44 protein-coding genes and 1 pseudogene are annotated in these 55,716 nt (G+C 42.0%); 16 read left to right on the forward strand and 29 right to left on the reverse strand.

Annotated elements, in window-relative coordinates; translation table 11 throughout:
- The first annotated feature begins 15 nt into the window (after positions 1 to 15).
- The 8 genes from HMPREF1534_RS18735 to HMPREF1534_RS18700 all read left to right on the forward strand — a co-directional run bounded on the left by HMPREF1534_RS18735 (position 16) and on the right by HMPREF1534_RS18700 (position 16,616).
- On the forward strand, positions 16 to 2,739 hold the full coding sequence (locus HMPREF1534_RS18735) for a SusC/RagA family TonB-linked outer membrane protein (protein ID WP_081619622.1): 2,724 nt from the start codon (positions 16 to 18) through the stop codon (positions 2,737 to 2,739).
- An 11-nt stretch (positions 2,740 to 2,750) separates the two neighbouring features.
- Positions 2,751 to 4,214 carry a RagB/SusD family nutrient uptake outer membrane protein gene (locus tag HMPREF1534_RS18730; RefSeq protein WP_005935371.1) on the forward strand — a complete coding sequence of 488 codons (1,464 nt, stop codon included), beginning with the start codon at positions 2,751 to 2,753 and terminating at the stop codon, positions 4,212 to 4,214.
- 293 nt (positions 4,215 to 4,507) lie between these two features.
- Positions 4,508 to 7,477, forward strand: coding sequence for a SusC/RagA family TonB-linked outer membrane protein (locus HMPREF1534_RS18725; RefSeq protein WP_005935374.1), 2,970 nt, complete (start codon positions 4,508 to 4,510; stop codon positions 7,475 to 7,477).
- A gap of 21 nt (positions 7,478 to 7,498) precedes the next feature.
- Complete coding sequence (locus HMPREF1534_RS18720) at positions 7,499 to 9,100, forward strand: RagB/SusD family nutrient uptake outer membrane protein (protein ID WP_005935376.1); 1,602 nt, start codon at positions 7,499 to 7,501, stop codon at positions 9,098 to 9,100.
- A gap of 30 nt (positions 9,101 to 9,130) precedes the next feature.
- Positions 9,131 to 10,975, forward strand: coding sequence for a hypothetical protein (locus HMPREF1534_RS18715; RefSeq protein ID WP_005935378.1), 1,845 nt, complete (start codon positions 9,131 to 9,133; stop codon positions 10,973 to 10,975).
- An 82-nt stretch (positions 10,976 to 11,057) separates the two neighbouring features.
- Entirely contained in the window at positions 11,058 to 13,955 is a 2,898-nt protein-coding gene (locus tag HMPREF1534_RS18710; RefSeq protein WP_005935381.1) for a M16 family metallopeptidase, read from the forward strand.
- 125 nt (positions 13,956 to 14,080) lie between these two features.
- Positions 14,081 to 15,346, forward strand: coding sequence for a GTPase HflX (gene hflX / locus HMPREF1534_RS18705; protein ID WP_005935384.1), 1,266 nt, complete (start codon positions 14,081 to 14,083; stop codon positions 15,344 to 15,346).
- Positions 15,347 to 15,395: 49 nt separating this feature from the next.
- Positions 15,396 to 16,616: a GTP-binding protein gene (locus HMPREF1534_RS18700; protein ID WP_005935388.1), complete on the forward strand. Its 1,221-nt coding sequence runs from the start codon at positions 15,396 to 15,398 to the stop codon at positions 16,614 to 16,616.
- 95 nt (positions 16,617 to 16,711) lie between these two features.
- Here HMPREF1534_RS18700 and HMPREF1534_RS18695 read toward each other — a convergent pair whose 3' ends face one another.
- Positions 16,712 to 18,622 (reverse strand): CocE/NonD family hydrolase, encoded by a 1,911-nt coding sequence (locus HMPREF1534_RS18695; RefSeq protein ID WP_005935390.1) that lies wholly within the window; start codon positions 18,620 to 18,622, stop codon positions 16,712 to 16,714.
- A 141-nt stretch (positions 18,623 to 18,763) separates the two neighbouring features.
- Between HMPREF1534_RS18695 and HMPREF1534_RS18690 the strand changes: the two genes are divergently transcribed.
- Complete coding sequence (locus tag HMPREF1534_RS18690; RefSeq protein ID WP_005935394.1) at positions 18,764 to 20,407, forward strand: fumarate hydratase; 1,644 nt, start codon at positions 18,764 to 18,766, stop codon at positions 20,405 to 20,407.
- Between the two features lie 101 nt (positions 20,408 to 20,508).
- On the opposite strand, the pseudogene HMPREF1534_RS18685 reads toward HMPREF1534_RS18690, so the two are convergent.
- The 7 genes and pseudogenes from HMPREF1534_RS18685 to frr form a co-directional block, all read right to left on the reverse strand.
- Positions 20,509 to 22,151, reverse strand: a pseudogene (locus HMPREF1534_RS18685) (amino acid permease).
- 88 nt (positions 22,152 to 22,239) lie between these two features.
- The gene (locus tag HMPREF1534_RS18680; RefSeq protein WP_005935403.1) at positions 22,240 to 23,559 is read right to left on the reverse strand and encodes a TolC family protein; all 1,320 of its coding nucleotides are present in this window, start codon (positions 23,557 to 23,559) and stop codon (positions 22,240 to 22,242) included.
- Positions 23,556 to 26,591 carry an efflux RND transporter permease subunit gene (locus HMPREF1534_RS18675; protein ID WP_005935406.1) on the reverse strand — a complete coding sequence of 1,012 codons (3,036 nt, stop codon included), beginning with the start codon at positions 26,589 to 26,591 and terminating at the stop codon, positions 23,556 to 23,558. The genes HMPREF1534_RS18680 and HMPREF1534_RS18675 overlap by 4 nt, the downstream gene beginning before the upstream one ends.
- A 19-nt stretch (positions 26,592 to 26,610) precedes the next feature.
- A complete protein-coding gene (locus tag HMPREF1534_RS18670; protein ID WP_025066865.1) occupies positions 26,611 to 27,687 on the reverse strand; it encodes an efflux RND transporter periplasmic adaptor subunit in 1,077 nt (358 codons plus the stop codon).
- A gap of 93 nt (positions 27,688 to 27,780) precedes the next feature.
- Positions 27,781 to 28,800 carry a M28 family metallopeptidase gene (locus tag HMPREF1534_RS18665; protein WP_005935411.1) on the reverse strand — a complete coding sequence of 340 codons (1,020 nt, stop codon included), beginning with the start codon at positions 28,798 to 28,800 and terminating at the stop codon, positions 27,781 to 27,783.
- A gap of 13 nt (positions 28,801 to 28,813) precedes the next feature.
- On the reverse strand, positions 28,814 to 29,746 hold the full coding sequence (gene rsgA / locus HMPREF1534_RS18660; protein WP_005935413.1) for a ribosome small subunit-dependent GTPase A: 933 nt from the start codon (positions 29,744 to 29,746) through the stop codon (positions 28,814 to 28,816).
- Positions 29,747 to 29,755: 9 nt separating this feature from the next.
- Positions 29,756 to 30,316 (reverse strand): ribosome recycling factor, encoded by a 561-nt coding sequence (gene frr, locus HMPREF1534_RS18655; RefSeq protein WP_005935417.1) that lies wholly within the window; start codon positions 30,314 to 30,316, stop codon positions 29,756 to 29,758.
- Positions 30,317 to 30,548: 232 nt separating this feature from the next.
- Between frr and HMPREF1534_RS18650 the strand changes: the two genes are divergently transcribed.
- A complete protein-coding gene (locus tag HMPREF1534_RS18650; RefSeq protein ID WP_005935420.1) occupies positions 30,549 to 31,064 on the forward strand; it encodes a histidine phosphatase family protein in 516 nt (171 codons plus the stop codon).
- A gap of 149 nt (positions 31,065 to 31,213) precedes the next feature.
- Here HMPREF1534_RS18650 and pyrH read toward each other — a convergent pair whose 3' ends face one another.
- Entirely contained in the window at positions 31,214 to 31,924 is a 711-nt protein-coding gene (gene pyrH / locus HMPREF1534_RS18645) for a UMP kinase (protein WP_005935422.1), read from the reverse strand.
- A 112-nt stretch (positions 31,925 to 32,036) separates the two neighbouring features.
- Between pyrH and HMPREF1534_RS18640 the strand changes: the two genes are divergently transcribed.
- On the forward strand, positions 32,037 to 32,609 hold the full coding sequence (locus tag HMPREF1534_RS18640; RefSeq protein ID WP_018452163.1) for a DNA-3-methyladenine glycosylase I: 573 nt from the start codon (positions 32,037 to 32,039) through the stop codon (positions 32,607 to 32,609).
- On the opposite strand, the gene HMPREF1534_RS18635 is transcribed toward HMPREF1534_RS18640, so the two are convergent.
- Genes HMPREF1534_RS18635 through HMPREF1534_RS18625 form a run of 4 tightly spaced genes read right to left on the reverse strand, consistent with a single transcriptional unit; the run spans position 32,576 to position 35,411 of the window.
- Complete coding sequence (locus tag HMPREF1534_RS18635; protein WP_005935428.1) at positions 32,576 to 33,910, reverse strand: MATE family efflux transporter; 1,335 nt, start codon at positions 33,908 to 33,910, stop codon at positions 32,576 to 32,578. The genes HMPREF1534_RS18640 and HMPREF1534_RS18635 overlap by 34 nt on opposite strands.
- Positions 33,911 to 33,922: 12 nt before the next feature.
- Entirely contained in the window at positions 33,923 to 34,684 is a 762-nt protein-coding gene (locus tag HMPREF1534_RS18630) for a biotin--[acetyl-CoA-carboxylase] ligase (RefSeq protein ID WP_005935431.1), read from the reverse strand.
- Positions 34,668 to 35,027: an MmcQ/YjbR family DNA-binding protein gene (locus HMPREF1534_RS0118740; protein ID WP_018452164.1), complete on the reverse strand. Its 360-nt coding sequence runs from the start codon at positions 35,025 to 35,027 to the stop codon at positions 34,668 to 34,670. The genes HMPREF1534_RS18630 and HMPREF1534_RS0118740 overlap by 17 nt, the downstream gene beginning before the upstream one ends.
- Positions 35,028 to 35,045: 18 nt before the next feature.
- On the reverse strand, positions 35,046 to 35,411 hold the full coding sequence (locus tag HMPREF1534_RS18625) for a YraN family protein (RefSeq protein WP_005935436.1): 366 nt from the start codon (positions 35,409 to 35,411) through the stop codon (positions 35,046 to 35,048).
- A 75-nt stretch (positions 35,412 to 35,486) separates the two neighbouring features.
- On the opposite strand from HMPREF1534_RS18625, the gene HMPREF1534_RS18620 reads away from it, so the two are divergent.
- Positions 35,487 to 35,720, forward strand: coding sequence for a hypothetical protein (locus tag HMPREF1534_RS18620; protein ID WP_025066866.1), 234 nt, complete (start codon positions 35,487 to 35,489; stop codon positions 35,718 to 35,720).
- A gap of 8 nt (positions 35,721 to 35,728) precedes the next feature.
- Positions 35,729 to 36,163, forward strand: a complete 435-nt coding sequence (locus HMPREF1534_RS18615; protein ID WP_005935442.1) for a nucleoside deaminase — start codon at positions 35,729 to 35,731, stop codon at positions 36,161 to 36,163.
- Positions 36,164 to 36,184: 21 nt separating this feature from the next.
- Here HMPREF1534_RS18615 and HMPREF1534_RS18610 read toward each other — a convergent pair whose 3' ends face one another.
- From HMPREF1534_RS18610 to HMPREF1534_RS18600, 3 genes are read right to left on the reverse strand one after another with little or no spacing between them, the layout of a single operon-like run.
- On the reverse strand, positions 36,185 to 36,472 hold the full coding sequence (locus HMPREF1534_RS18610; protein WP_005935444.1) for a DUF4834 family protein: 288 nt from the start codon (positions 36,470 to 36,472) through the stop codon (positions 36,185 to 36,187).
- A 54-nt stretch (positions 36,473 to 36,526) separates the two neighbouring features.
- Positions 36,527 to 37,234 carry a CDP-alcohol phosphatidyltransferase family protein gene (locus HMPREF1534_RS18605; RefSeq protein ID WP_005935446.1) on the reverse strand — a complete coding sequence of 236 codons (708 nt, stop codon included), beginning with the start codon at positions 37,232 to 37,234 and terminating at the stop codon, positions 36,527 to 36,529.
- A gap of 9 nt (positions 37,235 to 37,243) precedes the next feature.
- Complete coding sequence (locus HMPREF1534_RS18600; protein WP_005935449.1) at positions 37,244 to 37,930, reverse strand: phosphatidylserine decarboxylase family protein; 687 nt, start codon at positions 37,928 to 37,930, stop codon at positions 37,244 to 37,246.
- 191 nt (positions 37,931 to 38,121) lie between these two features.
- On the opposite strand from HMPREF1534_RS18600, the gene dnaE reads away from it, so the two are divergent.
- From dnaE to HMPREF1534_RS18585, 3 genes are read left to right on the forward strand one after another with little or no spacing between them, the layout of a single operon-like run.
- A complete protein-coding gene (gene dnaE / locus HMPREF1534_RS18595) occupies positions 38,122 to 41,919 on the forward strand; it encodes a DNA polymerase III subunit alpha (RefSeq protein ID WP_005935451.1) in 3,798 nt (1,265 codons plus the stop codon).
- A gap of 45 nt (positions 41,920 to 41,964) precedes the next feature.
- Positions 41,965 to 42,279 carry a thioredoxin gene (gene trxA / locus HMPREF1534_RS18590; protein WP_005935455.1) on the forward strand — a complete coding sequence of 105 codons (315 nt, stop codon included), beginning with the start codon at positions 41,965 to 41,967 and terminating at the stop codon, positions 42,277 to 42,279.
- Positions 42,280 to 42,316: 37 nt separating this feature from the next.
- Positions 42,317 to 42,652, forward strand: a complete 336-nt coding sequence (locus tag HMPREF1534_RS18585; RefSeq protein WP_005935458.1) for a hypothetical protein — start codon at positions 42,317 to 42,319, stop codon at positions 42,650 to 42,652.
- Positions 42,653 to 42,796: 144 nt separating this feature from the next.
- Here HMPREF1534_RS18585 and HMPREF1534_RS18580 read toward each other — a convergent pair whose 3' ends face one another.
- The 13 genes from HMPREF1534_RS18580 to HMPREF1534_RS20215 form a co-directional block, all read right to left on the reverse strand.
- Positions 42,797 to 45,091: an outer membrane beta-barrel protein gene (locus tag HMPREF1534_RS18580; protein WP_005935464.1), complete on the reverse strand. Its 2,295-nt coding sequence runs from the start codon at positions 45,089 to 45,091 to the stop codon at positions 42,797 to 42,799.
- Between the two features lie 153 nt (positions 45,092 to 45,244).
- On the reverse strand, positions 45,245 to 46,135 hold the full coding sequence (locus HMPREF1534_RS18575) for a LytTR family DNA-binding domain-containing protein (protein WP_005935466.1): 891 nt from the start codon (positions 46,133 to 46,135) through the stop codon (positions 45,245 to 45,247).
- Positions 46,132 to 46,353, reverse strand: a complete 222-nt coding sequence (locus HMPREF1534_RS18570) for an immunity 17 family protein (protein WP_018452168.1) — start codon at positions 46,351 to 46,353, stop codon at positions 46,132 to 46,134. Before HMPREF1534_RS18570 ends, HMPREF1534_RS18575 begins: the two co-directional genes overlap by 4 nt.
- Before the next feature lie 267 nt (positions 46,354 to 46,620).
- Positions 46,621 to 47,046 (reverse strand): tRNA (adenosine(37)-N6)-threonylcarbamoyltransferase complex ATPase subunit type 1 TsaE, encoded by a 426-nt coding sequence (gene tsaE, locus HMPREF1534_RS18565; protein WP_005935472.1) that lies wholly within the window; start codon positions 47,044 to 47,046, stop codon positions 46,621 to 46,623.
- A gap of 29 nt (positions 47,047 to 47,075) precedes the next feature.
- Positions 47,076 to 47,900, reverse strand: a complete 825-nt coding sequence (locus HMPREF1534_RS18560) for a metal ABC transporter permease (RefSeq protein ID WP_005935476.1) — start codon at positions 47,898 to 47,900, stop codon at positions 47,076 to 47,078.
- Positions 47,901 to 47,952: 52 nt separating this feature from the next.
- Entirely contained in the window at positions 47,953 to 48,372 is a 420-nt protein-coding gene (locus tag HMPREF1534_RS18555; protein ID WP_005935479.1) for a hypothetical protein, read from the reverse strand.
- A 4-nt stretch (positions 48,373 to 48,376) separates the two neighbouring features.
- Positions 48,377 to 49,603 carry a 3-phosphoshikimate 1-carboxyvinyltransferase gene (locus tag HMPREF1534_RS18550; protein WP_005935483.1) on the reverse strand — a complete coding sequence of 409 codons (1,227 nt, stop codon included), beginning with the start codon at positions 49,601 to 49,603 and terminating at the stop codon, positions 48,377 to 48,379.
- 203 nt (positions 49,604 to 49,806) lie between these two features.
- Positions 49,807 to 50,859 carry a class I fructose-bisphosphate aldolase gene (locus HMPREF1534_RS18545; protein ID WP_005935487.1) on the reverse strand — a complete coding sequence of 351 codons (1,053 nt, stop codon included), beginning with the start codon at positions 50,857 to 50,859 and terminating at the stop codon, positions 49,807 to 49,809.
- A 24-nt stretch (positions 50,860 to 50,883) separates the two neighbouring features.
- Complete coding sequence (gene gpmA, locus HMPREF1534_RS18540) at positions 50,884 to 51,630, reverse strand: 2,3-diphosphoglycerate-dependent phosphoglycerate mutase (protein ID WP_005935490.1); 747 nt, start codon at positions 51,628 to 51,630, stop codon at positions 50,884 to 50,886.
- Between the two features lie 122 nt (positions 51,631 to 51,752).
- Positions 51,753 to 52,850, reverse strand: a complete 1,098-nt coding sequence (gene dinB, locus HMPREF1534_RS18535; protein ID WP_005935493.1) for a DNA polymerase IV — start codon at positions 52,848 to 52,850, stop codon at positions 51,753 to 51,755.
- A 137-nt stretch (positions 52,851 to 52,987) separates the two neighbouring features.
- Complete coding sequence (locus HMPREF1534_RS18530; RefSeq protein WP_005935495.1) at positions 52,988 to 54,475, reverse strand: alpha-L-fucosidase; 1,488 nt, start codon at positions 54,473 to 54,475, stop codon at positions 52,988 to 52,990.
- Positions 54,476 to 54,554: 79 nt separating this feature from the next.
- Positions 54,555 to 55,151 (reverse strand): hypothetical protein, encoded by a 597-nt coding sequence (locus HMPREF1534_RS18525; RefSeq protein ID WP_005935498.1) that lies wholly within the window; start codon positions 55,149 to 55,151, stop codon positions 54,555 to 54,557.
- A gap of 7 nt (positions 55,152 to 55,158) precedes the next feature.
- On the reverse strand, positions 55,159 to 55,305 hold the full coding sequence (locus HMPREF1534_RS20215) for a hypothetical protein (RefSeq protein ID WP_005935500.1): 147 nt from the start codon (positions 55,303 to 55,305) through the stop codon (positions 55,159 to 55,161).
- Between the last annotated feature and the right edge of the window lie 411 nt (positions 55,306 to 55,716).

Consider the following 55,716-nt stretch of genomic DNA (forward strand, 5'->3'; position numbering starts at 1 on the left):
AGTTCTGCAAAGACTTTGGTAATTTCATTTATAGGTATGCAATCTCAGGAATTACCTATAAAGCAGACTATGAATGTTATCCTAAAGCCTGATACAGAAACACTTGAAGAAGTAGTCGTTTTGGGTTATGGTAGCGGCAAAAAAATTGGTAGTATTGTCGGTTCTGTTGCAAAAGTAAATTCGGAAAAATTATCAGCAAAACCTGTAGCTAATGCTATGGATGCTTTACAAGGACAGGTTTCAGGTTTACAAGTTTATACTAGTTCTGGTGAACCGGGCTCTAGCTCAAGTTCATATATTAGAGGTGTAGGCTCTCTAACTGCAGATAATGAACCTTTATATGTTTTGGATGGAACTCCGGTTAGTTCAAGTGTAATGGTAATGATGAATCCTAATGATTTTGAAAGTGTTACTGTATTGAAAGATGCTTCGGCAACTTCTATTTACGGTTCACGTGCTGCTAATGGTGTAATCTATATTACTACAAAAAGAGGAAAAATTGGTGAAAAAGCTGTGATTACAGCATCCGGTAACTATGGTACGGCTAGATTGGCACGAAGAGTAAGTAATCCAATGAATTCAACAGAATTACTTAACTACCAGTTGTCACATGGTATCATTAAACAAGAAACTTATGATAAGTATATCAATTCGGGTATCGATACCAATTGGGAAGATTACTTTTTTAAAGATGACGCACCGACTTATCAAGCCAACTTATCTATCCAAGGTGGTAGTAATAAAACAATGTATTATGTATCCGGTTCATATTATTTTCAAGATGGTATAACTCCTCGTTCAGAATATAATAGATATACATTCCGTTCTAATTTGGAATCAAGACCAACAGATTGGTTGCGTTTTGGAGCTAATTTCGGTGCAACTTACGATGAACAACAAACTTCATTATTTACATATCAGGGATCAAATAATTTGAATGGTGGTATCTTTGGTACTATTTTGAATCCTACTTATTATAATCCTTATGGAGAAGATGGTTCTAAACTGGATGTTATTCCCGGCTTGAACAGATATAGCCCATATTATTTGTCAGACAAGCAACCTTCATCTTCAAACACAGCTCAATTGGACGGTACTGCTTTCATACAGTTGAATCCTATTGAAGGATTGACTATTCGTTCTCAGTTTGGTATAGAAGCTTATGATTTCAGACAAACTTCTAAACGTTTGGCTTCACATCCTAATGCTACTCAGGGAGGATATACCTATGAAGCCTTTAGAAGAAATGCTAAATTGACAATTACCAATACTGCCGAATATAACTTCAAGATTAAAGATATACATGATTTTACAATCTTGATAGGTCAAGAAGGTATTAAAAACGATTATCAACGTTTCGGTTCAGAAACAACCGGGCAAAGTGATGATCGTCTAAGTATGTTGGAAGCCGGTACAGCAGCTACTTTATTAGGAGCTGACGAAAATGATCTCTATACTTATCAATTCTTGTCATTCTTCGGACGTATCAACTATGCTTTAAATGACAAGTATTTTGCAGATTTCTCCATCCGTAATGATGCTTCTTCTCGTTTTGGTAAGGACAACAGAAATGCTATCTTTATGTCAGGAGGTTTGATGTGGAATATGAAAAAAGAGAGTTTCTTAGAGGACGTAAACTTTTTGTCTGATTTAAAACTTAAAGCCAGTATCGGTACTACCGGTAACTCTTCTATCGGCAACTATGATCACTTGGCATTAGTGGGTACTAATTTATATAATGCACAAGGAGGTTGGAAAATTAATACTCCCGGTAATGGAGATTTGGGATGGGAAAAACAAACTTTGGCTAATATCGGAATAGAAGCCAGCTTCTGGAACAAATATCGTATCGAACTGACTTATTATAATAAGAAGACCTCTAATATGTTAATGGATGTACCTGTTCCTTATACTTCAGGTTTCAGTTCTATTACTCAAAACGTGGGTTCAATGACCAACTCCGGTGTTGAAATAGCTGTTTCGCTCGATTTGCTCAAAACAAAAGATTGGTTTGTTGGATTTAATATGAACTATGCATATAATAAGAATAAGATTACTGAATTATTCTATGGTTATGATGAATGGGCGATGCCCAATTATTTGGTGTCATACAATGTCGGTGAACCTGTACAATATTATATGGCTGAGTGGGCCGGAGTAGACCCTGCTGACGGTCAGCAAATGTGGTATATACCGGGAACGGATGGTGAGACAACCAAAGAGTATGATGAAGAACGACTTCAGCAGGCTACCGGTAAAAAACGTTATGCACCCCATAATGGTGGTTTTGGATTAAATGTCTCTTGGAAGGGCTTGAGCCTGAATGCTGATTTTGCATGGGTATTAGGAAAATATATGGTAAACAATGACTATTATTTTGCAGCCAATCCTTATAATTTTGCCGGATATAACCAATCAAAAGATGTGTTGAATGAATGGAAGGAACCCGGTGATATTACTGATATTCCTGCTTATGGAAATGTTATGCAATTTGATACTCACTTATTGGAAAATGCTTCATTCTTGCGTCTGAAGAATATTTCATTGTCGTACACTTTGCCTAAAAATTGGTTACTGCCAACCAAAGTAATACAGGGAGTAAGAATTATGGCTACAGCACGTAACTTGTTTACTATTACAAATTATAAAGGTGCGGATCCTGAATTGGATACTAATTTGACTTATGGTGCTTATCCTAATACAAAGCAATTTACAATTGGTGCTGAATTAACATTCTAAATATTTAAATTATGATACGTAAAATATTCAAAACTATAATATTGTCGTCATCTCTTGTCCTGACTGTGACATCGTGTGACTTAGACCAATATCCTAATGATAGTATCTCTACAGAGACATCTTGGGAGACTGTAGACGACGCGGTTAAATTCCGTAACGGTATTTATTCCTACTTCAAATCTATCAATGGAGGAATTTATACCTATACTGCAGACCAGCAGTCAGATTTATTTAATGCAACAATCTCCTATTCTAACCGTGGTGGAGATATGCATCGTTGGGACTTTACAGCTGCTCAATATGATGTTGAAGATATTTGGCAATATAATTATTATACAATTAATAATTGTAATAATATTATAGCTAATATAGATAAAATTGCAGCTGAAAAAGAAGAGGATAAAGCAACTCTTAATATGATTAAAGGTGAGGCTTATTTAATGCGTGCTATTTGTTATAATACATTAGTAACCCGTTTTGCAAGTGATTATGAACCGGCAACAGCTGCGTCAGCTAAAGGTCTACCGCTGGTTCTTGAAATGGATCCTCAGGGCAAGCCGTCACGTTCTTCATTGGAAGATACTTATAAGCAAATTAAACAGGATATTAAAGAGGCACGCGCTAACCTAACTACTAAAGGTGAAGCTAATTCCGTTTATTTTACAGTAGATGTGATTGATGCGATTGAAGCGCGTGTTGATTTGTATATGCACAATTACGCTGAAGCCATTACATTGGCAAAAGGATTGATTGATAAATACCCTTTGGTTGCAGATGCAAACATGTTTAGCAATATGTGGTTAAATGATGAAAGCTCTGAAATTATTTTTAAGTCATTCCAATCTGTAGATGAACGTGCTAACTCTATGTCATTATACCTTTCTTATAGTACTACAACTGAAAGTTTTAACCCGGATTTTATTCCTTCAAAATGGGTATTAGATCTTTATGAGGATGGTGATATCAGAAAAGAAGTATATTATCGTAAGGATAAAATTACCTGCCTTGAAACAACAGTTGATGATGTTTATATGTTAAACAAGTATCCGGGCAATCCCAAACTGAAGAAATCGGAGTATGAATATTATCAAATGCCAAAAGTATTCCGTGTAGCCGAAGCATATCTAATCGCTGCTGAAGCTTCCTATCAGGCTAATGATGAGGTAAATGCCCTGAAATACTTAAACGATTTGAGAACTCAACGTGGTGCAAGCGTAGTAACTGCGACAGGTGATGCTCTGTTTAAGGAAATAAAGAATGAATGGATTCGTGAATTTGTTGGCGAAGGTCAGCGAATGAATGATTTGAAAAGATGGCATGATGGTCTTCAACGTCATGATCCACAAAACCAAGCTATTTTGATGATTGGAGCCGACTATACTGAACTCACCAAAGAGGCTTCTGACAAACGCTTCTTGTGGGAAATTCCTAATAATGATATGAATGCCAATTCTAATATAGAAGGTAATTGGTAATATATAGAAAATAGATTACTCACTAACTTAAAAAAGAGACTGTCTCAAAAATATTTTGAGATGGTCTCTTTTATTTTTTTTGTAAATAAATCGACATCAAATAATTGCATACAGAAAGTGTATCGGAATCACATATGATGGTAGAATCCAGGTAGAAAACAGTTCATAATATCGCTATTTGAAGGTATTGTAAAGGAGAAGTAAAATCTTATCTAAAAAAATAAAGTGTTATATATCAGTATACTATATATAATTTTAGTTCTGCAAAAACTTTGGTAATTTCATTTATAGGTATGCAATCTCAGGAAGTAGCAATAAAACCTAATTTGAATATTACATTAAAACCTGATACTGAGACTCTTGAAGAGGTAATTGTTACAGCCTATGGTACAGCAAAAAAATCTGCTTTTACAGGTTCTGCCTCTGTGATAAAAGCAGATGAGATTGGAAAAGTACAGACCTCGAATGCTACTGAAGCGTTGACTGGTAAAGTTTCAGGTGTACAGATAAGAACAAGTTCAGGTCAACCGGGTAAAAACTCTCCCTCAATCTTAATTCGTGGTATATCTTCTATTACTGCCGGTAACTCGCCTTTGATTATTTTAGATGGAACTCCTTATGAAGGTGATTTAAATAACATTAATTCACAGGATATTGAATCCATGACTGTACTAAAAGATGCTGCTTCTAATGCTTTGTATGGTGCACGTGGTGCCAATGGTGTTATTATGATTACTACTAAAAAAGGAACTTCGGGAAAAGCTACTGTTACTTTGGATGCAAAATGGGGGGTGAATACACGTGCAACTCAAGATTATAAAACCATTGATAATCCGGCTCAATATTATGAGCTGTATTATAAGGGATTAAAGGATTATTTTATAAATGAGAAGTCATATTCTCCTTCTCAAGCCCATTTATTGGCAAATCAAAATTTATGTGCTTCAAATAGTTATGGTTTGGGGTATAATGTATATACAATTCCTACAGGTCAGTATATGATCGGAGAAAATGGGAAATTAAATCCTAATGCTACTTTAGGCAATATGGTTAACTATAATGGGCAAGACTATTTACTTATTCCGGATAATTGGTTGGATGAAGCTTATAAAACTAGTCTTCGTCAAGAATATAATTTCAGTGTGGCGGCAGGAACAGATAAAGGTTCTTTTTATACTTCATTCAGTTACTTAAAGAATGAAGGAATTTCTCCAAATTCAGATTATAGCCGTTTAACCGGACGTGTAAAAGCCGATTATCAGGCAACAAAATGGTTAAAAATAGGGGTTAATTCATCATATACTCACTATGACTCAAATTCTTTGGGAGAAGATGGTAGTTCTGCTTCTTCCGGTAATGTATTTGCTGCTGCTACTAGAATAGCACCTATTTATCCATTGTATATCCGTGATGGAAAAGGTAATATTATGTATGATAAAAATGGACTTAAAATGTATGACTATGGTGATAAAACAAATGCAGGTCTGGAACGTCCCGCATTTACTAAGTCAAATGCGTTGTCTGATGCCATTTTAAATACAAGAGAAGGTAACGGTAATTCTTTTAGTGGAAGTGTATTTGCAGAAATTCGTTTTTTGAAAGATTTTAAATTTACTAGTACTAATGATGTTTATGTGGATGAAGGGCGTTCTACCACAGTAACCAATCCGTATTATGGTTCATATGCTTCATCTAACGGTATTGTAAGTAAGACTCATGCTCGTATTTTTGCATATAATTTCCAGCAACTGCTTAATTACACGAAGGAAATAGGCAAACACAATATTAATGTAATGTTAGGTCATGAATATAATAGATATGAATATTATAATTTGAATGCTAGCAAATCTAATATGTTTGACCCTAATAATCATGAGTTAGCCGGAGCTGTTACTGATGGTTCACAGGATTCTTATACTACCTTATTGAACAGAGAGGGGTATTTTGGACGAGTTATGTATGATTATGGTGGAAAATATTTCTTCTCAGCTTCTTATCGTCGCGACGCCTCTTCACGCTTCCATCCTGATAATCGTTGGGGTAATTTCTGGTCGGCCGGTGCTTCTTGGTTGATATCTAAAGAAGATTGGTTTGATTATTCATGGATCAATATGCTGAAACTTAAGGCTTCGTATGGTTCTCAGGGTAATGATAACATTGGTAATTACCGTTATGCAAATGTATATACCATCAGAAATTCTAGTGGAAACCCGGCAGCTGTACCGGAAACAATGGGTAACAAAGATATTACTTGGGAAACTAATGGTAACTTTAATGCCGGTATAGAATTCGAGGTATTTGATAGCCGTTTGACGGGTAGCGTAGAGTTCTTCTATCGTAAAACAAGTGATATGTTATTCTCATTTCCATTGCCTCCTACATTTGGTTATACTTCTTATTATGCAAATATTGGTGATATGCGCAATAGAGGCGTGGAATTAGAGTTGAATGGAACTGTTGTCAAAACAAACGATATTACATGGGATATTCGTTTAAATATGACTAACTATAAGAATAAGGTAACATATTTACCGGAAGAACGCAAAACTATGACAATGCCTGACGGAACAAGAGGTTATTCTAGTGGAAACTACTTCTATGGTGAGGATATACCATTATATACTTTTTATTTGAAAAAGTATGCCGGTGTTAATGAGAATGGCGAAGCTTTGTATTATATACAAAAGAAGAATGAGGATGGTACTTATGGAGAGCGTGAAACCACAACAAAATATTCAGATGCCACTACTTATCTGTGTGGAACTGCATTACCTGATGTATACGGTGGTTTTGGTACTACGTTTACTTATAAAGGGTTCGACCTTTCTGTAGATTTTACATATCAATTGGGAGGTCAATGCTATGATGGAGACTATCAAAGTGCTATGAATTCTCCTACTTCTCAGGGAAAAGGAAATGTAATGCATGCAGATTTATTGAATGCTTGGAGTCCTGAAAATCCTAATTCTAACATACCTCGTTTCCAGTTTGCAGATTCATATTCAGCAGCTTCTTCAGACCGATTCCTGACTAGTGCTTCTTATTTGACTTTGCAGAATTTAAACTTGGGCTATACGTTGCCTTCTAATTTATGTCGTCCAATGGGATTGGAAAAGCTGCGTATTTATTTGGCATGTGACAATGTATGGACTTGGTCGAAACGTCAGGGATTAGACCCGCGTCAAAGCATCAGTGGTTCAGGAACGGCATCCTATTATGCTCCTATCCGTACTATTTCGGGAGGTATCACAGTTACATTTTAAATGACAAAAGACTTATACATTATGAAAAAAATATCAAAAATCATATTGGGTATATGTTGCTCCTCTTCATTACTGCTTAGTAGTTGTATTGAGGAAACGTTCCCTACTAACTCTGCAACAGACGAACAATTAACTTCTTCTTCAAAAGCAACAGAAGCTTTGTTATGGGCAATGCCAGCCTTTGTCAATGATTACAAAACCTGGAATGCAGGAGATTATGACTGGGGATATGGCTCTATTATGCATGTCCGTGATGTTATGACAGAAGAAATGGTTATTAATGAAAGTAATTATGACCACTATTCAGCATGGGAGCATAATCAGTATATAGGTCCGAATTACTTGACAACACAATGGATTTGGAACTACTTCTGGAAATTTGTTCAAACAAGTAATAAATTAATTGCAGGTGTTGATCCTAATACAACAGATGAAACTTTGTTAGGATATTTGGGAGCTGCATATGGATATCGAGCTTTTATTTACCTTGATATGGCACGTATGTTTGAATTTTTGGAGAATGACAAGATTTCATCTGTTAATTCGAATGGTAATGATGTATTGCATTTGACGGTACCTATTGTTACAGAATCTATTACTGAGGAAGAAGCGCGAAATAACCCTCGTGTCTCTCGTGAGAAGATGCTCGAATTCATTGAAGGAGATTTGGATAAAGCAGAAGAATATATTAAGTATTTCAGTCGTCCTAAGAAAACGTTACCCGATTTGGCATGTATTTATGGTTTGAAAGCACGTCTGTATATGTGGGTCGAAGATTATGCAAAAGCAAAAGAATATGCACGTAAAGCTATCGATACCGGTAATTATGTACCGACAAATAAAGCCGATTGGACTAATACTACTTCTGGTTTTAATGATATTTCTGCTACATCTTGGATGTGGGGGGCAAGTGTACAAAAAGAAGATGATGTTGTTAAATCCGGTATTATAAACTGGACTTCATGGATGTCGGGTGAAGCTGCTTATGGATACGCAGGTGCTGGTCCTGTACCGATGGCAGATGTTCGCTTCTACAACAAGATTTCAGACAAGGACTTCCGTAAACTTTCATGGAAAGCTCCTAAAGGTAGTGCTTTGGAAAGTCAGAACGAATATTGCAATCCTAGTAGTGCGGTAGATATGGCAGAATATGCTTCTTTAAAATTCCGTCCGGGTTCAGGAAATGTTTCTGACTATAATGTAGGGTCTGCAACTTCTTTCCCATTAATGCGTATAGAAGAAATGTATTTTATCGAAGCGGAAGCAGCAGCTCACTTAAATGCTTCAGATGGTGTCTCTTTAATCAATAGTTTTATGAAGGGCTATCGTTATCCATCTTATGAATGCAAAGTAACTAATCAGGATGATGTTGTAGAAGAAATCGTTTTTCAAAAACGAGTGGAACTTTGGGGAGAAGGACAAAGTTTCTTTGATATTAAACGACTGAATTTACCTGTTACTCGAGCTTATGAAGGAAGTATGCATCATGCAATAGGGCGTTTTAATACTACAACCCGCCCGGCTTGGATGAATATTTGTATCGTTCAAACAGAGGAAAATAATAACAAAGCACTTCTTGGTTATGAAAATCCCGATCCTAGTGATTGTTATAAAGCTGAATAAAATTTGAGCTAACGTATAAAAAGAAATATTATGAAATCTATTAATACATTATTATCTGCATTATTCTTTCTGAGTGCAATTGTTGGTATTACATCTTGTACTGAGGAAGCTGATTATACTCCGGCGCAAAAGCCGGAGAATGCGCAGGTTTATTTCGCTACTGATGAGGCATCGACTGTTTCATTGGAAACAGGTCAGCAATCTTTTATGGTGAGTATTTATCGTATATCCCCCAAGGGGGCATTAACAGTAAATATCACTAGTCAGGATGAAAGTGGTATTTTCACCATACCGTCTTCTGTAACTTTTGCTGAAGGGACAACTAAAGCTGAAATACCTGTAAGTTTTGATTTTGACAAGTTAGAACCTGAAAAGAAGTATCCTATTTCGTTTGCTATTGACGGAAACTCTGAACTTTCGGAGTATGGTAATTCTGAGTTGGTTTTAAATGTTCAGTACGCCCCCTGGGGAGCATGGGAAAAATTTGGTACTGGCGTTTATACATATTCATTGTATTGGGGAGGTAAAGATAGTTATGATATTTATCGCAAGCAATCATTACTTGATGCTAACCAATTTCAGTTTAAAATTTCTCCATGGGGAGCAAATAAAGATACAGAACTTATTATTGACTATAATAAGTCTACCAACCAAGCTAAAGTGTATAGAGAAACTCAGGTGGCTACTCATAGTACATATGGTGCAGTTTATGTTTCTGATATCGTTTATTATATCGATAATATTGAGGGAAAAACGGGAAGTTACGAAAAATATCCATGTACTTTTAATCCTGAAACAGGACTGTTTTCTTTAAATTTGATTTATTATGTTGGAGCTGGTTATTTTGGTCAAGGAGTTGAAACATTCCAATTGGATGGTTTCAAACAATATGATTACAGTATAACAATGACTAATAAAGGAAATTATATTGACCTTGATAAACAGGACAATGCGGTTATTGGTTTCGTTGCAGGTACGGATGTGGATTTTTATAAATATGTATTGGTTGCCGGAGCATTGTCTGATAATGAAATAGATAAAGTTGCTAATGGTATTATTGATGGAAGTATTGAGTCTGCAGAAGTTAAAGGGAATAATAGCATAGCATTTCCATTATCTGAAGCTGGGAAATACACTGTTGTAGCTGTTACTTATAATGAAAATGAAGAAGTGCAACTCCATAATGCGTTAATATTTGATTTTGAACCGGCAGGTAAACCGAATCCTTGGGTTTCATTAGGCAATTGTGGCTATACAGACGATTTTGTATTTACTTCTTATTTTGAGACTGAAAGTGCTGATGACGTAGCTTCTTATCCTGTAGAAATATATGAGAATAAGGAGCAACCCGGAATGTTCCGCTTGCAGAATCCTTACGGACCGGAAAGTTTCTATGGAGAAGTTGAAGGAGCAGTATTTGCTGATGGGAATCATAATATTGTAATTAATGCAACAGATCCTGAAGGAGTGTATATAGAGCTTCAGTCAACAGGATTAGATTTAGGAGATGCAGAGATTGGTATATATTCCATGGCTGGTTATTATTTGGATGAAGGAAAGACATTGGAAGAGGTTAAGGTTGCAGGAGTATGTGGTACTTATAAAAATAATATTATAACTTTTCCGAAAGAGGCTTTAGCAATTGTTTTAGGTGAAAAGATGTATAAAGCCAATATCTATGGCGCTTGGAAAATAGACATGAATGCATTGCAAAAAACAAACAGGTCGGTTTCTACATTTAATTGGAACTCTTTGCAGAAGTCTGTTTTTGCAGGGAATTCATTAATGTCTGTTCCTGATTATCGAATTATGCATGTAAGAGGACAAAAGGTCGATACTCAAAGAGTGGTTAAAGTACGTAATTTTAAATACTAAAACTCAATAAAATGATAGTGCATCCTATAAAAGGGTGCACTATTGTTATATGGCTCTACATAATAACCAAAAACTCAATCTTATGAAACACTTCGTTCATATCTTTCTTCTATTATCAATGTGTTTCTGTTTTCAAGTACAAGCACAGGGGCTCAAGACTTTTAAGTTAAAAAACGGCATGTCTGTTTTTATTTGGGAAGATTCGGGCAAATCAGATGTGTTTGGAGAAGTTGTTGTTCGCACCGGTGCAGTCAATGACCCGGAACAATATACCGGTCTGGCTCATTATCTGGAACATGTCATGTTCAAAGGTACACAGAAGATCGGTGCACTCGACTGGGAAAAGGAAGCTCCCATTTATGAACAAATCATAGCTAAATATGATGAAATGGCCGGGGAGAATGATCCTGTCAGAAAAGAAGTTATCGGAAAGGAAATTAATAACCTTACTATTGAAGCAGGTAAGATCAGCCTTTCTAATGAGTTTTCCGAACTCATTGAAGGAATGGGCGGAACAGGGCTTAATGCCGGAACAAGTTTAGATTATACAGTGTTCTATAATACCTTTCCTCCTTATCAGATAAACAAATGGCTGGAAATCTCTTCCGAACGGTTTGTAAATCCTGTTTTTCGTACATTTCAGCATGAGTTGGAAACTGTTTATGAAGAGTATAATCGCAACAAAGATAATCCTAACAGCCAAACCGGTGAGTTTATGATGCAACAGGCATTTGCCGGACATCCTTACTCACGGTCAATACTTGGTTTGGGGGAGCATTTGAAGAATCCCCGCCTGAGTCAGCTTATCAAATTCTACAATGATTGGTACACCCCGGAGAATATGGCTCTTATTTTGGTGGGGAATGTTGATACCAAGAAAATAATGGGACGCATTGCCGCTGCTTTCGGTAAGTTACATTCCAAAGCTACTCCCGAGCGTAAAGTCTATCCTGATTTGGACATCAAGGGGCGTGTGCAATACAACACCAAGTTTTCTCGGTATCCCTCTGTCATGCTGGTCTATAAGGGGGTGAAGAACGGTCATCAGGATGAAACTGCGTTGGAAATCTGTATGCAACTGCTCAGTAATGGCAGTCAGACCGGTCTGCTGAACAAACTGACGATTGATGGTGAACTTTTGGGAGGGGATGCCTCGCCCGTGACATTTCGTGAACAGGGAAGAAATATTATTACCGGTGTTCCTTCTTATGATAATAATCAAAGGCGTTTTGAATCCAACAAAAGTGTTGAAAAGAAGCTGCTGAAGGCTATTCGGCAGATAGCCCAAGGCGATTTTGAACCATGGGTTGTGGAGACCGTCAAATCCGGTATGTGTCGGGATTTTGACTTGCGTATGGAATCCAATAACTTTAAGGCCCACCTTTTGGAGGATGCCTTTGTCAATGAGCGGGATATCAATCAGGTATTGAATTATAAAGATGTCGTCATGGGAATATCTGTTGATGATATCAAACGGGTTGCGAGAGAGTATCTGACAGGCAATTACCTTGCTATTTACAATGAGAAGGGTAAGCCGGACAAGAGCCAGAAGATTAAGAAGCCTGACTATATGCCCATTGAGCCACCTGTCGGACAGTCTTCTCTGTATGCCCGTCAGTTCAAGAATATGGCTATTAATAAGGTAGAGGAAAAGTTTGTTGATTGGAGTAGGGTGCAGGAACGTAAGCTTAATGACTATTCTCATGTGTATTATACCCGAAATGAGGAGAATGAGGTGTTTACTTTATTATTGAAATACGGTGTCGGTTCGGAGATTTTCCCTCGGCTTGAGTATGCCGCTTCGCTGATGAACAATGCCGGTATTATGGGAAGCTTTGAGCCCCAAGAACTGAAAGAAGAGTTGAGCAAATTGAATGCGACGTGTGTCGTGGATGCCGATGACAGTTATCTGTATGTGACATTACGCGGTTATGAGAATGCACTTCAACAGGCCTGCCAGTTGCTTACCCGCCAGTTACTGATGCCTAAACTGGACGAAAGACAGTTGAAGAGTCTGGAAGGGAATGTGATAAGCGGTCGTATTACCCGCAAGGAAAATGTCAATTTGCTGGCAGATGCCTTGCGTCAGTATATTATGTATGGTGATAAGTCTGATTATAAATCGGAGCTGACCGACAAGGAACTGACGGAGCTGAACCTCTCGGAATTGACCGGTGATATCAATCGTGCTACGGCCTATGCGTCGGAAATCCACTACTCGGGTACCTTGCCTTTTGAAACCGTCTATCAGGTGCTGAGTACTTCACTGCCTTTGGTGGCGGGCGAGAAGCAGAGTTCCTCTCCTGTTATGAAGGATATGATAAGCCCGATGGAAAATACGGTTTATTTCCTTCCTAACAGTGATGCCCGACAAAGCCAGATTTATTTCTATATTCCTATGGGAGATTATAATCGGGAAGAGAATGTAAGGCGTGAGGCTTTTAATCAGTATATCAGTGGCGGTTTCAGCGGATTGATAATGAATGAGATTCGTGAAAAGAATTCTATGGCGTATACCGCTTATGGTTTTGCCTCTTCGCGCGGGCTTCCGGGAGCGCAGACTTATTTCTCCGGTTATATCGGTACCCAAAATGACAAGGCTGTTGACGCTATTGATTTATATATGAAGTTATTGACGGATATGCCTGAACGACCGGGACGTATTGATAATATAAAGAGCTACTTGCGCCAATCAGCTTTGACCGATCACCCTGATTCTCGTAACTTGAGTCTCCGGATAGCGGAATGGAAACGCAGGGGCTATACTGACGATCCGGATAAGGAGGAACTACCTTTGATTGATTCCTTGACATTCCCGGATATTGTGGATTATTATCAAAAGAATATCAAGGGCAAGCCGATTATAATCGGAGTTTTGGGAAATCCTAAGGATATAAGTATTGATGCGTTGAAGAAATTTGGAAAAGTAATAAGACTGAACGAGAAAAAACTCTTTAATGAAAAAGATACCATGTTTTAGTTCTTTTATAGAATTGAACAGGAGGATTCATATCTCAGAAGAATCATAAAAAAGAGGATGAACGTTCAACGTTCATCCTCTTTTTTTGTTATATTTGTCGCGAACTTATTTATAATCATAGATAAATGAAAGAATTTGTAATATCTGAAGCACAAGTCGAAACGGCTATTCTGGTAGGTCTTGTTACGCAGACTCAGGATGAACGGAAGACAATGGAGTATCTGGACGAATTGGAGTTCTTGGCAGAAACGGCAGGAGCAACGGTTGTGAAGAGGTATACTCAAAAGTTACCGTCTGCCAACTCTGTGACTTATGTTGGTAAAGGGAAACTGGAAGAGATTAAGGAATATATTCATCGGGAGGAAGAGGAAGAACGAGAAATCGGAATGGTGATTTTTGATGATGAGCTTTCTGCAAAGCAGATACGGAATATTGAGGCTGAACTGAAGGTGAAGATATTGGATCGTACTTCACTGATTCTTGATATTTTTGCCATGCGTGCGCAAACAGCAAATGCCAAAACTCAAGTAGAACTGGCTCAATACAAATATATGTTGCCCCGTCTGCAACGCTTGTGGACACACTTGGAGCGTCAGGGCGGTGGATCAGGTGCCGGTGGTGGAAAAGGGTCTGTAGGTTTGCGTGGACCGGGTGAAACACAATTGGAAATGGACCGCCGTATCATCTTGAACCGTATGTCTTTATTGAAGGAGCGTTTGGCAGAGATTGATAAGCAAAAAATGACTCAGCGGAAAAACCGCGGCCGAATGATACGTGTGGCGTTGGTAGGATATACTAACGTAGGAAAATCGACATTGATGAATCTGCTTTCAAAAAGTGAAGTCTTTGCAGAAAACAAGTTGTTTGCTACGTTGGATACGACCGTGCGCAAGGTCATAATTGATAATTTACCTTTTCTTTTGACGGATACGGTAGGGTTTATCCGTAAGTTGCCGACAGATTTGGTCGATTCTTTTAAATCGACATTGGATGAGGTGCGTGAAGCGGATTTGTTGATTCACGTGGTAGATATTTCGCATCCTGATTTTGAAGAACAAATAGCGGTAGTAGACAAAACCATTGCGGATTTAGGTGCCGGTGGTAAACCCACTATGATTGTGTTCAACAAAATAGATGCATACACTTATATCGAGAAACCGGAAGACGATTTGACTCCTAAAACCAAGGAAAACATTACTTTGGATGAGTTGATGAATACGTGGATGGCTAAATTGAATGATAATTGTATTTTCATCTCGGCAAAAGAGAAAACTAATTTGGAAGAACTGAAGGAGGTCATATATAATAAGGTAAGGGAACTCCATGTGCAGAAGTACCCTTATAATGATTTCCTTTATCAGACTTATGACGAAACGGATGTCTCTTTGTAGCCGAAGAGGTGAAAATTTCTGAAAGTGAATGCAGTAGAAGGATAATAGAATGAAAATAAAAGAAATACCTATATTATTGCTGACCGGTTATTTAGGCAGTGGAAAAACTACGCTGGTCAATCATATTCTTTCCAATAAGCGTGGTGTCAAGTTCGCAGTTATTGTCAATGATATTGGTGAAGTGAACATTGATGCCGACTTGATTCAGAAAGGTGGAATTGTAGACAAGAAAGACGATAGTTTGGTGGCACTTCAGAATGGTTGTATCTGTTGTACTCTGAAGATGGATTTGGTGGAGCAGATAGATGATATCATGAAATTGGGGCGTTTTGACTATATTGTTATTGAGGCAAGCGGCGTTTGTGAACCCGCTCCTATTGCACAGACCATTTGTTCTATTTCAGGCATGAATACTGTGTACGGTTCATGCCGGTTAGATTGTATTGTAACTGTAGTAGATGCTTTACGTTTGCAAAGTGAATTTTCTTGCGGTAATGATTTAACTCGTAAAGGTATTGATGAAGAAGATATTGAAAATCTGATTATCCAACAGATTGAATTCTGTAATATTATCCTGTTGAATAAAGCTTCGGAAGTAAAGCGTGATGAATTGGAGCGTATCAAGCAAATTATCCGTACTTTGCAACCGGCTGCCGAAATCGTAGAATGTGACTATGCCGAGGTGGACTTGAATAAGATTATTAATACGGGGTTGTTTGATTTTGAACGGACTGCCACTTCTGCCGGCTGGATACGTGGTATAGAAGGAGTACTAACAGAAGAGCAGAAACGGGAGGCGGAAGAGCGCGGACATCACCATCACCACGAAGAACATGAAGGGGATACTCATCACGCAGAGCACGATGAGCATTGTCACCATCATCATGAAGGTGGTGAAGTGGAGGAATATGGCATCAGTACTTTTGTTTACTATCGTCGTCCTGCGTTCGATATTCATAAGTTCGACCATTTTGTTGCTACCAAATGGGGCCGTAATATTATCCGTGCTAAGGGGGTATGTTACTTTAGCAATAACCCGGACATGTCTTTCCTTTTTGAACAGGCCGGTGTGCAGAAGAAACTGAAAGAAGCAGGTTTGTGGTATGCCACAGCGCCGGAAGAAGAATTGATGGAAGTGATGCGCCGGGAACCGGGCTTGCTGCGTGATTGGGACGATAAATATGGTGACCGTATGCAGAAGATTGTTTTTATCGGTCAGCATTTGGATAAGGAACAGTTGGTACGTGACTTAGATGCGTGTTTGGAATAATATTTCTTTTAGGCACAGAACTCAAGGATAAACACGGATTATTTTTTATTCCGTAAGCTCCATGTTTTCTGTGCCTAAAAGAAATAGTGTATACTCTATTTCTTCTTCACTATCGGAAGTAGAAGTCTGGTTGCTGCATTTTGTTGGTGAAATATCTTAATGTCTTGTTTCATCACAAAATCTTCCACTCCGCAATGATAAGTGTCTATGAACTTCTGTGGGTTGCGGTCAATGATGGGGAACCATGAACTTTGAATTTGTATCATCAGCCTGTGTCCGGGTAAGAAAGAGTGGGCTACATCGTATAAAGTATAGTTGACCGGTGTTATTTCTTCCGGTTTGAAAGGTTTGGGGCTGTCAAACCCTTCCCGAAAACGTCCTCGGAACAATTCGCCGCGAACCATTTGTTGGAATCCACTCATGGGATAATTACTTTTCAGTTGTTTGCGTATTTCTTGTGGATATTCGAATCTTTCGGGATAAACATCAATCACTTTCACCATGAAGTCTGCATCGGTGCTGCTTATGGCTGTCATGAGTTCCACTTCGATTGGACCTGCCAAGGTTAGTGTGTCTTTCAAAGGTTCGGTCATGAAGGTAATGACATCCGGGCGTGAAGTGGCAAAACGTTGGTCATCAATCATGTATTCCAATGTGCGGTAAGTAGTCGGATTGGCTGTATAAGGAACCGGCCGTGACATATCCGATACATATTCTGTATATGATTTCTCTTCTTTCGGTGCCTGAGTGGATACTGAACCGTCGGCATGGATATAATAAGGAGTTGGAACCATTTCTTTTGCAGGCCATTCTTCATAAGTCTTCCATTCATTCTCGCCGGAATAGAATATGTTTACCCGATTTTTGGGCTTTTCTCCTTCTCCTTCCAAAAAATAGCGAAAGAAGGGATACTGAATCTCATCCATATAATAAGCCGAAGTACTTTTGCCAAAATAAACATTTCCGATACTTTGGAAGCTGTGGCGTGTCCAAGCGCCATGCCACCAAGGACCGAAAGTCAGATAAAGGTCGGTTTCGGGAGACTGCTCTTTGATTGCTTTGTATAAGTTCCATGCACCATAGCAATCCTCTGAATCATACAGTCCGCCCACTACCAGTATAGCAGGTTTCAGATTGTAGCAAGATGTACGTGCATCACGCTCTTTCCAGAATTCGTCAAAGTTGGGATGATTCTTGATATTGTTCCACATGGTTTCAGTTGTATCTCTCACCAGATTATCTATGTCTTTAAATGTGCCGATAGACAGGAAGTCGGTATATACATCGTTTTTCACAATCTGATGCATTACGCCTTTTCCCATGTTGCGGCCTTCCAGACGGGGGAGAAAATTGGTGGTTTGCAGGAGGGTAAACGCACCATTGTGATGGCGGTCGTCTCCCCTGAACCAGTCTGTGACCGGAGCTTGCGGTGAAACGGCCTTCAATGCCGGATGATTACATGAGGCGGTCATGGTGGCATAAAAGCCTTCATAGCTGATGCCCCAGGTTCCTACACGTTCATTGCTGTGAGTGTGATGAATCAGCCATTCGATGGTATCATAAGTATCGGTGGCTTCATCTATATTTTTCTTATCTTTTTTCCCTTTTCTGTTTTTGTTTAACGGGCGTAATTGTACAAAGTCTCCTTCACTTTTGTGGCGGCCGCGAACATCTTGAAAAACAATGATATAGTTCTTGTCAACATACTTTTTCAGCGCGGTTTTCAGATAATTATCAAACCTTTCTCCGTAAGGGCTGCACGAATAAGGGGTACGCATCATCAGGGTAGGGTGTTTCCGACTGTTGTCTTTCGGTTCGTAAATAGCAGTGTAGAGTTGCACTCCGTCACGCATCGGAATCATAACCTCCCGCTTGGTATAGATTTCCATGAGTCGGAGCTCCAAACTGTCCGGTTGGTTGGTGGCTCTGTCGCGGGTCCATCCTTTCAGACCGAAAAAGCATAAAAATAGAGAAGTGATAAGAAGTAATTTGCCTGTTCTTTCCATATACAATATTAGGTTATTAAATAATGAGTCGGCAAAGGTAAGGACATTCTCTGAAAGTTTTTACGCTAATTAAGGAAAAATTTCGATAATAGTTACTACCTTTGTGTCACTAATAACTAATTAACTAAAATAAGTATCATTATGGCAACACCTCCGTTCCACTATCAGCCCATGTTCGATTTGGGACCTGACAAAACTGAGTATTATTTGCTGACTAAGGATTATGTGTCAGTAAGTGAGTTTGAAGGAAAACCTATCTTGAAGATTGAAAAAGAAGGTTTGACTGCAATGGCAAATGCCGCATTCCGTGACGTTTCGTTTTTGCTGCGCCGTTCGCACAACGAACAGGTTGCTAAGATTCTGAACGATCCCGAAGCCAGTGACAATGATAAATATGTAGCATTGACTTTCTTGCGTAATGCGGAAGTTTCTGCTAAAGGTAAATTACCGCTTTGCCAAGATACCGGTACGGCTATCATCCACGGTGAAAAAGGTCAGCAGGTATGGACCGGTTATTGTGATGAAGAAGCACTTTCCGAAGGTGTTTATAAAACTTATACAGAAGAGAATCTGCGTTATTCCCAGAATGCTCCTTTGAATATGTATGATGAGGTGAATACTAAATGTAATTTGCCGGCACAGATCGACCTGGAGGCTACCGAAGGTATGGAATACCACTTCCTTTGTGTAACCAAAGGCGGTGGCTCTGCCAATAAGACTTATTTATATCAGGAAACAAAAGCTGTGCTGAATCCGGCTACTTTGGTACCATTCTTGGTAGAAAAGATGAAGACTTTGGGTACAGCTGCTTGTCCTCCTTATCATATCGCATTCGTAATTGGCGGTACATCTGCTGAAAAGAATTTGCTGACAGTGAAGTTGGCATCCACTCATTATTATGATGAGTTGCCCACTACGGGTAACGAATACGGACGTGCGTTCCGTGATGTGGAACTTGAAAAGCAAGTATTGGAAGAAGCTTACAAGATTGGTTTGGGAGCTCAGTTTGGCGGTAAATATATGGCACACGATGTTCGTATCATCCGTTTGCCCCGTCACGGTGCTTCTTGTCCGATCGGGCTCGGTGTATCTTGCTCTGCCGATCGTAACATCAAATGTAAGATTAATAAGGACGGTATCTGGATTGAAAAGATGGATGACAAACCGGGTGAATTGATTCCGGAAGCGCTTCGCGAAGCTGGCGAAGGTGATGCTGTGAAGATTGACCTGAACCAGCCGATGGCAGACATCTTGAAAGAACTGACCAAGTATCCGGTAGCTACCCGCCTTTCATTGAACGGAACAATTATTGTTGGTCGCGACATCGCTCATGCCAAGTTGAAAGAACGTTTGGACCGCGGTGAAGATTTGCCTCAGTATATCAAGGATCATCCTATCTATTATGCAGGTCCGGCAAAAACACCGGAAGGTATGGCATGTGGTTCTATGGGTCCCACTACTGCAGGACGTATGGACCCGTATGTGGATTTGTTCCAAGAGCATGGAGGCAGCATGATTATGTTGGCAAAAGGTAATCGGAGCCAGCAAGTAACTGATGCTTGTAAGAAACATGGTGGTTTCTATTTGGGTTCTATCGGCGGACCGGCTGCTATCCTTGCACAAAACAATATCAAGAGCATTGAATGTGTGGAATATCCTGAATTGGGTATGGAGGCTATCTGGAAGATTGAAGTGGAAGACTTCCCTGCATTCATCTTGGTAGATGATAAGGGTAACGATTTCTTCAAGCAGTTGAAACCGCGTTGCTTGGGTAATTGTAAATAAGCAATATCCTTTTTTTATAAATAATAATAGGCATCCGCTTTTTAACGACGGATGCCTATTTCTTTTGAAACTCTTTTATGATATTCTATCTCTCTTGGTCTTTATTTCTTTTGGGAGGTCTGTTTCCAGATGCGTATCATATAGAAAGCACAGTGAGTAAAAGCGAAGACAAATGAGATAATGAGTAAGGTCTTATCTTCGTCCCAACCCACGGTCTGCTGATGCCATAATCCAGTGATAACAGATAAGACAGATAAGGCAATACCTGTCATGTTGAGTATGGTAAGTCCGCGTCGGCGCGGTATGTGTTGCTCCAGTTTGCTGTGTTTTACTCCATAGCAGGCATATACGTCCAGACCGATTAGCATCCACAATACCAATCGAATCCAAGTATCCGCCGGAAGGAAAAGCATCATGCACAGGCAAGTCAGGATTCCGAGAATCGGTACGACCGGCACAAAAGGTGTTTTGAAGGCGCGGTGCACTTCAGGCATGCTTTTACGGACAATCAGCACGGCTGCACAAACCAGAGTGAAAGCGAATAGTGTTCCGATGCTGGTCATTTCACCTGCTACGCGTGCCGGAACAAATGCTGCCAATAATCCTACGACGACCATGAACAATAGATTGCTGCGTGCCGGTGTGCGGAACTTCTCATTGATATGTGAGAAGAAAGGGGGTAATAATCCGTCACGGCTCATGCTGAGGAAAACACGGCTTTGTCCCAACAAGGTTACCATAATGACGGAACAATAACCAAAAAGGATGGCAAGTACGATGGCGCGATTCAGCCACGGATAATCGGGGTGAATGATGCCGGCGGCATCGGCATGTCCCATGTGGTCGATGGCTACGGCTACGGGTGCGATACCTTGTTGACCTGCAAAATCGGTGTAGTGGGCAACTCCTGTCATTACATGAGCAAAGACCATATAAAGTATGGTACAGATGAACAATGACATGAGTATCCCTATGGGCATATCCCGTTTGGGGTTCTTGGTTTCTTGGGCTGCCGTGCTCACGGCATCAAAGCCCAAAAAGGCAAAAAACACGATGGCTGCTCCGCGCAATACGCCCGACCAACCGAATTCTCCCAATGTCCCTGTGTTGGCAGGAATGTAAGGAGTATAGTTTTCTGTATTGATGTATTTCCAGCCTAGTACTACGAAGGTGAGGATAACCGCTACTTTCAGAAATACGATAAAGCCGTTGAAAATGGAACTGCCTTCTGTGCCTCTAATCAGGAAGATGCTCATCAGTACTACGATAAGGAAAGCCGGAATGTTAACCACTCCTCCGTCCCACGGGCAGGCTGTAAGTGCATGCGGAAGGTTGATTCCTACTCCTTCGAGAAAGACGACGAGGTATCTGCTCCAGCTGATGCTGACTGTGGTGGCTGCCACTGTATATTCCAGAACCAAGTCCCAGCCGATTATCCACGCTATCAGCTCTCCCATGGTGGCGTATGAATAGGTATATGCACTACCTGCCACGGGTATCATCGAGGCAAACTCGGCATAGCATAGTCCGGCAAAACAGCATCCGATGGCTGCAATGGCAAACGAAAGTGGGTATATCCTGCGGCTACTGTTCCTGTGATGGAGAATAATCCTGCTCCGATAATTACGCCTACTCCCAATGCTACCAGACTCCATGCGCCCAACACTCTTTTAAGTGTCTTTGCGCCCGATTCGTTTGCTTCAGCCTGAAGCATGGAAAAAGGTTTCTTAATAAATAATCCCATATCTTTTTATAACCTAATTAGTGATAATTGGGTGCAAAGGTACGGATTACCGTCATGAAATACAAACCTGTAGTAAAGTCTATAACGATTATTCGAGATATTTCGTTATTTTGCCGCTTATCTGAAGCAGAGATATTTCGCATATTTTGGTATCATATTCTGCCGAAAGGATACGTTCTTCTGCATCGAGCAGACTTTTTTGTGCTTCACGCATTTCAATACCTGATAAGTCACCGAGCAGGTAACGTTCTTTGGCTATTTCGTGGTTTTCGCGGGCGGCTACCAGGTTTTGACGCTCCAGATTCAACAGACGCAGGTTGTTGCGGTAGGCTTGCCACAGGTTACTCAGGTCGGCTTTCAGTCCCAGTTCTAGCTGTTCACGTTCCAATTGGGAGTTACGAATGGCGAGACTTGCATTGCGCTTTTCCCGACGGCGGTTGCCGTCCCACAGGTTGATGCCTATCGTGATACCTCCGTTCAGTCCCCAGTTGCTTCTTCGGCTGGTGGCGTTGGTTTCATATTTATTTAATGTGTAGCCATATCCGGCTTTCAATTTCACGTAGGGATAGTTGCGCGACAATACTTTTCGGTAGTCCAATTGAGCGATAGTCGTATTTTGGTCTGCCCGGAGTAGTCCGGCATTAGTCGACAGGGTGGCAGACCACAGTTCGTCATAATTCAGTGCATCATTGACTATAATGATAGAATCATTGAGGCGCAAAGGGCGGTTGACTTCTTGCACGGCCATCAGCTCATTCAGATTGATGCGAGAAGTTACTACCAGTTCTTGTTGTTTCATGTATTGTGCACTGTCAGCATTAAAGTCTACTTTTGCCTGTTGGTAGTCCAGTCGGGAGAAGTTACCTATATGATAGCGTTCTTCCACAATGCGCAGACGCTCTTTGGACAGTGATACGGCATACAGGAAATTTTTCAAGCGTATCTCTTGTTGGACGTAGTTATAATATTCGGCGGTCAGTCCGGCTATGAAATCTTCTAATGTGATGCGGGTATTTGTTTCACCCAACCGTTCCAGCTCCTTTAATTGTTTATAGGTTGTGCTGATATTAAATCCGTCAAAGAGCGTCCAGTTTACGTCCAGTCCGGCTTGCAGGGTTTGGTCGTAGATGTTGCGTTCGCCGGTAGTGGTTCCGGTGCTGCGGTTTTTGCTGTCTGTGTTGTCCAATGAACCGCTGTATCCTGCCGACAGATCGAGTGTAGGCAGATAACCGGCATTGGCAAGTGTGGCATTGTTGTGGCTCACTTGCTCTTCATTGCGGGTGATGCGGATGGAATAGTTATTGGCAAGTCCTTCTTCCAGGCATTTCTTTAGTGTATAAGGATATTGTGCATATATCTCGGTTATTCCTGCCAGGCAGATACACATTACTATAATAATTCGTTTCATACGGTTTCTGTTTTGACTTTTCGGTTAGTAGAAATATAGGTATAAATAGCCGGTACGATGTACATGGTGAGTAAAGTAGAAACAAGCATACCACCTACAACGGCCGTACCCATGGCAATACGCTGGTTAGCTCCCTCACCGGTTGCAAAGGCCAGAGGAATCAACCCCAATATGGTTGAGACACTGGTCATCAGGATGGGGCGGAGACGCTGCAAGGCCGCATTTCGGATGGCTGCCATTTTGTCTTCACCCGATTCTTGTTTCAGATTGGCAAATTCTACAATCAGGATACCGTTTTTTGCCACCAGACCAATCAGCATGATGATACCAATCTGACTGAAGATGTTCATTGTAATGCCACCGGCAAACATAAAGATGAGTGCTCCCGCAATGGCCAATGGCACTGTCAGCATAATGATGAATGGGTCTTTGAAACTCTCGAACTGTGCCGCCAAAATGAGGTAAATAAGTACTAGTGCCAGTATAAAGGCAAACATCAGGCTGGACGAACTTTCGCGATAATCTTTAGAGTCACCCGAAAGTGCGGTACGGAAAGTATCATCTAAGGTTTCGGAGGCAATTTTATCCATCTCTTCCAATCCTTGTCCGATTGTTTTTCCGTCGGCAAGTCCGGCAGAAACAGTAGCCGAGATAAAGCGGTTGTAGTGGTAAAGTTTGGGGGGTGCCACAGACTCTACGAATTCCACCAAGTTATCCAACTGAATCATTTCTCCTTTATCATTTCGGATATAGATGGATTTGATATTGGAAGGTTTGTTTCGTTGCTGACGGTTGATCTGTCCTAAGATTTCATATTGTTTTCCATTCATATAGAAGTACCCCATGCGCTGTCCGCTGAGGCCGTATTGCAGTGTCTCTGCGATGTCGCGTACGCTGGCACCCATTGTGCCCGCTTTGTCACGGTTAATGTTGACTCGCATTTCGGGGCTGCTGAATTTCAAATCGACGTCAGCCATTTGGAATGTCGGGTTATCGTATACCTTGCTTAAGAACTCAGGCAACACTTTTTCCAATTTCTCAATACTGACGGACTGCAATACATATTGTACAGGCATGCTTCCCCTGCGTCCGCCGAAAGAAGATTGTTGCTGGACAAAGGCACGAGCCTTTGTTTTGTTGCGGATAGCCTTTGAGATACGTTCGGCTACTTCCATTTGGGTGTAGTTACGGTCTTTTATATCTTTCAGTGTGATACGGATATTACCACTACCGCTCGACACACGTGCCGTAACCGATTCGGCATCAGGCACAAGGGAGTCGACCAAATGATTGATATCTTCGGTATAATCGCGGATATATTCATAACTGGCTCCTTCGGCAGCACGGGTATTGATGCTGATTTGCGAACGGTCTTCCATCGGTGCCATTTCTGCCGGGATATAGCTCCATAATATGCCGATGGCAACTACCATTAACAGCGTGATAGGGATAGCCGATATACGTTTCTTTAAGAAAGCATCCAATGAACGGGCATAGATGCGGTTCATTCCCTCAAAGAACGGTTCTGTTTTGCGGTAGAACCAACTCTGCTTTTCACGTTTAACCAGTAGTTTGGTGGCAAGCATCGGGGTAAATGTCAATGCCGCAAATGAGGAGATGATGACAGAACCGGCTACAACAAAGCTGAACTCGCGGAACAGTCGTCCACTGGTTCCTTCCATAAATACGATGGGGAGGAAAACAGCAACCAGCGTGATGGTAGTTGATATTACAGCAAAGAATATTTCTTTGGCTCCTTCGATTCCTGCTTCAAACGGTTTCATTCCCCGTTCTATTCGGATATAGATATTCTCGGTCATTACAATAGCGTCATCCACCACCAATCCGACAGAGAGCACGACGGCCAGCATGGTGAGGACGTTGATGGAGAATCCGGCAATATACATGACGAAGAAAGCTCCGATAAGCGATACCGGTATCACGATACAGGGAATCAGCGTTACACGCCAGTCGCGTAAGAACAGGAAGATAATAATGATAACCAGTATAAAAGCCTCATATACAGTTGTCTTTACCTCGTCAATGGAAGCGCGTATGAATTTGGTATTGTCAAAGCCATAGCTGTATTTCACATCTTCTGGAAGGTCTTTTTGCATCTGCTGCATGCGCTGATATACGGCATCAGCTATCTCGATGTGATTAGCACCCGGTTGGGGAATCACAACGACACCTACCATCGGAACTCCGTTCATTTTCATGTAGCTTTTGATATCGGCAGGACCAAGTTCGGCGTAACCTATATCACTGAAACGGATGACATTGCCGTTTACCTCCTTTAATATAATATTATTGAATTCTTTAGCTGTATGCATCTGTCCCATGGTGCGCAATGTCAGTTCAACGGTATTTCCTTCGATACTGCCGGATGGTAATTCGATGTTCTCTTTGGTAACTGCATTTTTTACGTCTACCGGAGTAATGCCGTATCCTGCCATCTTAGTCGGGTCAAGCCATAAGCGCATGGAGTAACGTTTCTCACCCCAGATGGAAACGCTACTTACATCTGATATGGTCTGCAATTGTTCTTTTACCGTTAAGTCGGCTATTTCACTAAGCTCCAGCAGTGAACGGCTGTCGCTTTGGATAGCTACCATCAGGATGGGGACGGCATCGGCATCGGCTTTCGATACAGTGGGAGGGTCACAGTCGCGCGGCAAATAGCGTTGTGCACGGGAAACTTTGTCGCGCACATCGTTGGCTGCCGTTTCAAGATCGACGGACAATTCAAACTCTACCGTGATGCGGCATTGGCCTTGCTGACTGACGCTGGATAGGGAACGTATACCGGGAATACCATTGATATTCTGTTCCAGGGGTTCGGTGATTTGGTTCTCGATAACATCTGCATTCGCACCGGAATAGCTGCAAGTAACTGAGATGATAGGATTATCCACAGACGGGTATTCACGAACTCCCAATGTGTTGTAGCCAATCAGTCCGAAAAGTAATATGATAATCGTAAGTACGGTAGCAAGCACCGGTCTACGAATACTAAGTTCGGATATATTCATTGAAGCATTTTTTTTGTGGTTAGTTAAGAGCCTGGATTTCAACCGGCATACCTTTTCGTAATTGCAGTGTACCCGAAGTCAGGATAGTGTCACCGATAGCCAAACCCTGAACAATCTGGATTTCGGATTCGGTGCGGATGCCGACAACTACATCGGTCGGTTCTGCCACTCCGTTGCGATACACAAAGACTTTGTTCTTCCCCATTTCGGGTACAATTGCTTCTGACGGGATAGCTATTGCATCTGCTATTTCTTTTTGTTTCAACTGAATATCAGCATAGCGTCCCGGCAATAACTCTCCGTTCCGGTTAGGATATATGGCGCGAATGTTCAGTGAGTGAGTTTCCATATCCAGACTGGATTCTGTGGCATATACTTGTGCAGGATAAGCGTTGAGCCGTCCTTCTACTCTGAAGTCCAGATTCATTCCTTTTTTTATTTCGCGTGCGTAACGTTCGGGCACGGCAAATTCAACTTTCAGCGGGCTTACTTTAGTCAGTTTGGCGACTACGGTAGTGGGAGAGGCATAAGCTCCGACACTAACCTGTCTCAGTCCGATAATTCCATCGAAAGGAGCGCGTAGTTCTGTCATGTCAATACTAGCCTTTATATTTTCAATATCGGCATTCAGAGTAGCCAGTTCTGTTTTTACCTGTTCATATGCCTCTTTACTGACAGCATCGCGTTGCAACAAGGCGTTTTGGCGGAAAACACGGTCTTCTGCCAGTGGTATTTGAGCTTCCAATCGTTTTAGTTGGGCTTGCAATTGCCGGTCGTTTACTTTGGCTAATAGCTCTCCGCGCTTGACGGAACTGCCTTCTGTGAAGAAAATATCGGTAATCTTTCCGGAGGTTTCAAAAGAGAGGTTCACTTCTTCGTCAGGCACTAAGCGTCCTGTTACCAATATTTCATCAGTCAGCAAGTGAGGTGTAATGACTTGGGCATTCACCTTCAGTGTCTTTGATTTATTCTCTCTGGGCAGTGCATCGGCTGCCGTTAACTCTTCATTTTCGTGTGGGGTGAATTGATAGATGCCTAAACCGGACAGTCCGATTCCGATTGTTAATATAATGCCCCATTTAATTCGTTTATTCATGTGCTTTTCTGATATCTGATTTCCGATGAATGCAATCATCGTTGTAAAGTTAGAAAAGAAGCGCGGTGTTAAGTTTAAACGCCGCGCTTCTTTTTAATATTTTTTTTCGTTTGCCAGTTTCCACATGGCAAGGAAAGAAGCTTTTGTGATATCTACTGTTTTATTCCAGTTAATTTTTGCCGCTTCGTCACCCGGTAGATGATAGTCGGGATGACCATTGGTGTGATACCATATAATAGGTATCCCTTCTTTGGCGAAACTTCCATTGTCACTTCCACCTACAGGATTGTCCCATGCACGATAATCGGGTTCCAGTTGCAGGCGGTAGTCTTCAATGTCTTTTTTCAGCCAGTCACCGAACGCGGGATGGGCAGCGGTGTAAAAGTAGACTACCCCTTTGGGCTGCTCTTCATTATTATTGCGTCCTATCATGTCATAGTTCAGATAACCTTTTATTTTCTTCAACTCGGGATAGGTCATTGTGAAGTAGCGTGAGCCTAACAACCCTTTTTCTTCACCGTCCCAGAAAGCAAAAATAACAGTGCGTTCCGGTTGCTCTCCTGTTGCCAGAAAAGCACGTGCTACTTGTAGCACAGCTGCTACTCCGGAGGCATTATCGTCTGCTCCGTTATAGATTTGGTCACCCTCCAAAGTAGGGTCATAACCGAGATGGTCGTAATGTGCGCCGATCACTACAATCTCATTTGGATTCTTCCCTTCTATCTTGGCCAGGATATTGCGCAGGTCCAGCTTCTGATGGACTGTCTTTTTCAGGGCGGCGATAGAGTCGGGGTGAACTTGCCAGCGCTTATTCTTAATTTGGCGTTCTGCATGACACACCTCAAAAGGCTGAACATAATCGTCAAATAAAGGTTGCAGGCCCATTTGTTTCAGGCATGAAATGATATAGTTACCGGCGATGCGGCCGCCTTTCCATCCGGCTTCACGACCTTCCAACTCATCGCAGGCAAGGAATTCGATATGCGCTTCGGCGGTTGCACGGTTGATGGTTTCTACTCCTTTCTGTTCCGGTGCTGTTTTCTTGGGAGAAGCAGCATTCAGGTTTGCGGCACCAATTGTGAGAAGTGCGGCTAAGATAAGATGTCTTTTCATAAAGTCATGATTGTTAATAGGCTGCGCGATATTTACCTTCTTCTTTATCTTCCAGCATATTAAGATAAGAAATATAGCGCGACTCGCTGATTAAATGTTTCTCTACTGCTTCACGAACCGCACAGCCCGGTTCATGACGATGGGTACAGTTACCGTATTTGCAGTTGGCAGAATATTCGAATATTTCTTTAAAGTAATGTCCTACCTCTTCTTCTTCCATATCGAAGGTTCCAAAACCTTTGATACCCGGAGTATCAATAATATATCCGTCTTTTCCTATAGGAAACATTTCAGAAAAAGTGGTGGTGTGCATCCCTTTATTATGGTAATCGGATATCTCTCCTGTCTTTAGATTCTTTTCCGGAAGAATGGCATTGATTAAAGTCGATTTACCTACTCCCGAATTACCGGAAAGAAGTGTGACTTTGCCTTCCAAGTCCTTTTTAATCTCATCTATACCGATATGGTTCAGCGCGGAAACTTTAAAACAGGGATAACCGATGTGTGTGTACAGGTTGATTACAGCATCCAGATAACGCAGATTATCTTCGTCATACTTGTCTATCTTGTTGAACACTAATTTGACAGGAATACGATATGCTTCTGCGGTAGCCAGAAAGCGGTCAATGAAAATAGTCGAAGTCTCAGGATAATTAATAGTGATAATCAACATACACTGGTCAAGGTTAGCGGCCAGTATATGTGATTGTTTGGAAAGATTAGAGGCACGTCGGATAATGTAATTCTTACGGTCTTCTATTTCGCTGATAAAAGCAGTACCTTCATTATTCATAATGATTTTTACGTAGTCTCCCACAGCAATGGGGTTGGTACTACGAATCCCTTTCAGTCGGAAGTTTCCTTTGATTTTACAGTCAATGAGCTGTCCGTCTTCCGTCTTTACCTGATACCAGCTGCCTGTATTTTTAATTACTAATCCGCGCACTTTGTTCTTTTATACGGTCATAATTTCTTTATCTTTCTCGGCAAGCAGTTCTTCAATCTTCGCAATGTACTTGTCGTGTACCTTCTGAAGTTTGGCTTCTGCATTTTTTTGTTCGTCTTCGGGCATACCTTCTTTTACGGCTTTCTTCAAAGCGTCAATAGCATCGCGGCGTGCATTGCGGATACTTACTTTGGCTGTTTCGCCTTCTCCTTTGCATTGTTTGGCCAATTGTTTACGGCGTTCTTCGGTCAGAGGGGGAATGCCTAAACGGATGATTTCGCCATTATTTTCGGGAGTGATACCGAGTTCGGAATCCATAATTGCTTTTTCGATGATGCGGAACATACTCTTGTCCCATGGCTTGATGGCGATGCTGCGTGCATCGGGAGTAGTTACTGCGGCTACGTTGCTGATGGGCACCATGCTCCCGTAAGAATCAACACGAATACCATCAAGCAGTCTGGTGCTGGCTTTTCCGGCACGGATATGGGCTAAGGCTTCTTCCAGATACATAACGGCCATATCCATTTTCTCTTGTGCATCGTTAATGCAAGTCTTTGCGTCTGTCATACTGTTTTTTTATTTTAAGTTATATATTATCAATACGTTGTTTTTTAGTGAAACAAAAGTAATTTATTTTTTGATTATCTGCAATATATGACAGAGGATTTATTTATAAAGTTTCCCAAACTCTGTTTTCTTTCCCCCTGATGAATAAAAAGATTGTATGTATTTTGGGACTCCGATACAGTGCGTTTCAACTATTTTGGAGTATATTTGCTGACATAATTATGGATAGAGTATGATTTCATTGTATTTGGCCCGGCATGGGCAGACGGAAGAAAACATAGCGCGTATATTTCAAGGACATTTGCCCGGACGGTTGACTGTAGAAGGGATTTCCCAAGCGGAGGTTTTACGGGATTCTTTGAAAAGGATTCCATTGGATGCTGTCGTTTCCAGTGACTTGAAACGCTGTATGGATACAGCCGAAATAGTGATGGAGGGTAGGGAACTGCCATGGGAAACAACAAGCTTGCTTCGTGAGATAGATTGGGGGAGCTGGACGGGGCTTCGTATCAAGGAGGTAGATCTTCATCACATTCCGGCAGATGTGGAAACGGAGGAGATGCTCTATCAGCGTGCCGGCTGTTTCCTTGATTATATAAAGGCGAATTATGAAGGAAAGACACTTTTGGCTGTTGGCCATGGGTTAATAAACCGTGCTGTTCAGGCACGGATTCAGGGAGTAACTTTACAGCATTTACGTAGTGTGCCCAAGATGGATAATGCCGAGTTGAGACTGTTTATGCTGTAATTGTTTAATTGATAAGTGTGCTATTGGCCTTTTATACTTCTTCAACAAATCTTTCTGAACGGAGGTGTTACCGTTCTGTGCTTATAAAGAACGAGAGTGTATCAAAATGAAACACTTCATTGCTTTTGACACACTCTCTAAATGTAATATTAATTATGTACTAAAGTACCGATACTTTCTCCTGTCATTACTTTCTTCAGGTTGCCGAGTGTATCCATATCGAATACGATAATCGGCAGGTTATTTTCCTTGCACATGCAGGTTGCGGTGAGGTCCATCACCTTCAGACCGCGGCGCAAGACTTCGTCATAGGTAATATCGTCAAACTTGGTTGCCGTGGGGTCTTTTTCCGGGTCGGCAGTATAGATACCATCCACGCGGGTACCTTTCAGCATGACATCTGCCTCTATTTCGATACCGCGTAGTGAAGAGCCGGTATCAGTGGTAAAGAACGGATTTCCGGTACCGGCTGACATGATGACCACTTCACCGTTTTCCATTGCTTCAATGGCTTTCCATTTGCTGTAGAATTCGCCGATAGGTTCCATGCGTATGGCGGTGAGTATGCGTGCTTTTACTCCGGCTGCGCCCAAGGCGGAACTCAGTCCGAGACTATTGATAACGGTTGCGAGCATTCCCATTTGGTCGCCTTTCACACGGTCGAAACCTTTTGAAGCACCGCTCAGCCCGCGGAAGATGTTACCGCCACCGATAACGATGCCGATTTGCACACCCAGTTCATGAATCTCTTTGATTTGTTGTGCATACTCATTCAGACGTTTTTCGTCTATGCCATATTGTTTTTCACCCATCAAGCTCTCGCCACTCAGCTTTAATAGTATTCTTTTAAATCTTGCCATAGTGATTTATTATTTATTGTTTGGGCAAAGATAAAAAAATAATTTGATACTTGGCACTGTAATAAGAGCTGTGAATCAATTATCTTTGTGTCGGATTATAAATGTGATGACTATGCAAGATATAATAAACGGACGTTGCGGTTGGTGTGGAACGGATGAGCTGTATGTGAACTACCATGATAAGGAGTGGGGCAGACTGGTGACCGATGATGATACTTTGTTTGAATTTCTAGTGCTGGAAAGTGCTCAAGCAGGGTTGAGTTGGATAACTATCCTTAGAAAACGTGAAGGGTATCGAAAGGCCTTTTGTAATTTTGATGCCGGACGGGTGGCGCAAATGACCGATGAGGATGTGGAACGGCTGATGCGATTTGACGGTATTGTGAGAAATCGCTTGAAAATCAAATCGACCATTACCAATGCAAGGCTTTTTCTTGCCATACAGAAAGAGTTTGGCAGCTTTTACAATTATACACTGTCATTCTTTCCTGATAGAAAGCCGATTGTTCATACCTTTAACTCGTTAAGTGAGATTCCGGTATCTTCTCCCGAGTCCGATGCCATGAGCAGGGATATGAAAAAACGAGGCTTTAAGTTCTTTGGAACGACGATTTGTTATGCTCACTTGCAGGCTTCGGGTTTTATCAATGATCACTTGGCTGGCTGCTTTTGCCGAAAAGAATAGTAGCCTAAAATTTTTCTCCCCAACACACCTTGTAACACACCTCGAAGCAGTAAGTAGGTGATAAATGCCATCCACAGTGCATGGTTCTCCATTGTACCCTTGAATCCGTAATAAATAAGGAAGAAGCATCCCGATGCCACTATCATGGCGCGAAGCATGAGATGGGTGGCTGTTGCGCCGATGAATATGCCGTCGAGCAGGAATGCCGAAAACCCGGCTAAAGGTATGGCAAGTACCCAATAAAAATAACTTCCGGCAGTAGTGATTACTATTTCATCGTCGGTCAATAATCTCAAGAAAGCTTGTCCGCCTGCTCCATATAATAAGGTGAAAGCAAGGGAAAGGCCGATTCCCCAACCAAACAGTCGGCGCACGGTCTGATGGAGTTCTCGCCTGTTGCCGGCACCGATGTATTTACCGGCCAATGCTTCTCCGGCATACGCAAACCCATCCATGATGTATGAAAAGAGAGTGAATAGTTGCATGAGCAGTGTATTGACAGCCAGAACGACTTCTCCTTGTGCAGCTCCTGCCGAAGTGAAGAATACGGTAACGGCCACCAGGCAGATGGTGCGGAAAAAGATATCGCGGTTCACCTTAAAGAAACGGTACATGGCTTGTCGGTCGAAAAAGGAATGCCATTCGATGCGCTTTCTTAAATTGCCATAATAGCGAATCCAAAGCAGGTATGCCATCACTAATCCTGCATACTGTGCGGTTAATGTGCCGATGGCTACTCCTTCTATTTTCATGTTGAAGCCATAGACCAGGCAAAGGCTTGCCACGATATTCACGATGTTTTGAGTGATGGCAATGTACATGGGGAAACGCGAATTCTGCATACCGATAAACCATCCGGCAAAACTGTATAATCCCAATACGGCAGGCGCACCCCAAATACAGATGCGGAAATAGAGGGCGGATAGTTGTGCCACTTCGTCTGTGGTATCGATTAATGTAAAAGCTACTTTCTCGATAGGGTATTGGAGAGCTAATAAGATTAGGGCGATGAATAAGCCTACTCCCACAGAGCGTAACAACAAGCGGGTTACTTCATTTAAATCATGTCTGCCGTATGCTTGTGAAGTCATGCCGCTGGTCCCCATACGTAGAAAACCGAATATCCAGTAAATGATATTAAACAGCATTCCGCCGACGGCTATCGCTCCTATGTAAGCAGCCGAACCAAGATGTCCCACAATGGTAACGTCTATCAGACCAAGCAGTGGAACTGTGATATTCGATACGATGGAAGGAATGGCAATCTGAAGAATCTTTTTATTTCCGTAGCTTAGTTGCATCTCTTAATATTGTTATATGATATATTGCACTTCTTTGAATGCGTATTTTCGGAGCATACCGTTTTCATCTCTCAACAGGAGGTGTCCGTCCGGTTCTATTGTTTCGAGGCTTGCTTTAAATTCTCCGTTTTCATCCCTGTAAGGATACATTCCTTTATGGCGGTATTGTGCGTTCAGATAATCGGAATGAATAGTCTCTTTGATATTCGGCTTTTGGGAAATTAATGGAATATAGTAGGAAAACAATCTTTTCAGGATACCTTCCAGTACTTCCTGCTTGTCTGTTTTTCGTCCCAGTATTTGTTTCAGTGAAACAGGGTTGGGGGCAGGGGAGACAAAATGCTCTTGGTTGATATTTACGCCGATACCTGCAATGCAACGGAGCAGATACGTTCCTTCTAATTCATTTTCTATCAGAATACCACATATTTTCTTGTCTTTCCAATAAATGTCGTTTGGCCATTTGATGCTGAAACCTTCTGCATAGGTGCTTAAAGTGTCATATACGGACAAGGCGATAAGCATGGAAAGTGTGAATTGCTCACGGGCTTTTAGGGCTGAGGGGTAGAGTACGGTACTGAAAGTGAGGTTCATGCCGGGGGCAGATTCCCACGAATTGCCACGTTGCCCCTTACCGGCTGTTTGTTTGTCAACCAGTAGTGTGGTAAATTCTTTGATATTTTCCCGATCGCACAGTTGCGCAAGTCGGTTATTGGTAGAGTCCGTTTCTTTTTCTTTAAGTATGGAGACTGTCGGGTTAGTCGGGCAATTCATTGTATTCTTGTTTTAGTTTACGGGTGAATTTCTTGATGACTTCTTCGTATGAATGATCTATTAAATGTAGAATCATTTTGTCGTCTATATCTCCTTTCAGTGATACTTGATTCCAATATTTTTTGTTGAAGTGATAAGCACCTTCTACCCCCGGATAATGGTCACGCAGTTCCAAAGCATAGTCCGGGTCACATTTCAGTGTAATTAAATCAGGGCATTCCAGTTTGATGCAGGCGGTCATTTTCCCCATTACTTTAAATACTAAAAAATCTTCTCCAAAAGGAAAACCTTCTGTTGTCCCTTTTTTGGCGAGGCAATAATCTCGAATTGTTTCTATATCCATATATAAATAAGTATAGTATTACCAAATAGGTGAATAGAAGGCATCGGCAATATGTTCGATTTGAAAGGGTGCTTCTTGTCCTACCACCGTTATAATGTCAAAGCGGACAGGCAGGTCGATAGCAAATTTGCGGAGATAAGCATCGGTTGAGGCTATAATATGTCGGATTTTTCTATCGTTAACTGCCTCTTCCGGATTGCCAAACCGTATGTCTTTGCGCGACTTAACTTCTACAACGATTAGCTCATTGTTGTATTTGGCTACGATGTCTAATTCTTTCTTGCCACATCGCCAATTACGATGAAGGATGGAGTAGCCTTTTTCTGTAAGGAAGTCGGCTGCTGCGGTTTCCCCTTCCTTGCCAAATTCGTTGTGTTCTGCCATTCTGTTACATTTTGCACAAAAATACTCATTTTTATGTTTTGTATTTACAGAAGTAAAGCTAATTTTGCAGAGAATATGGCAAATAACGTAAAAAAGAGAGTGAAAGTCCCCTCATCTACGCCCAAAAGAAAGCAACGTATGGTGTGCTTGATGAGTGAAGAGGAGCTGAAAATAGTGGATTGTTATCTTAAGAAGTATAAGATAACAAATAAAGCTCGTTGGCTTCGTGAAACGGTGTTGACTTTTATTCATCAAAAGATGGAGGAAGATTATCCCACATTATTCAATGAACATGATATGAGACGGTAAGGAGTTGTATGGCAGATGATACTTTTTATATGAAGCAAGCTTTAATGGAAGCGCAGAAAGCGTTTGCATCGGGGGAGGTGCCGGTAGGCGCTGTTGTTGTTTGTCGTGACCGTATCATCGGGCGCGGACACAACCTGACAGAGATGTTGAATGATGTGACAGCTCACGCCGAGATGCAGGCTATCACCGCTGCTGCCAATAATTTGGGAGGCAAATATCTGAATGAATGTACCCTGTATGTTACAGTAGAACCGTGTGTAATGTGTGCCGGAGCTATAGCATGGGCACAGACAGGTAAATTGGTTTTCGGGGCTGCCGATGATAAACGCGGTTATCAAAAGTATGCACCTGATGCCTTGCACCCCAAGACTGTAGTAATCAAAGGAGTGCTTGCAGATGAATGTGCTCAATTGATGAAGGACTTCTTTAAGAAAAGACGATGATAACCGGAGATAGGAGAAGAGTTATTGTTCCTCAAAATCAACATATTCTCCTTCGTCATCACCGAATATCTTCTTTTTATTGCCTTTTGACTTGTGATGTGTGTTTGAAGCTGAGTCGGTTTCAGCATAGCTGTCATTGGCATCTTGCTGTCTGTTGAAATTTTCGTGGTTGGTGTATGTATGGCTTTGATAATTGCTGCGTTTGTTGCCGCCACCAAACAATACACGCATAATATTGCCTAGAATAGAAAAGCCGATAAAGATAATCAGCAGGAAAAGAATAAGTAGAAAACTTAAAAATCCAAACATAGTAATTTCTTTTTTTTAGTATATCACGTACAACAAGTGTGCCACACGTATTGTTTACGCTCTTTTTTTAGTTAAAAGAGATAGAATGATATACCAGATAATAACGGCTGCAAAGCCGCTGATTTTGAAAATAAGCAGTAAAGGAATGCATACTATCAGGAATATATAGCTCACTTTGTTCTGACTCCATGTCAAATTCTTGAATTTTAAAGAGAACATCGGAATTTCGGCAATCAACAGTAAAGACATGATTAGCACTAAAATAAATAAGTATATCGCATTGAAAGAATCGGATATCAAAAAGGAGTGGCCACCCACTACCAAGGAACCCCAAAACAATGCATTGGCCGGCGTCGGCATACCTATGAACGAACTGCTTTGACGCGGGTCGATATTGAACTTGCCCAGTCTCAAGGCTGAGAAAACAGCTATGAGAAATGCAGTGTAAGGCATATATTCTGCTATGGGTAACAGGAAATCGGGATAATGTACTTCTTTAAATAAAGAGAAAACAATGGCGGCAGGTGCAAAACCGAATGTTATATCATCTGCCAGTGAATCCAATTCTTTTCCCAATGGTCCCGAAACTTTAAGCAGACGTGCCAACATCCCGTCGAAGAAATCAAATACTGCTCCTATTATAATAAAGGTAATCGCCAGTTCATAGTTTCCTTTAAATGCCATTACACTGGCAATACAGCCGGAAAATAAGTTGCAACAAGTAACAGTGTTGGGTATGTGGCGTGTAATACAATTTGCCATTAGGTCTTTTTATTTTAGTTTAGCAATGACGGTTTCGTTTCCGACGGTTGCTTGTCCCATTTTGACACATACTTCAGTGCCCAGTGGCAGGTAAACATCTACACGTGAACCGAATTTAATAAATCCCATGTGCTCGTCAATGTAGCAGTCTTCTCCTACTTCTGCGTAAGTGACAATACGGCGTGCGATGGCTCCGGCAATCTGGCGCGCCATAACGGTATGTCCTTCGGGAGTCTCGATAACCACCATGGAACGTTCATTTTCCGTGCTGGCTTTCGGAAGCCATGCTTTCATGAACTTACCATTGTGATGATCTACATGTTTTACTACTCCGTCCACCGGATACCAGTTGGCGTGAACATTCACAATACTCATAAAAATAGAAATCATTAAACGGCGGTCATGAAAATATTCATGTTCGTCCACTTCCTCGATTACTACTATCCTGCCATCGGCAGGTGCAACAACTACTTTTTCGGTATCGTGTTCGAACAGGCGGATAGGACAACGGAAAAAGTTCACCATCAGCAAATAGATGATGATACTTGCAGTTGCCAATAGATAGAACAGGATTTTGCAGTCAAATGCCCAAAATACCAATGCATTTATGCCTGCCAGTAATAGAGCACTTGCAATTAAAATCTCCGTTCCTTCTCTATGTAGTCTTATTTTCTTTAATTTCTTCAGTCGGTTCATGATATAAGAAAACCAATTATCGTGCAAAAATATACTTATTTTGAAAACCCTGCAAATAAAAGTTGTTAGAAATGCCTATTTCTGTCTCTTTTAAGATAAAAAAAGCGAATGTTGATAACTTCTTCTTTATCTTTTTGCAGGTTTTGTGAAAGCGGAGTATCTTTAACCGAATTTTTAGGAGAGAAGAAATTATGCAGGATTTTGTCCATTTACACGTCCATACCCAGTATTCTATTCTTGACGGACAAGCGTCTATTCCGCGTTTGGTCGATAAGGCGATTGCTGACGGTATGAAAGGAATAGCAGTCACCGACCATGGTGATATGTTCGGTATCAAGGAATTCTTTAACTATGTAAATAAGAAGAATGGAGGAACCAACGGCGAGATAAAAGATTTGAAGAAGAAGATAGCCGGGCTGGAAAAAGGTACGGTGGAATGTGAGAATCCCGAAGCTGAATTGGCAGTATGCAGGGAGCAACTGGAAGCGGCGAAGAAGAAATTATTCAAGCCTATTTTTGGTTGTGAAATGTATGTGGCACGCCGCCGTCTATTTAATAAGGAGGGGAAACCGGATCAAAGCGGTTATCACTTGGTGGTGCTTGCCAAGAATGAAAAAGGCTATCATAATCTTATCAAGTTGGTATCTAAGGCATGGACGGAAGGATTTTATATGCGTCCGCGTACCGACCGTGTGGAATTGGAGAAATATCACGAGGGACTGATTGTCTGTACGGCTTGTATTGCCGGTGAAGTGCCTAAGAATATCATTGCCGGAAAGTATGAAGAGGCTGAAGAGGCTATCCAATGGTATAAACGCGTTTTTGGCGATGACTTTTATCTGGAGTTGCAGCGTCATAAGGCCACCGTACCCCGTGCCAATCACGAAGCGTATAAACTGCAACAGATTGCTAATGAGAAACTGATAGAGTATTCCAAAAAATATAATGTGAAGCTGGTGTGCACCAATGACGTTCACTTTGTAGACGAGGAGAATGCCGAAGCACACGACCGTTTGATTTGCTTGAGTACGGGAAAAGATTTGGATGACCCCAACCGTATGCTTTACTCCAAGCAGGAATGGATGAAGACGCGTGCGGAAATGAATGAAATCTTTGCCGATGTACCCGAAGCATTGTCTAATACGGTAGATATTTGTGACCAGGTGGAGTTTTACAGTATCGACCATGCTCCGATTATGCCTACTTTTGCCATTCCGGAGGACTTTGGAACAGAGGAAGAGTATAGGAAAAAGTACACGGAAAAGGATTTGTTCGATGAATTTACGCAGGATGAAAACGGCAATGTGGTGATGAGCGAGGATGCTGCTAAGTCCAAAATAGAAAAACTGGGCGGCTATGATAAGCTTTACCGTATTAAGCTGGAAGCGGATTATCTGAAAAAACTCGCATTGGAAGGAGCTCACAAACGCTATGGAGAAGTGCTGAGTGAGGAGGTGCAGGAACGAATCAAGTTTGAGCTTCATATTATGAAAACCATGGGTTTTCCGGGTTACTTCTTGATTGTGCAGGACTTTATTCGTGCAGCCCGTGAGGAACTGGATGTATCAGTGGGACCGGGACGTGGTTCTGCTGCCGGCTCGGCAGTGGCCTATTGCTTGGGTATCACTAAGATTGACCCTATTGCTTATGATTTGCTGTTCGAGCGTTTTTTGAATCCCGACCGTATTTCTTTGCCTGATATCGATGTGGATTTTGATGATGACGGACGCGGACGTGTGTTGAACTGGGTAACGGAAAAGTATGGTCAGGAAAAAGTGGCCCATATCATTACTTATGGTACAATGGCAACAAAATTGGCCATCAAGGATGTTGCCCGTGTACAGAAGCTGCCGTTGTCGGAGTCCGACCGTTTGTGTAAGCTGGTTCCCGACAAAATACCAGATAAAAAAATGAATCTGCCCAATGCCATTGCATACGTTCCCGAGTTGCAGGCGGCAGAAGTGTCACCCGACCCCATTTTGCGCGATACGATTAAATATGCCAAGATGTTGGAAGGGAATGTCCGCAACACGGGAGTGCACGCGTGTGGCACTATTATATGTAGGGATGATATAACGGATTGGGTTCCGGTAAGTACGGCCGATGATAAAGAAACCGGAGAGAAAATGCTGGTTACCCAATATGAAGGTTCGGTGATTGAGGATACCGGTTTGATTAAAATGGACTTCCTTGGGTTGAAGACTTTGTCTATCATCAAGGAGGCGGTAGAAAATATCAAGCACAGTAAGGGAATTGTGTTGGATATTGATGAAGTCGATATTGAAGATCCGGTAACTTATGAATTATATAGTGATGGACGGACAATCGGTACTTTCCAATTCGAGTCTGCCGGTATGCAGAAATACTTGCGTGAACTCGAACCGAGTACTTTTGAAGACCTGATTGCCATGAATGCCCTTTATCGTCCGGGTCCTATGGACTATATTCCTGACTTTATCGACCGTAAACACGGGCGTAAGCCTATTGAGTATGATATTCCTATCATGGAGAAATACTTAAAGGACACCTATGGCATTACAGTGTATCAGGAACAGGTCATGCTGCTGTCACGTTTGCTGGCTGATTTTACTCGCGGTGAGTCTGATGCTTTGCGTAAAGCGATGGGTAAGAAACTGCGAGACAAGCTGGATCACATGAAGCCGAAGTTTATTTCGGGAGGTCAGAAGAATGGGCATGATCCGAAAGTGCTTGAAAAGATTTGGGCGGACTGGGAAAAGTTTGCATCATACGCATTCAATAAATCGCATGCCACCTGTTATTCGTGGGTAGCTTATCAGACTGCTTATCTGAAAGCCAACTATCCGGCAGAGTACATGGCGGCTACCATGAGCCGGAATATTTCGAACATTACTGAAATCACGAAGCTGATGGACGAAAGTAAAGCGACCGGAATCACGACCAAAGGTCCGGATGTGAATGAAAGTTATCTGAAGTTTTCAGTAAACCGCAAGGGGGATATTCGTTTTGGTTTAGGAGCCATCAAGGGCGTAGGAGAAAGTGCTGTTCACTCTATTTTGGAGGAACGGGAGAGAAATGGAGAATATAAAGATATCTTTGATTTCGTTCAGCGTGTAAACCTCTCGGCTTGTAACCGTAAGAATATTGAAAATCTGGCTTTGGCAGGTGCGTTTGACAGTTTTCCCGGCATCAAGCGTGAAGATTTCTTTGTGAAGAATGCCAAAGATGAAACCTTTACGGAAGTATTGGTACGCTATGGAAATAAATATCAAATGGATAAGGCTGCCGCATCCAACTCTTTGTTTGGCGGTGAGAACCAGATAGAAGTAGCGACTCCCGAAATAGTTCCGGCACCGACATGGGGAGATTTGGAACGTCTCAACAAGGAGCGTGATTTGGTAGGAATTTATCTTTCGGCCCATCCATTGGATGAGTATGCTGTTATCTTGGAGAATGTATGCAATACCCACATGATTGAATTGACCGATCTGACTCCGCTTCAAAACAAAGATGTGACAATGGGAGGGATTGTGACCGGAGTCCGCGAGGGTTACACCAAGACCGGTAAGCCGTATGGTATTGCGAAAATAGAAGATTATAGTGGTTCTGCCGAATTTGCTTTCTTCGGTAATGAATGGGTGGAAAAGAAAAACTTTTTCATGAACGGCATGTTCTTATTTTTAAGAGGAAAATGTCAGCCGAAGCAGTGGCGTCAGGAGGAATGGGAAATAAAGATAAACTCAATTGAACTTCTGCCTGAGGTGAAAGAAAAGATTATTGAAAAGTTGACGGTGACAGCACCTCTGTCTGCCATTGATGAAGAGATGATTGAAGAATTTACGGCTTTGGTGAAGGCAAATCCCGGTAATGCGGAACTTTATTTCCACGTACAGGATGAAGATGGTCAGATGTATGTCAATTTGATGTCTCGCGTGGTAAAGATTGCAGTTCAAAAAGATATAATGACATATTTAAAGAGCCAACCAATGCTCTCCTATAAAATAAATTAGTATATTTGCGCAATTAACAGTTTAAACTATAAGCATATTACAATTATGGCACTAGAAATTAAAGATAGCAATTTTGATGAATTGCTGAATGCAGGAAAACCGATGGTAGTTGACTTTTGGGCAACATGGTGTGGACCTTGTAAAAAGATTGCTCCGGATGTTGAAGCTTTGGCTGAACAGTACAAAGATCAGGTGGTTGTCGGTAAATGTGATGTTGATGACAATGATGAATTGACAGGTCGCTTTGGTGTACGCAACATTCCTACTGTTCTTTTCATTAAGGATGGCAAGGTGCAGGACAAGACTGTCGGTGCAGTTACTAAAGCAGAATTGGAAGAAAAGCTGAAAGCTTTACTTTAATCAAAAAGAATATTCACCTCTTTAATACATTATGGCTATGGGAATTGAAGACGATTTCTTATTGGAAGATGAGGATGATGCAAAAACGATAGAATTTATCAAAAACTATCTGCCTCAGGAATTGAAGAACAAGTTCACGGATGATGATTTGTATTACATCCTCGACGTGATTGTTGACTATTACACCACCAGTGGTTGTCTGGATGTAGAGCCGGATGCGGAAGGATACATTAACATCGATCAGGATGAAATCGTGAATTACGTAGTCAAAGAAGCTGCGAATGACGGTATGGGCCCTTATGAAGCCGATGATGTGTTCTTCGTGGTGCAGGGTGAAATGGAATATGGAAATTCTTTGGGACAAGTAGACTGATACTTGCCTTTTTGATAGAACAATAAAAAAGTGAATGAGGGTGTGTCGAAACTCTCATAAACTAAAAATCACCCTCGCCACAGGTAGTTGTAGCGAGGGTGATTTCGATAAAAAGGGAATTTTGACACACCTCCATTCTGTATATTATAATCGTTTTATTTCTTCTGCTGCAGCTCCTTTCCCTTTGTATTTGCTCTTTGCCGTATTGAATTTGTAACGGATAGTGAAACGAAGTTCACGACTGTCAGAAACGTTGGCTACATCCATATTCATGTGTTTATTATAAATTCGGTTACCGTCCTTGCGGCCATGAGTCAGGTCTATACCTTGTAAATGAATGGATAAGTGCTCGTTGAGAAACGATTTGGTGAGTGTGGCGTTCATCATGAATACATTTTGATACATATAGATATTCTGATAATCCCCTTTACTTTGGAAGTTTATGTCTGTACTTAGAGTCCAATGATATGGCAGTTGGATGCCGTTGTTGAGTGTACAGAAGAATAAGGGGGTATCCATTTGAAGTGTTTCTCCGTTATGCTCTATTTTTGCCCATTGTTTTTGTACACCTACTGTGAGTTGGGGGTGCCAGCTGCCGACTGCAGGGGAAGCAGTCAGGAATGCAGAGAAATTATCTATACGGTTGAAGTTACGGTGGGTAACGGTGGTAATAGCGGGATTCTTTTTGTATTGTTCTGTAATATAGAGAATTGCATCTTTCTCGCGTTGGTAGCTTATCATAAACTGTAGCCATTTGTAGCTGCCGGATAAGGTGAGGTCATGGATTGTTTCAGGTTTTAAATCTGGGTTACCACTCATATAGGTAAATCGGTTCATATATCTCATATTACTGGATAGCTGGTTGTAGAAAGGGCGTTTGATTTTAGTAGTATAGCTTAGTTGGGTTTGAAATTTGCCTATTTGTGTAGCTAACGAGATATTAGGGAAGAAGTTGCTATAGGAGTGCTCCGAAGATATATGTTCATAACGTAATCCAATATTCAGGTATGCGATTTTTATGAAACGGTTGTATTCCGCAAAGAATCCGGTATGAGTTTCTTTAATATGGTTATCAGTAGTAGGAAGTATTTCCTGTGGGTTGGCAAATAGGTCATAACGGTGGGTATGGGTATATTCGGAACCAAATGAGAATGTACCTTCAGCTATAGGATAGCTGAAAAGCAATTTTCCTGCATAAAGTTTGTTGTCTGCTTTATTTGTTGATTGTATCATGCGGCTTGCCTGTTTGTGACTGGTTTCCTCTATTTCGTTTGTGGTTCTTACTTTACTCCATAGTGCATCGGCATTGAAGTCAATAGTCAGTTGGCCGAAGGTAGCTGAATAATATGCATTTATTTGTTGTGACGGCTTTTTTACTGTTACACTGTTGCTACTACTCAATAAGTGGTCATAATAATCTCCATTGGCAAGAATCTCACTTTCTGCTTTATACCACACTTTATCTTTAGGGGAAGCATACAGTGAATAACGGATACCTACAGATTGATTGTTATTGATTTGGTAATTCATTCCTAACTCTCCTTTATAATTGTTGTATAGGGAAGCTTCTTTCATGATATTTTTTTGCTGCCATAAGGTATCGACAAAAATATCTTGGGTGACGCGGCGGGTGAGTAAATATTCATTGTGTATATATTGGAAAGTTCCAAAAATATCAAGGCTGTTATGTCGGTAGTTCAGGTTTAACTGCTCATTCAGTCTGCTGTTTTCAGACTGTCCCCAAGTGGAACGGATGTCAATTCCTATTCCGTCACCGCTTTGTCTTACTGTTTTAATACGGATTACTGCTTTTGCATCTGCTTTATATCTTGCTCCCGGATTCGTGACGACTTCCACTTGTCGAATTTCTGTTGAACTTAACCGGTCAAGTTCGGAAAGGTCACGTATTTCTCTGCCATTGATGTAGATAATTGGTGTGCCCTTACCAAATACTGTGAATTTTCCTTCTTTTTCTTGTATGCCCGGAATGTGTTTCAGTACATCATTCCCTGTTCCCGATTTACTTAAAAGGCTATTTTCAATGCGGGTAACAAGGTTGCCGTCTTTTATTTGATAGTCGGGACGTTTGGCGGTAATGACCACTCCTTCTAATATAAACGTGTCATTGGACAAAACTATGTGTTCTTTTTTGCTGTTTTGGGTCTTTTGATATGTGGTTTGATATCCTATGGAAGATACCTTTATTATATATGTGTTCGGAGATGGGGCAATTATTTCGAAACTGCCGTCTTCTTGGCTGATACTTCCTTGAATGAATGAAGAATCGCGGGCTGATAATAAAACGATATTGGCGAATCCTATCGGTTGATTTTGCATATCTGTTACTGTGCCACAGATATGCTGAGCCATGAGATTGGTTGCTGTTACCAAGAATAATAGTACACAAATACTTGTTCCTTTAATTACATTCTTTTTCATTTTGCTGATAATTTTCGTGATTTATTTCCAGCAAAAGTAAGAGTGGACAAGAAATAGGGCAAATAAGAGGGATATACGTCAATGTTTAGTGATAAAACACTTATTGATGTGTTCTATCCCATGTTTTTGGGATAAAAGACAAGGTCTTTACTGCTAGTTTATAATATCTTTCAGCTTTTTCAGATTCTTCAGGTAAGTACGGGATACAGGAATCTCTTCGGTTGTTTCGGTTAGGTTTAAACGATAACCTTGCGCATTCCCACTGATATGTATGATATGATTAATATTGACAATGTAGGCTCGGTGGCAACGGACGAAGTATTCGAAAGGCTGCATTGTTTCTTCCATCTGTTTAATGGTGGATCGTAGAAGTTTGTGTTTCTCTTTCCCTTCTTCTTTATAATAAATATCGACATAATTCCCAGATGCTTCCATATAGAAAATATTTTGGGGCAACAGGGTGACGGAGTCTTTTGTCTCTCCTGAAAGAGTAATCATTTCATTGCTTCCTTTTTCGTCTTTATGTCGTTCGGAAAGCGCTTTGTTCAGCTTTTGTGCTTCCAACAAGTTACGTTTCAAGGCATTGTTTTCTACAATGAAAAGACCAAAAATAAGTGGAATTGCACCGATAGTGAATGCCGCAAGCATATCAATGCAAAGTATCTTGTAGAATTCGGGTGTCCCCAAATCATCCCAAAAATTGGCTTTAATGAGAAAATAATGGTCGTAGATAAAGGTGCAGACTCCCATGAACAATAAGAAGGAGAAGCAGTGTATGATGTTTTTCTTTATAGTCCATTGTTCAGGAACATAAAAACGCTTGAACAGTTTAGGCGCTACAACGAATCCTAGAACGGAAGCAATGAATGTAAGCCCGATAAAAACACATAATACTCCAAATTGAATGATACTGTTTAATCTATAATGAAAAGGTTCGAAAATAGCAAGAATCAATCCTATGGTGGTGGCATTCAGTAATGCAAGTGTCCATGGTCTATCTACTGCATAGGTAGGGCGGTTCAGGTATTTCTTTAACTTTATCATACGATACCTTGTACATTGAGGAAGAAGTAAACGCCGGTGGCTATCATCATCAGTCCTAATAAAGCGTAAAATAAGCGTGCACGTTGGCGGCCTACGTTGTGGACAATAAATTGTGTATTATGTGCGGTGAAAAACCATTCCCAGTTGAGTAAGGAAGCTAGGATGGCAAGTAAACCTACCAATACGAATATTCCTTGTATAATATAATGCATTCCCATTTTTGTATAGTGTCATTGTAAGTAAGGAACACATGGTTCCTTATTATGAACTCTGTCATGGGAGTGTGTCAAAACTAAACCGGTCTATCCCATCGCCAGCTGTAGGGGCAGGGTTTGCCTGCCCGAAGACCCAAAGCAAACTGTTTCCGGGCGAGCGAACCTCGCCCCTACGAACTAAATGACAGCATTGTCCACGTTTTGACATACCCCCCCCCCCGACGAGATGATAATTATCTTTAGCTTTATCTGCTTCCCGAAGGAGCTTTTTTATTCTGCTGTTTCAAAATGGATTTTGCGGCTTCCGTCTTCCAGCTCATCGATATAAACTTTCACGGCATCGCCCGGCAAAACGTCTTCTATCAACTCCGGCCATTCGATAAAGCAAAGCGCACCGCTGTAAAAATAATCTTCATACCCCATATCATATACTTCTTCCAGTTTCTTGATACGGTAAAAGTCAAAATGGTAAATCAGTTCGCCTGCCTCTTCCGAACGATATTCGTTGACGATGGCAAATGTAGGCGAGTTGATGACATCGGTTACTCCCAGTTCTTCACATACAGCTTTGATGAATGTCGTTTTACCGGCCCCCATCTTTCCATAGAAAGCGAAAACGGTGTTGTCTCCCATGGCTGCGATAAACTGTCGGGCAGCTTCGTGGATAGAGTCTAAAGAATTGATTTTGATTTCCATATGATTGTTTGTTTTAACTTCTTTATTATTTATCGGGTATGTCTGCAAAGATAAATGCTTTTCCCCACTTTGCAAAGTGCATACACCAGAATAGAGAAAAATATGATGGCGGCTCCTGAAGGAACTTGTAGTTTATAAGAAATGACCAGTCCTCCCAGGCAGCCGATGTATCCGATAGCGATGGAAAGCCAAATGATGCGCTTGAAACTGTGAGTGAACAGGTTGGCGGTCATCTGTGGCAACGTCAGCAGTGAGATGGCAAGGACAATGCCCACCATGCGCAGACAGGAGACGATGGTAAGTGCGATGAACATCATCAGCAGATACTCAAAGATGGCGACGGGAATGCGTTGCGAACGGGCAAACTCGCGGTCGAATGCTATATAGATAATAGGATTTAAGAAGAGGGTGAAAAATAGTATCAATAAGACCGAAAGGGTAGCCAGCATCCAGATATCTGTCGGCGTGATGGTAAGGATATTACCAAAAAGAAAAGCCGAAAGGTCGGGGGTGAAACCCGGTGCAAGGAAACTGAAAATGATACCTACTGCCATGCCGAATGTCCAGAAGACGGCAATGGCGGAATCTTCGCGCATATCTTTTCGCTTGCTCAGCCACTCTACTCCGAAAGCAGACAAAACGGAAAATACGGCAGCCGACAGAAGAGGGGAGATACCGGCATACAGCCCCAGCCCGATACCGCCGAAGGAGGCATGAGTGATGCCACCGCTGATGAACACCAGACGGCGTGTCACAATGTAGGTACCTATGATGCCGCAGGCAATGCTGGCAAACAAACTTCCCAACAGGGCATGCCGGAAGAAAGTATAATGTAAAAGTTCTAATATATCCATTTGGGTTTGTTTATTAACTTTTTCTGTCGGGGCGATTCTGTGGGGAAGGGGATTATTTGAATCTCCGTTCTCCTACTATCAGGAACAGTTCGTCTTTCAATTCGTCCGGCAATTCGATACCCCGAAGCTGTAAACTGCGGCTCCATCCCGCCACTTCGTCTTCCTTGCAGGTATACATCACCTCGCGAAACTCTTCAATTTCTTCTTCACTGTATCCGTCGGAAGAATGTCCGCGGAAGCGGTCTAATTCCTCGTCGTCATAATATTCTACCTTTTTGCTTACGGCGGCCAGCAGACTTTCTTTTTCGCATATTTCATGTTGTCCGCAACATTCGGCATCCGCTTCCACTATTTCGGGCGCAGCCTGCAGTTCACCGCTTTCTATCTTCTTTTGAATCTTTTTGTTTCGTGCATAGCCTACTGCCATGGCAATGGCGGTCAGGACGATTAATCCGATAATGAGTATCCACATGTTTTTATACCTCCTTTATTATGAAACCTGCTTGTCTCAAATCTTCCCAATAGCGGGGATAGGATTTGGAGACTACTTGAGGATTGTTTATTAATATTTCGGGTAATGCCAGACAGGTAGGGGCAAATGCCATTGCCATGCGATGGTCTTCATACGTGTCGATGGCAGGATGTTCTTCGGTCGTGCATCTTTCTCCTTCCCATGAGAGAACAGAGCCGTCAGTTTCATGGAGTATATACCCCAGTTTCTTCATTTCCGTTATCAGTGCAGCCATGCGGTCTGTTTCTTTGATTTTCAAACTTTGCAGGCCGGAGAAGCGGAAAGGGATATTTAGTAACGCACAAGTCACAACAAATGTTTGTGCCAGGTCGGGTTGGTTGATAAAGTCGTAATCCAGTCTTTCCACACTTTTGCCATTCTTTTTCAAAATGACGGTTTTGTCTTTGTATATGGTTTCTACTCCCAGTGAGCGGAATATTCCGGCTACTTGGCTGTCACCCTGATAGCTGTCCTTGAAAAGTCCGGGCAGCGTGACTTCCGCTTCTTTCGACAAGGCTACTATCTGATACCAGTAAGATGCGGCACTCCAGTCACTTTCCACATAGAAAGGAGTGGAATGGTAGGCTTGCGGCTCTACCTTGAGCCGGTGGTCGTCTGTCCATTCCGCACGGACACCGAAATCGTTCATCAGTTGCAAAGTCAGGTTGATGTAGGGGCGTGAGATGATATCGCCTGTCAACCGGATGGTCAGTCCGTTTGTCAAAACGGGGGCTATCATTAATAAAGCGGAAATATATTGGGAACTTACGTTGCCGGGCAGACTGATAGTGTCTTTTCTTAATTCCCGCCCTGTGATGCGTAATGGGGGGAAGCCGTCATTGGCTACATATTCTATATCTGCACCCAATTCGCGTAAAGCGTTGACCAGCACTTGTATCGGACGTTGCTGCATACGCTCCGTTCCGGTGATGATTCGTGTGCCGGGTGTCACCGATAAATAGGCAGTGAGAAAGCGCATGGCTGTTCCGGCAGCCATAATGTCGATGGTTTCTTTGTCATCGTTCAAAGCGCGTATCATTACCCGGGTATCATCGCAGTCCGATAAGTTTTCGGGATGGTGTGTTCCGTTGCCTAATGCATTGATGATAAGTGCACGGTTACTGATACTCTTGGAAGAGGGTAATTGGATAGTTGTATGTATCTTAGCGGGTGCCGTTACTTTTATTTGCATCATACCTTATATATAATAATGTGTATCGGAGTGCAAAGTTAGGAATATTATCTTAATACTTGATACGTTGGAGGATAAAAAGAATGTTCTTTTAAGGAGAAGGGGAACCGGAGCGGGATGGAGCAAGAAAATCGGGCGGAAAGATTCCGCCCGTCAGTATAATGCTTTTCACAAAGCTCCCATGCTGATAATTTATAGTAAAGTTAAGCTATAGTAATGCCGGTATCCAGGTAAACATCCTGAATGGTGTGAAGCAGTTCTACTCCTTCATTCATTGGTTTCTGGAACGCTTTGCGACCGCTGATAAGTCCCATGCCTCCGGCGCGTTTGTTCACAATGGCCGTGATGACCGCATCTTTCAGGTCGGAACTTCCATGTGATTCTCCACCGGAGTTAATCAGCCCTACACGTCCCATATATCCGTTGGCTACCTGATAACGGCAGAGGTCGATGGGATGTTCGGAAGTCAGTTCTGTATAAACTTTATCGCTGGTTTTGCCGAACTTGATAGCTGTGAATCCGCCATTGTTGACCGGAAGTTTCTGCTTGACAATGTCCGCTTTGATGGTGACTCCCAAGTGGTTGGCCTGCCCTGTGAGGTCGGCTGCCGCATGATAGTCCACACCGTCTTTCTTAAAGTCATTATTGCGGAGATAACACCATAAAATGGTGGCCATACCCAGTTTGTGTGCATATTCGAATGCTTCGGCTATTTCGACCAACTGGCGGCGGCTTTGTTCAGATCCGAAATAAATAGTGGCGCCTACAGCTACCGCTCCCATATTCCATGCTTCCTTGACCGTACCGAACATCACTTGGTCGTAGGACGTGGGATAGGTCAGCAGTTCATTGTGGTTCAGTTTGACGATAAACGGAATTTTATGGGCGTATTTGCGAGCTACCGCGCCCAAAACTCCGAAAGTGGAGGCAACTCCGTTGCATCCGCCTTCAATGGCCAGTTTGACGATATTCTCAGGATCGAAATAAAGAGGATTCGGAGCGAATGAAGCTCCGGCAGAATGTTCGATACCCTGGTCTACAGGGAGGATGGAAACATATCCGGTGTTGGCCAGTCGTCCGTGTCCCAATAAAGTTTGCAGGCTGTTCAGCGTGCGGATATTTCTGTCCGAATTAATCCACACCTTGTCGATGGTATCGGCCGAAGGCACATGGATGAGTGACTTATCTATTGTTTTACAAGTATGGCCCAGGTAATATTCGGCCCGGTTGCCAAGTAAATCTATTATTTTATTCATAAAGTAATTGTTGTTAAAGTTTGGTTATTTCTTTTTTCCCTGATTGGCCACTGCTTCCATTAGCTTCTTTATCTCTTCCGGATCTCCCAGAAAATAGTCATTCTTCAGATTCAATTTATCATCAAATTCAAAGACATAAGGAACGGCAGTCGGGAGGTTGAGGTGTACAATCTCTTCATCGGGAATGTTTTTCAGATATTTAATGATACCTCTCAGGCTGTTGCCGTGAGCCACCACCAACAGTTCGTCTTCCGTTGTCAGAGTGGGGAAGATAATACACTTCCAATAAGGCAGAATGCGTTCGATGGTATCTTTCAAAGACTCGGTGCGGGGCAAGTCGCAGTCGGGAACCTTCTTGTAGCGGGGCTCGCGGATAGGATTGCGCGAATCGCTTTCTTCCAATGCATGCGGTGCCACATCAAAACTGCGGCGCCATATCAGGACTTGTTCTTCTCCGTATTTAGAAGCTGTCTCACTCTTATTCAAACCCTGCAGCGAGCCATAATGCTTTTCGTTCAGGCGCCAGCTTTTTTCTATGGGAATCCAATCCAAGTCCATTTTGTCGAGCACACAGTTGAGTGTCTTGACAGCCCTTTTCAGGAAAGACGTATACGCCTTGTCAAAGTGGAATCCCTCTTCCTTCATCAGTTCGCCGGCTTTGTGGGCATCGGCTATTCCTTTCTCCGTCAAGTCCACATCCGTCCAGCCGGTGAATCGGTTTTCTTTATTCCATGTACTTTCTCCGTGCCGGAGTAATACTATTCTTTTCATATTCGGTTCTCCTTTCTTGCTACCTTAAAATCGTATGGCTGATATCGGCAAAGTTACTTGCCATTATTTTCATAATCAATACCTACTGATTATGAATTTAACAATGGCGGAGAACGATTTGTTTACTCCCGGTCACTAAATTCAAAGGAGAGTTGCTCCCATCTTTCCTTTTCCACCGTCCCTTCTCTCTCTTCCTTGGGGTTGGATACGGACAGACCGATGAGGCGGATGGGATGATTGGAATAGTCTACTTCTTTCAACAGTTGTTTGGCGAGCGGCAGTATCTTGTCGAGGGTATGCAGTTCATGCGGTCGGGTGATGCTGCGCGTGATTTGGCTGAAGTCGTGGAATTTGATTTTCAGCGTCAGTGTATTGCCGGCAAAGTCGTTGCGCTTGAGACGTTCCACCAGTTCGGTGGTCACATGGTAAAGTTCAATGATGGCAGACGAAGGGATGGAAATATCTTTTTCCAATGTATGTTCACACCCCACGGATTTTCGGATGCGTACAGCTTCTACGGGGCGCAGGTCTATTCCCCGGGCAAAGTCGTAATAAAGTTGTCCGGCTTTACCGAATTGGCGTGTCAGCATTTCAAGGGTACAGGTCTGTAATTCCCTGCCGCTATGTATGCCGATGGAATGCATCCTTCGGGCGGTGACAGGCCCTACTCCCCAAAAAGATTCGATGGGCAGCCGGGAGATGAATTCCAAAGCCTGGTCGGGGTGGATGGTGCACAGTCCGTCGGGCTTGCGATAGTCGGAAGCCACTTTAGCCAGGAATTTATTGTATGACACACCTGCCGAAGCTATCAGTCCCAATTCTTCGCGTATTTGCTTCTTTATTTCTTTGGCAATGTCGACCGCCAAAGGGATGTCGGTCTTGTTTTCCGTCACATCCAGAAAAGCTTCATCCAGCGAAAGAGGCTCGATGATATCGGTATAGGTGTGGAAGATTTCGTGTATCCGACGCGATACTTCTTTATATACATCCATTCTGCCGTGCACGAATATCAATTGCGGACACAGTCTTTTTGCCTTTTGGGACGACATGGCCGAACGCACTCCATAGCGGCGTGCCTCGTAACTGGCGGCAGCCACTACGCCCCGTTCTTCCGCATGGCCCACAGCCAACGGCTTCCCCCGTAGTTCCGGATTGTCTCTCTGTTCGACGGAAGCATAAAAGGCATCCATATCGATATGTATGATCTTACGTTCGGACATATTTTGACTTTGCGTGGCAAAGGTAGAAAAATATATCTGTAATTTAAGGGAAAGACACGGAAGAACTACTGTTTTAATAGTGCTTCTTCTTTATGATATTGTGTATTCGGCAACGTACATTTACCGGATTTTCTCCATCATTTATAAATGACATTGAATTCGTAAATGGATGGCGGTGCAGATGCTTTCAATATGTTCAGGCGTATTTGTGAAGTGCGGTAACTGTAAGGGAAATGAATGACCTTACAGTCGCCCATGGGCACATCCGAACGGTAAATAGTTTCCCACTCCCCGTCTTTCCATATTTCTATCTGATAGTCCTTGATGCGGTTCGTTCTGTAGTTGGAGAAACCGTCCGCTCCGTTTTTGACGTCGCAATATTCAAAGATGCTGATTTTATTGAAAGGCTCTTTTTCGTCCAGCGTCAGGCTCAATGTCGCTACCGTGTCAGCGGCTGCCCATCGGGTTTGCATACCTCCGTCTGTGGCAAACTGTGCACCATATTTGTCCTCGTCATTGCCATAGGTGGAAGAGGCAGTTACGTTGCTGTTCAGTGAAATAAACTTTCCGTTGCGCGGTAAAGGCTTCCCTTTTTTAATACCTAACCGTTTGTTTAGTCCGATAATGGTGTTGGCTTCATGTTCGCGTATGCGTCCGGTTTGGTCGGGCGGAATGTTTACCACCAGTGTATTGTCATTGTCGGTACACCAATAAAACAGTTCTTCCAGTTCATCCAAATCGCGGACAGGCATAATGGATGACTTTTGGAACCAGTTCCATGCTTTGCTCAGGCAAAGGGTATGTTCAAAAGGCAGATAATAAGATTTGCCTTGATGCAAATATTGCTTTTTATCGGCTTTGTGGGCAATTTTAGGGTCCCATAAACGGAAATCGCTTGGAAAGTATTGGAACGTGTATTTATTGTCCACAATCATGGAGTCGGGGAGTGCGAATTTGCGTTCTCCTTCTTTCAGGACAATGGTGTGATTGACTCCTACGGCACATGTGGGTTGCAATTTCTTGATATGTGAGTAAATGCGGGGCAATTGCCACTCTTCCGGTTTCTTGTCCCATCCTCCGTCGAACCATATTTCCTGCACCGGTCCGTAATGGGTCAGCAGTTCGGTCAGTTGATTCTGCATATAGTCAATGTATTTGCCAAAATCTTTCCCTTTGTATAAGGGTTCGTGGCGGTCCCACAATGAATAATAGATGGCAAATTGCAGACCGTATTTTTTGCAGGCTTTGGATACTTCACCCACCACATCTGTCTTGACGGGTGAGGAAGCCACATCGTAGTCGGTATATTTGCTGTCCCACAGGCAGAACCCGTCGTGATGCTTGGTGATGAGCAGAACATAGCGGAAACCGGCATCTCTGGCCACCCGTACCCATTGGTCGCAGTCCAACCGGGTCGGGTTGTAGGCGCTGACGGGGACAGTGCCGTCCGACCATTCGTCTCCCGAAAACGTGTTCACTCCAAAATGTATAAACATTCCGTATCCACGTTTCAGCATGGCTTTTTGAGTCTCATTCGGAGTATCCGAAGGGGTGATTTCCTGAGCGTATGTACACACTGTTGCAAATAGCAGTGTGAAAAAGAAGATAAACTTGTGTGCTTTCATGTAACTAAATATTCTATTTTGTTTTGTTTCCCAAAAGTATATCTTTCTTGCTAAATAGGCTAATATATAATAAGAAAAATCAGCTCTTCTTTTGGTCTTGTTTATTTGCCGGACTGTTTACCTTATCTTTTGCCGGATGGAAAAAATGTATCACATGGGATTTCATTGCCACGAGTTTGTTTGTCAACGCACTCATCCACTCTGTCGGAAAGAATGGGTTTGTGTGTTCCTGCCCTCCCCATATCTTCTCCATTTGTTCGAATATGCTTTGAAATGTTTTTATACGCTCTTCGTCACATCTTTTTTGATCTTTATATACCTTTACGATTTGCTTGTACAAGTCGACTACTTTTGTATAGCGTTCGAGTTGGGCTGTCAATAGTTGGTTGCGATAACAGCTGTCTTCGTATTTCGAGGCTAAATTGTGAATCCAAGAGTGGAACTGTTTGTTAAGTTTTGTAATGGCACTTTCCAATATGACAAGGACGGTGCTTTCATTCACTGACATTAGCCGGGCAATAGTATATATATCGGTTTGGTTGGCAAACGCAAGGAATACTTTACGTTCGTTTTCTCCGAGCAACATGCTCAGTGCATGACTGACAATCTCGTTGACGGCTATAACCTGTTTGCTCAGTTTTTGTGTAAGGCCTCTTGTTGTGCTGTCCGTTTTCAATTTTTTCTTAGAGCGAAGCGCTTTTTGCAGAACATTTACCGGCGAGTCCTTTTGAGTCAGTTGCTTGAGCGCAAATCAGGCTGTCTTCATCCACAAGAATTACACCTGCAGCGTCGGAATAAACTACTTCGTGTGTTTCGAGTATATGAAGCATTTCTTTTTGGGAGATGCCACATTTTTTCATCAGTATTCTGATCCCTTTCCGGTTAGTTATATTGCTGTTTTTTAGGTTAAGAGAGGATAAAACAAAGATATAGCTATTTAAGGAAATATTGTCTTATTTAGATTAAAAACTTTCTGTTTTTTTGAAGAGTTTGCCCGAAGCTGGAATACATGGCGTTTGGAACTCTCTAAGTCGTTCCATTAGTCGGAGTAAGCGTTTTCATCCTTTCGATTATGCCTTTCTGTCCGTCAGATTACTACAGTCTTCGGCAGTGGACTGTATAGTCCGCTACTGTAGACCGTACAGTCCATTGCAGTAGACTGTACAGTCTGCCGTCGGAGACTGTAATAATCTTCCGTTTAAAAGGTAACCATTCTATTTTCCGCTACGACAATTTTATCG

The organism is Phocaeicola massiliensis B84634 = Timone 84634 = DSM 17679 = JCM 13223, assembly GCF_000382445.1.
In the GTDB taxonomy this organism is placed as follows: Bacteria; Bacteroidota; Bacteroidia; order Bacteroidales; family Bacteroidaceae; genus Phocaeicola; species Phocaeicola massiliensis.

What these genes read in the sequence shown, in the direction of transcription:
- HMPREF1534_RS18730 (WP_005935371.1), top strand. Translation starts at nt 2,751, where the DNA reads ATGATACGTAAAATATTCAAAACTATAATATTGTCGTCATCTCTTGTC.
- HMPREF1534_RS18725 (WP_005935374.1), top strand. Translation starts at nt 4,508, where the DNA reads ATGCAATCTCAGGAAGTAGCAATAAAACCTAATTTGAATATTACATTA.
- HMPREF1534_RS18720 (WP_005935376.1), top strand. Translation starts at nt 7,499, where the DNA reads ATGAAAAAAATATCAAAAATCATATTGGGTATATGTTGCTCCTCTTCA.
- HMPREF1534_RS18715 (WP_005935378.1), top strand. Translation starts at nt 9,131, where the DNA reads ATGAAATCTATTAATACATTATTATCTGCATTATTCTTTCTGAGTGCA.
- HMPREF1534_RS18710 (WP_005935381.1), top strand. Translation starts at nt 11,058, where the DNA reads ATGAAACACTTCGTTCATATCTTTCTTCTATTATCAATGTGTTTCTGT.
- hflX (WP_005935384.1), top strand. Translation starts at nt 14,081, where the DNA reads ATGAAAGAATTTGTAATATCTGAAGCACAAGTCGAAACGGCTATTCTG.
- HMPREF1534_RS18700 (WP_005935388.1), top strand. Translation starts at nt 15,396, where the DNA reads ATGAAAATAAAAGAAATACCTATATTATTGCTGACCGGTTATTTAGGC.
- HMPREF1534_RS18695 (WP_005935390.1), bottom strand. Translation starts at nt 18,622, where the DNA reads ATGGAAAGAACAGGCAAATTACTTCTTATCACTTCTCTATTTTTATGC.
- HMPREF1534_RS18690 (WP_005935394.1), top strand. Translation starts at nt 18,764, where the DNA reads ATGGCAACACCTCCGTTCCACTATCAGCCCATGTTCGATTTGGGACCT.
- HMPREF1534_RS18680 (WP_005935403.1), bottom strand. Translation starts at nt 23,559, where the DNA reads ATGAAACGAATTATTATAGTAATGTGTATCTGCCTGGCAGGAATAACC.
- HMPREF1534_RS18675 (WP_005935406.1), bottom strand. Translation starts at nt 26,591, where the DNA reads ATGAATATATCCGAACTTAGTATTCGTAGACCGGTGCTTGCTACCGTA.
- HMPREF1534_RS18670 (WP_025066865.1), bottom strand. Translation starts at nt 27,687, where the DNA reads ATGAATAAACGAATTAAATGGGGCATTATATTAACAATCGGAATCGGA.
- HMPREF1534_RS18665 (WP_005935411.1), bottom strand. Translation starts at nt 28,800, where the DNA reads ATGAAAAGACATCTTATCTTAGCCGCACTTCTCACAATTGGTGCCGCA.
- frr (WP_005935417.1), bottom strand. Translation starts at nt 30,316, where the DNA reads ATGACAGACGCAAAGACTTGCATTAACGATGCACAAGAGAAAATGGAT.
- HMPREF1534_RS18650 (WP_005935420.1), top strand. Translation starts at nt 30,549, where the DNA reads ATGATTTCATTGTATTTGGCCCGGCATGGGCAGACGGAAGAAAACATA.
- pyrH (WP_005935422.1), bottom strand. Translation starts at nt 31,924, where the DNA reads ATGGCAAGATTTAAAAGAATACTATTAAAGCTGAGTGGCGAGAGCTTG.
- HMPREF1534_RS18640 (WP_018452163.1), top strand. Translation starts at nt 32,037, where the DNA reads ATGCAAGATATAATAAACGGACGTTGCGGTTGGTGTGGAACGGATGAG.
- HMPREF1534_RS18635 (WP_005935428.1), bottom strand. Translation starts at nt 33,910, where the DNA reads ATGCAACTAAGCTACGGAAATAAAAAGATTCTTCAGATTGCCATTCCT.
- HMPREF1534_RS18630 (WP_005935431.1), bottom strand. Translation starts at nt 34,684, where the DNA reads ATGAATTGCCCGACTAACCCGACAGTCTCCATACTTAAAGAAAAAGAA.
- HMPREF1534_RS0118740 (WP_018452164.1), bottom strand. Translation starts at nt 35,027, where the DNA reads ATGGATATAGAAACAATTCGAGATTATTGCCTCGCCAAAAAAGGGACA.
- HMPREF1534_RS18625 (WP_005935436.1), bottom strand. Translation starts at nt 35,411, where the DNA reads ATGGCAGAACACAACGAATTTGGCAAGGAAGGGGAAACCGCAGCAGCC.
- HMPREF1534_RS18620 (WP_025066866.1), top strand. Translation starts at nt 35,487, where the DNA reads ATGGCAAATAACGTAAAAAAGAGAGTGAAAGTCCCCTCATCTACGCCC.
- HMPREF1534_RS18615 (WP_005935442.1), top strand. Translation starts at nt 35,729, where the DNA reads ATGGCAGATGATACTTTTTATATGAAGCAAGCTTTAATGGAAGCGCAG.
- HMPREF1534_RS18610 (WP_005935444.1), bottom strand. Translation starts at nt 36,472, where the DNA reads ATGTTTGGATTTTTAAGTTTTCTACTTATTCTTTTCCTGCTGATTATC.
- HMPREF1534_RS18605 (WP_005935446.1), bottom strand. Translation starts at nt 37,234, where the DNA reads ATGGCAAATTGTATTACACGCCACATACCCAACACTGTTACTTGTTGC.
- HMPREF1534_RS18600 (WP_005935449.1), bottom strand. Translation starts at nt 37,930, where the DNA reads ATGAACCGACTGAAGAAATTAAAGAAAATAAGACTACATAGAGAAGGA.
- dnaE (WP_005935451.1), top strand. Translation starts at nt 38,122, where the DNA reads ATGCAGGATTTTGTCCATTTACACGTCCATACCCAGTATTCTATTCTT.
- trxA (WP_005935455.1), top strand. Translation starts at nt 41,965, where the DNA reads ATGGCACTAGAAATTAAAGATAGCAATTTTGATGAATTGCTGAATGCA.
- HMPREF1534_RS18585 (WP_005935458.1), top strand. Translation starts at nt 42,317, where the DNA reads ATGGGAATTGAAGACGATTTCTTATTGGAAGATGAGGATGATGCAAAA.
- HMPREF1534_RS18580 (WP_005935464.1), bottom strand. Translation starts at nt 45,091, where the DNA reads ATGAAAAAGAATGTAATTAAAGGAACAAGTATTTGTGTACTATTATTC.
- HMPREF1534_RS18575 (WP_005935466.1), bottom strand. Translation starts at nt 46,135, where the DNA reads ATGATAAAGTTAAAGAAATACCTGAACCGCCCTACCTATGCAGTAGAT.
- HMPREF1534_RS18570 (WP_018452168.1), bottom strand. Translation starts at nt 46,353, where the DNA reads ATGGGAATGCATTATATTATACAAGGAATATTCGTATTGGTAGGTTTA.
- tsaE (WP_005935472.1), bottom strand. Translation starts at nt 47,046, where the DNA reads ATGGAAATCAAAATCAATTCTTTAGACTCTATCCACGAAGCTGCCCGA.
- HMPREF1534_RS18560 (WP_005935476.1), bottom strand. Translation starts at nt 47,900, where the DNA reads ATGGATATATTAGAACTTTTACATTATACTTTCTTCCGGCATGCCCTG.
- HMPREF1534_RS18555 (WP_005935479.1), bottom strand. Translation starts at nt 48,372, where the DNA reads ATGTGGATACTCATTATCGGATTAATCGTCCTGACCGCCATTGCCATG.
- HMPREF1534_RS18550 (WP_005935483.1), bottom strand. Translation starts at nt 49,603, where the DNA reads ATGCAAATAAAAGTAACGGCACCCGCTAAGATACATACAACTATCCAA.
- HMPREF1534_RS18545 (WP_005935487.1), bottom strand. Translation starts at nt 50,859, where the DNA reads ATGAATAAAATAATAGATTTACTTGGCAACCGGGCCGAATATTACCTG.
- gpmA (WP_005935490.1), bottom strand. Translation starts at nt 51,630, where the DNA reads ATGAAAAGAATAGTATTACTCCGGCACGGAGAAAGTACATGGAATAAA.
- dinB (WP_005935493.1), bottom strand. Translation starts at nt 52,850, where the DNA reads ATGTCCGAACGTAAGATCATACATATCGATATGGATGCCTTTTATGCT.
- HMPREF1534_RS18530 (WP_005935495.1), bottom strand. Translation starts at nt 54,475, where the DNA reads ATGAAAGCACACAAGTTTATCTTCTTTTTCACACTGCTATTTGCAACA.
- HMPREF1534_RS20215 (WP_005935500.1), bottom strand. Translation starts at nt 55,305, where the DNA reads ATGCTTCATATACTCGAAACACACGAAGTAGTTTATTCCGACGCTGCA.